The sequence below is a fragment of the Congzhengia minquanensis genome (assembly GCF_014384785.1).
GTDB classification, from domain to species: domain Bacteria; phylum Bacillota; class Clostridia; order UBA1381; family UBA9506; genus Congzhengia; species Congzhengia minquanensis.
The window spans coordinates 576,715-633,112 of record NZ_JACRSU010000001.1; the positions used below are offsets into that span (position 1 = coordinate 576,715).

Annotated in this window: 59 protein-coding genes and 2 pseudogenes (2 of these 61 running past the window's edge); 14 read left to right on the forward strand and 47 right to left on the reverse strand. The window is 47.8% G+C overall.

Annotated elements, in window-relative coordinates; all coding sequences use genetic code 11:
* From mfd to H8698_RS02725, 15 genes are all read right to left on the reverse strand, one after another.
* On the reverse strand, nt 1-1,626 hold the 5' end (the start) of the coding sequence (gene mfd, locus H8698_RS02655) for a transcription-repair coupling factor (RefSeq protein WP_249311067.1). 1,698 nt of this gene lie to the left of the window's left edge; the window shows 1,626 of its 3,324 coding nt (coding positions 1-1,626); the start codon lies at nt 1,624-1,626; its stop codon lies beyond the left edge, outside the window.
* The gene (gene pth / locus H8698_RS02660; RefSeq protein WP_249311069.1) at nt 1,627-2,199 is read right to left on the reverse strand and encodes an aminoacyl-tRNA hydrolase; all 573 of its coding nucleotides are present in this window, start codon (nt 2,197-2,199) and stop codon (nt 1,627-1,629) included. It abuts the gene before it with no gap.
* Between the two features lie 13 nt (nt 2,200-2,212).
* Complete coding sequence (locus H8698_RS02665) at nt 2,213-2,857, reverse strand: O-methyltransferase (RefSeq protein WP_249311070.1); 645 nt, start codon at nt 2,855-2,857, stop codon at nt 2,213-2,215.
* Nucleotides 2,854-5,067: an SF1B family DNA helicase RecD2 gene (gene recD2, locus H8698_RS02670; protein ID WP_177679913.1), complete on the reverse strand. Its 2,214-nt coding sequence runs from the start codon at nt 5,065-5,067 to the stop codon at nt 2,854-2,856. Before recD2 ends, H8698_RS02665 begins: the two co-directional genes overlap by 4 nt.
* The gene (gene miaA, locus H8698_RS02675; RefSeq protein ID WP_249311071.1) at nt 5,064-5,984 is read right to left on the reverse strand and encodes a tRNA (adenosine(37)-N6)-dimethylallyltransferase MiaA; all 921 of its coding nucleotides are present in this window, start codon (nt 5,982-5,984) and stop codon (nt 5,064-5,066) included. Before miaA ends, recD2 begins: the two co-directional genes overlap by 4 nt.
* The gene (mutL, locus tag H8698_RS02680) at nt 5,985-7,901 is read right to left on the reverse strand and encodes a DNA mismatch repair endonuclease MutL (RefSeq protein ID WP_249311073.1); all 1,917 of its coding nucleotides are present in this window, start codon (nt 7,899-7,901) and stop codon (nt 5,985-5,987) included. It lies immediately after the preceding gene.
* A gap of 21 nt (nt 7,902-7,922) precedes the next feature.
* The gene (locus H8698_RS02685) at nt 7,923-8,963 is read right to left on the reverse strand and encodes a M50 family metallopeptidase (protein WP_177679910.1); all 1,041 of its coding nucleotides are present in this window, start codon (nt 8,961-8,963) and stop codon (nt 7,923-7,925) included.
* Between the two features lie 40 nt (nt 8,964-9,003).
* Nucleotides 9,004-10,170 carry a 1-deoxy-D-xylulose-5-phosphate reductoisomerase gene (locus H8698_RS02690; RefSeq protein ID WP_249311074.1) on the reverse strand — a complete coding sequence of 389 codons (1,167 nt, stop codon included), beginning with the start codon at nt 10,168-10,170 and terminating at the stop codon, nt 9,004-9,006.
* 13 nt (nt 10,171-10,183) lie between these two features.
* Nucleotides 10,184-11,008 (reverse strand): phosphatidate cytidylyltransferase, encoded by an 825-nt coding sequence (locus tag H8698_RS02695; RefSeq protein ID WP_249311075.1) that lies wholly within the window; start codon nt 11,006-11,008, stop codon nt 10,184-10,186.
* A gap of 11 nt (nt 11,009-11,019) precedes the next feature.
* Entirely contained in the window at nt 11,020-11,778 is a 759-nt protein-coding gene (gene uppS, locus H8698_RS02700) for an undecaprenyl pyrophosphate synthase (RefSeq protein ID WP_249311076.1), read from the reverse strand.
* Nucleotides 11,779-11,799: 21 nt separating this feature from the next.
* The gene (frr, locus tag H8698_RS02705; protein ID WP_177679907.1) at nt 11,800-12,345 is read right to left on the reverse strand and encodes a ribosome recycling factor; all 546 of its coding nucleotides are present in this window, start codon (nt 12,343-12,345) and stop codon (nt 11,800-11,802) included.
* Nucleotides 12,346-12,376: 31 nt separating this feature from the next.
* Entirely contained in the window at nt 12,377-13,099 is a 723-nt protein-coding gene (gene pyrH, locus H8698_RS02710; protein ID WP_177679906.1) for a UMP kinase, read from the reverse strand.
* Nucleotides 13,100-13,390: 291 nt separating this feature from the next.
* Nucleotides 13,391-14,233: a fumarate hydratase gene (locus H8698_RS02715; protein ID WP_249311077.1), complete on the reverse strand. Its 843-nt coding sequence runs from the start codon at nt 14,231-14,233 to the stop codon at nt 13,391-13,393.
* Between the two features lie 2 nt (nt 14,234-14,235).
* Nucleotides 14,236-14,721, reverse strand: coding sequence for a GtrA family protein (locus H8698_RS02720; RefSeq protein ID WP_249311078.1), 486 nt, complete (start codon nt 14,719-14,721; stop codon nt 14,236-14,238).
* Nucleotides 14,702-15,673, reverse strand: a complete 972-nt coding sequence (locus H8698_RS02725; protein ID WP_249311079.1) for a glycosyltransferase family 2 protein — start codon at nt 15,671-15,673, stop codon at nt 14,702-14,704. The genes H8698_RS02720 and H8698_RS02725 overlap by 20 nt, the downstream gene beginning before the upstream one ends.
* Nucleotides 15,674-15,903: 230 nt before the next feature.
* On the opposite strand from H8698_RS02725, the gene H8698_RS02730 reads away from it, so the two are divergent.
* Together H8698_RS02730 and sigE are read left to right on the forward strand one after the other, a co-directional pair.
* On the forward strand, nt 15,904-16,773 hold the full coding sequence (locus H8698_RS02730) for a sigma-E processing peptidase SpoIIGA (protein WP_249311080.1): 870 nt from the start codon (nt 15,904-15,906) through the stop codon (nt 16,771-16,773).
* 29 nt (nt 16,774-16,802) lie between these two features.
* On the forward strand, nt 16,803-17,510 hold the full coding sequence (gene sigE, locus H8698_RS02735; protein ID WP_249311508.1) for an RNA polymerase sporulation sigma factor SigE: 708 nt from the start codon (nt 16,803-16,805) through the stop codon (nt 17,508-17,510).
* Between the two features lie 45 nt (nt 17,511-17,555).
* Here sigE and H8698_RS02740 read toward each other — a convergent pair whose 3' ends face one another.
* The 4 genes from H8698_RS02740 to murC all read right to left on the reverse strand — a co-directional run bounded on the left by H8698_RS02740 (nt 17,556) and on the right by murC (nt 21,690).
* Nucleotides 17,556-18,620, reverse strand: a complete 1,065-nt coding sequence (locus H8698_RS02740; RefSeq protein WP_249311081.1) for a sialidase family protein — start codon at nt 18,618-18,620, stop codon at nt 17,556-17,558.
* A complete protein-coding gene (locus H8698_RS02745) occupies nt 18,617-19,303 on the reverse strand; it encodes a nicotinamide mononucleotide transporter (protein WP_249311082.1) in 687 nt (228 codons plus the stop codon). The genes H8698_RS02740 and H8698_RS02745 overlap by 4 nt, the downstream gene beginning before the upstream one ends.
* Nucleotides 19,284-20,156, reverse strand: coding sequence for a helix-turn-helix domain-containing protein (locus H8698_RS02750; RefSeq protein WP_249311083.1), 873 nt, complete (start codon nt 20,154-20,156; stop codon nt 19,284-19,286). Before H8698_RS02750 ends, H8698_RS02745 begins: the two co-directional genes overlap by 20 nt.
* A 145-nt stretch (nt 20,157-20,301) precedes the next feature.
* Complete coding sequence (murC, locus tag H8698_RS02755) at nt 20,302-21,690, reverse strand: UDP-N-acetylmuramate--L-alanine ligase (protein WP_249311084.1); 1,389 nt, start codon at nt 21,688-21,690, stop codon at nt 20,302-20,304.
* A 161-nt stretch (nt 21,691-21,851) separates the two neighbouring features.
* Between murC and spoVG the strand changes: the two genes are divergently transcribed.
* From spoVG to gyrA, 3 genes are all read left to right on the forward strand, one after another.
* Nucleotides 21,852-22,151, forward strand: coding sequence for a septation regulator SpoVG (gene spoVG / locus H8698_RS02760; protein ID WP_177677828.1), 300 nt, complete (start codon nt 21,852-21,854; stop codon nt 22,149-22,151).
* Nucleotides 22,152-22,377: 226 nt separating this feature from the next.
* On the forward strand, nt 22,378-24,285 hold the full coding sequence (gyrB, locus tag H8698_RS02765) for a DNA topoisomerase (ATP-hydrolyzing) subunit B (protein WP_177677827.1): 1,908 nt from the start codon (nt 22,378-22,380) through the stop codon (nt 24,283-24,285).
* A gap of 18 nt (nt 24,286-24,303) precedes the next feature.
* Entirely contained in the window at nt 24,304-26,832 is a 2,529-nt protein-coding gene (gene gyrA, locus H8698_RS02770; RefSeq protein WP_249311085.1) for a DNA gyrase subunit A, read from the forward strand.
* A gap of 45 nt (nt 26,833-26,877) precedes the next feature.
* On the opposite strand, the gene H8698_RS02775 is transcribed toward gyrA, so the two are convergent.
* The 12 genes from H8698_RS02775 to cdaA all read right to left on the reverse strand — a co-directional run bounded on the left by H8698_RS02775 (nt 26,878) and on the right by cdaA (nt 40,584).
* Nucleotides 26,878-28,611: an Rqc2 family fibronectin-binding protein gene (locus H8698_RS02775; RefSeq protein ID WP_249311086.1), complete on the reverse strand. Its 1,734-nt coding sequence runs from the start codon at nt 28,609-28,611 to the stop codon at nt 26,878-26,880.
* A 16-nt stretch (nt 28,612-28,627) separates the two neighbouring features.
* Nucleotides 28,628-29,038, reverse strand: coding sequence for a SoxR reducing system RseC family protein (locus H8698_RS02780; RefSeq protein ID WP_249311087.1), 411 nt, complete (start codon nt 29,036-29,038; stop codon nt 28,628-28,630).
* A gap of 14 nt (nt 29,039-29,052) precedes the next feature.
* On the reverse strand, nt 29,053-29,958 hold the full coding sequence (gene whiA / locus H8698_RS02785; protein ID WP_249311088.1) for a DNA-binding protein WhiA: 906 nt from the start codon (nt 29,956-29,958) through the stop codon (nt 29,053-29,055).
* A gap of 21 nt (nt 29,959-29,979) precedes the next feature.
* A complete protein-coding gene (gene polA, locus H8698_RS02790; protein ID WP_249311089.1) occupies nt 29,980-32,607 on the reverse strand; it encodes a DNA polymerase I in 2,628 nt (875 codons plus the stop codon).
* Entirely contained in the window at nt 32,608-33,627 is a 1,020-nt protein-coding gene (locus H8698_RS02795; protein ID WP_249311090.1) for an FAD:protein FMN transferase, read from the reverse strand.
* A gap of 49 nt (nt 33,628-33,676) precedes the next feature.
* Nucleotides 33,677-34,225: a lytic transglycosylase domain-containing protein gene (locus H8698_RS02800; RefSeq protein ID WP_249311091.1), complete on the reverse strand. Its 549-nt coding sequence runs from the start codon at nt 34,223-34,225 to the stop codon at nt 33,677-33,679.
* Nucleotides 34,218-34,808: a dephospho-CoA kinase gene (gene coaE / locus H8698_RS02805; protein WP_249311092.1), complete on the reverse strand. Its 591-nt coding sequence runs from the start codon at nt 34,806-34,808 to the stop codon at nt 34,218-34,220. The genes H8698_RS02800 and coaE overlap by 8 nt, the downstream gene beginning before the upstream one ends.
* 17 nt (nt 34,809-34,825) lie before the next feature.
* Nucleotides 34,826-35,539, reverse strand: coding sequence for a DUF6062 family protein (locus tag H8698_RS02810; protein WP_177677807.1), 714 nt, complete (start codon nt 35,537-35,539; stop codon nt 34,826-34,828).
* Between the two features lie 19 nt (nt 35,540-35,558).
* Complete coding sequence (locus H8698_RS02815) at nt 35,559-37,736, reverse strand: DNA gyrase subunit A (protein WP_249311093.1); 2,178 nt, start codon at nt 37,734-37,736, stop codon at nt 35,559-35,561.
* A 15-nt stretch (nt 37,737-37,751) separates the two neighbouring features.
* Nucleotides 37,752-38,459 (reverse strand): tRNA threonylcarbamoyladenosine dehydratase, encoded by a 708-nt coding sequence (locus H8698_RS02820; protein WP_177677803.1) that lies wholly within the window; start codon nt 38,457-38,459, stop codon nt 37,752-37,754.
* 273 nt (nt 38,460-38,732) lie between these two features.
* Entirely contained in the window at nt 38,733-39,665 is a 933-nt protein-coding gene (locus H8698_RS02825; RefSeq protein ID WP_177677801.1) for a CdaR family protein, read from the reverse strand.
* A 28-nt stretch (nt 39,666-39,693) separates the two neighbouring features.
* Nucleotides 39,694-40,584 (reverse strand): diadenylate cyclase CdaA, encoded by an 891-nt coding sequence (gene cdaA, locus H8698_RS02830; RefSeq protein WP_249311094.1) that lies wholly within the window; start codon nt 40,582-40,584, stop codon nt 39,694-39,696.
* 199 nt (nt 40,585-40,783) lie between these two features.
* Here cdaA and H8698_RS02835 point away from each other — a divergent pair, with 199 nt between their 5' ends.
* From H8698_RS02835 to H8698_RS02850, 4 genes and pseudogenes are all read left to right on the forward strand, one after another.
* Nucleotides 40,784-40,963, forward strand: a complete 180-nt coding sequence (locus H8698_RS02835; RefSeq protein WP_177677799.1) for a spore coat associated protein CotJA — start codon at nt 40,784-40,786, stop codon at nt 40,961-40,963.
* Complete coding sequence (locus H8698_RS02840; protein ID WP_249311095.1) at nt 40,960-41,229, forward strand: spore coat protein CotJB; 270 nt, start codon at nt 40,960-40,962, stop codon at nt 41,227-41,229. Before H8698_RS02835 ends, H8698_RS02840 begins: the two co-directional genes overlap by 4 nt.
* 12 nt (nt 41,230-41,241) lie before the next feature.
* Nucleotides 41,242-41,340: pseudogene (locus tag H8698_RS13550) on the forward strand (manganese catalase family protein); the annotation flags it as partial.
* A gap of 88 nt (nt 41,341-41,428) precedes the next feature.
* The gene (locus H8698_RS02850) at nt 41,429-42,319 is read left to right on the forward strand and encodes a stalk domain-containing protein (protein ID WP_249311096.1); all 891 of its coding nucleotides are present in this window, start codon (nt 41,429-41,431) and stop codon (nt 42,317-42,319) included.
* Between the two features lie 48 nt (nt 42,320-42,367).
* Here H8698_RS02850 and H8698_RS02855 read toward each other — a convergent pair whose 3' ends face one another.
* The 4 genes from H8698_RS02855 to H8698_RS02870 all read right to left on the reverse strand — a co-directional run bounded on the left by H8698_RS02855 (nt 42,368) and on the right by H8698_RS02870 (nt 46,620).
* Nucleotides 42,368-42,967, reverse strand: coding sequence for a glycerol-3-phosphate acyltransferase (locus tag H8698_RS02855; protein WP_249311097.1), 600 nt, complete (start codon nt 42,965-42,967; stop codon nt 42,368-42,370).
* A gap of 23 nt (nt 42,968-42,990) precedes the next feature.
* A complete protein-coding gene (locus H8698_RS02860) occupies nt 42,991-44,097 on the reverse strand; it encodes an MGDG synthase family glycosyltransferase (RefSeq protein WP_249311098.1) in 1,107 nt (368 codons plus the stop codon).
* Nucleotides 44,098-44,160: 63 nt separating this feature from the next.
* Complete coding sequence (locus H8698_RS02865) at nt 44,161-46,098, reverse strand: RCC1-like domain-containing protein (protein ID WP_249311099.1); 1,938 nt, start codon at nt 46,096-46,098, stop codon at nt 44,161-44,163.
* Nucleotides 46,099-46,119: 21 nt separating this feature from the next.
* Nucleotides 46,120-46,620, reverse strand: coding sequence for a GNAT family N-acetyltransferase (locus tag H8698_RS02870; RefSeq protein ID WP_249311100.1), 501 nt, complete (start codon nt 46,618-46,620; stop codon nt 46,120-46,122).
* A 161-nt stretch (nt 46,621-46,781) separates the two neighbouring features.
* On the opposite strand from H8698_RS02870, the gene H8698_RS02875 reads away from it, so the two are divergent.
* Complete coding sequence (locus tag H8698_RS02875) at nt 46,782-47,162, forward strand: BlaI/MecI/CopY family transcriptional regulator (RefSeq protein ID WP_177677309.1); 381 nt, start codon at nt 46,782-46,784, stop codon at nt 47,160-47,162.
* The gene (locus H8698_RS02880; RefSeq protein WP_249311101.1) at nt 47,159-48,994 is read left to right on the forward strand and encodes a M56 family metallopeptidase; all 1,836 of its coding nucleotides are present in this window, start codon (nt 47,159-47,161) and stop codon (nt 48,992-48,994) included. The genes H8698_RS02875 and H8698_RS02880 overlap by 4 nt, the downstream gene beginning before the upstream one ends.
* A gap of 75 nt (nt 48,995-49,069) precedes the next feature.
* Here the strand turns inward: H8698_RS02880 and H8698_RS02885 are convergent, their stop codons facing one another.
* Nucleotides 49,070-49,771, reverse strand: coding sequence for an ATP-binding protein (locus H8698_RS02885; RefSeq protein ID WP_249311102.1), 702 nt, complete (start codon nt 49,769-49,771; stop codon nt 49,070-49,072).
* Nucleotides 49,772-49,866: 95 nt separating this feature from the next.
* Between H8698_RS02885 and H8698_RS02890 the strand changes: the two genes are divergently transcribed.
* Nucleotides 49,867-50,526, forward strand: coding sequence for a Crp/Fnr family transcriptional regulator (locus tag H8698_RS02890; protein WP_283245361.1), 660 nt, complete (start codon nt 49,867-49,869; stop codon nt 50,524-50,526).
* Here H8698_RS02890 and H8698_RS02895 read toward each other — a convergent pair.
* Nucleotides 50,523-50,765: a hypothetical protein gene (locus H8698_RS02895; protein WP_177677304.1), complete on the reverse strand. Its 243-nt coding sequence runs from the start codon at nt 50,763-50,765 to the stop codon at nt 50,523-50,525. The two genes, H8698_RS02890 and H8698_RS02895, sit on opposite strands and share 4 nt — an antisense overlap.
* A gap of 100 nt (nt 50,766-50,865) precedes the next feature.
* Here H8698_RS02895 and H8698_RS02900 point away from each other — a divergent pair, with 100 nt between their 5' ends.
* A complete protein-coding gene (locus H8698_RS02900; RefSeq protein WP_249311103.1) occupies nt 50,866-52,263 on the forward strand; it encodes a recombinase family protein in 1,398 nt (465 codons plus the stop codon).
* 33 nt (nt 52,264-52,296) lie between these two features.
* Nucleotides 52,297-52,761 (forward strand): annotated as a pseudogene (locus tag H8698_RS02905) (manganese catalase family protein); the annotation flags it as partial.
* A gap of 182 nt (nt 52,762-52,943) precedes the next feature.
* Here the strand turns inward: H8698_RS02905 and H8698_RS02910 are convergent.
* The 10 genes from H8698_RS02910 to H8698_RS02955 all read right to left on the reverse strand — a co-directional run.
* On the reverse strand, nt 52,944-53,165 hold the full coding sequence (locus H8698_RS02910) for a helix-turn-helix domain-containing protein (RefSeq protein ID WP_177677298.1): 222 nt from the start codon (nt 53,163-53,165) through the stop codon (nt 52,944-52,946).
* 21 nt (nt 53,166-53,186) lie between these two features.
* Nucleotides 53,187-53,408 (reverse strand): helix-turn-helix domain-containing protein, encoded by a 222-nt coding sequence (locus tag H8698_RS02915; protein WP_177677296.1) that lies wholly within the window; start codon nt 53,406-53,408, stop codon nt 53,187-53,189.
* An 8-nt stretch (nt 53,409-53,416) separates the two neighbouring features.
* Nucleotides 53,417-53,635: a helix-turn-helix domain-containing protein gene (locus H8698_RS02920; RefSeq protein ID WP_177677295.1), complete on the reverse strand. Its 219-nt coding sequence runs from the start codon at nt 53,633-53,635 to the stop codon at nt 53,417-53,419.
* A gap of 11 nt (nt 53,636-53,646) precedes the next feature.
* Entirely contained in the window at nt 53,647-53,865 is a 219-nt protein-coding gene (locus H8698_RS02925) for a helix-turn-helix domain-containing protein (protein WP_177677293.1), read from the reverse strand.
* Between the two features lie 19 nt (nt 53,866-53,884).
* Nucleotides 53,885-54,106, reverse strand: coding sequence for a helix-turn-helix domain-containing protein (locus H8698_RS02930; RefSeq protein WP_177677291.1), 222 nt, complete (start codon nt 54,104-54,106; stop codon nt 53,885-53,887).
* Nucleotides 54,107-54,124: 18 nt separating this feature from the next.
* A complete protein-coding gene (locus H8698_RS02935) occupies nt 54,125-54,346 on the reverse strand; it encodes a helix-turn-helix domain-containing protein (RefSeq protein WP_177677289.1) in 222 nt (73 codons plus the stop codon).
* Between the two features lie 22 nt (nt 54,347-54,368).
* Nucleotides 54,369-54,587 (reverse strand): helix-turn-helix domain-containing protein, encoded by a 219-nt coding sequence (locus tag H8698_RS02940; RefSeq protein WP_177677287.1) that lies wholly within the window; start codon nt 54,585-54,587, stop codon nt 54,369-54,371.
* Between the two features lie 16 nt (nt 54,588-54,603).
* Nucleotides 54,604-54,822 carry a helix-turn-helix domain-containing protein gene (locus tag H8698_RS02945; RefSeq protein WP_177677285.1) on the reverse strand — a complete coding sequence of 73 codons (219 nt, stop codon included), beginning with the start codon at nt 54,820-54,822 and terminating at the stop codon, nt 54,604-54,606.
* Nucleotides 54,823-55,257: 435 nt separating this feature from the next.
* Nucleotides 55,258-56,016, reverse strand: coding sequence for an ABC transporter ATP-binding protein (locus H8698_RS02950; protein ID WP_249311104.1), 759 nt, complete (start codon nt 56,014-56,016; stop codon nt 55,258-55,260).
* On the reverse strand, nt 56,009-56,398 hold the final stretch of the coding sequence (locus H8698_RS02955) for a FecCD family ABC transporter permease (protein WP_249311105.1). The gene runs 618 nt beyond the window's last position; 390 of the gene's 1,008 nt are visible here — the last part of the coding sequence; the start codon falls outside the window, past its right edge — the gene reads right to left on this strand; its stop codon occupies nt 56,009-56,011. Before H8698_RS02955 ends, H8698_RS02950 begins: the two co-directional genes overlap by 8 nt.

Below are 56,398 nucleotides of genomic sequence, written 5' to 3' on the forward strand. Positions count from 1 at the left end.
AAAGCCTTTTGCGTTTTGCCGGGCGGAATAAAGCGCCACCAGCTCTTTTGCCAGCTCTTCTGTGGACTCTTTCACCTTTTTCTTCTGCCGGGCAAAGTCTGCGCCGCCCATTTTGTTTAACCGTACAACGCCGTCTTTTCCCACATATTTCTGCAAAAGGTCTAACTGGTCGGTGGGAACATAGAGAAAATCGTCCCCGTTATATTTCACTTTTAAATAGTCGTGCCGCTTGCCTTCCACCTCTAAAGTGTCAAGCCCCATATACTGGCCAATTCCGTGGGTGCGGTGCACCACATAATCGCCGATGTTTAAGTCGTTAAAATCCCGGATTCGGCTGGCAGAATCCATTTTTTTGCGCTTTAGCCTGCGCTTTGGGCTGCGCCCGAAGATTTCTTCTTCGCCAAAAAAGGCAACCTTTGCTTCTTCATAATAAAAGCCTTTTTTTAGGCCGCCGGGCATCAGATTGATTTTGCCTGCCACCGCCTGCCCGTGTTCTGCGTTTACTGCCGAAAATCCCGCAGCGGCAAGGTCGCCCTCTAAGGCCGCCTGTCTGTCCTTGTCCACAGAAAATACCACGGTATAGGTTTTGAGCCACTCGTTCAATTCCTCATAGAATTTGTCCCGCTCTGTCGGCGCTTTGCCGATTTCTCCGGCATTTATATGCACCTCTGCTTTGGGATGATAGTCCTGCGTTGAACGTGGAAGCTCCAAAAGCCCAACAAAGGGATGCTTTAACAGTTCATGAAGCACATCGTAGTAATTATGAATATATTTTTCCTGAAACTGAAAGTGTTTGTCCTTTTCTGCCAAGGCTTTCACCGTTTCTTCAATGTCCCAGTTTAAGCCCTCAACCCGCTCTGAAATGGCCTGGGGCTCGTTAAAAAACACAAAAGCGTCGTCTTCGAAATATTCCAAAACACAGGTGTCGGCATTCTTGGAGCGGAACGATTCGTCCGCCGGGCCGATTTTTGCATGTTCAATATTTTCCACAGAAACCTGGGTAAACACGTCGAAGGTGCGGATAGAGTCCACCTCGTCGCCGAACAGCTCAATTCGGAACGGATTTTCGGCAGACGGGGGAAACACGTCTATAATGCCGCCGCGGACGGAAAACTGTCCCTTGCCCTCCACCATGTCTTCTCTGGTGTAGCCCATGTTGGTAAGTTTTTTTGAAATTTCTGTGACTAAAAGTTCGTCCCCAACAGCAACTACGAGGGCGCTTTCGCGGTATGCGGCAATGTCCACCGTAAACTGCAGCGCCGCGTCGATGGACATAACTGTGACCGAATTTTTTGCGCCGCCTGCCAGCTTTTCAATAATTTCCAGCCGCTTGTTTTGCAGCTCGTGGCTTTTTGCGTCGGCTTTAAAAAACTCCAGCTCTTTCGACGGATAAAAATATGCCCCATCGGGAAAGTAGAACAAAAAATCCTCGGCTATTTTTTTCGCAGTGTAGTCGCTGTCGGTTATAAAAATGCCCTGGCGGCCAAATTCTTTGCACAGCATTGCTGCAAAGTGCGCTTTTGCAGGGGCATTTAATCCCACCACGTTCACCGCCTCTTTGCCTGAAAGCCTGCCAATATCCGAAAAGCCGCAAAGCTTCTTTGCGGCGTCTAAAAAAACATTCATTTAAAATACCTTCCCGTTATAGTTGTTCATTGCGCTTTCCGCACCGCTTCTAATAATTTCGGGCACGACCTCCTCCACCACACAATCCACCAGTTTTGACAGATGGGAAACCTCTTCTTTTGAAAACCGGCCCAAAACCCAGTCTGGCAAGTCATAATTTTCCGGCGGCGCGCCCACGCCGATTTTAATTCTGGTGAATTCGTCGGACGCAAGCTGGTAGATGATAGACTTAATTCCATTGTGGCCGCCGTCGCTGCCCTTTTTGCGAATTCTGAGCCTGCCACAGGGAAGGCTCACGTCGTCGTGAATGACAATCACATTTTCCGCCGGAACCTTGTAGTAGGAACAAATTTCCCTTAAAGCTTCCCCTGAAAGGTTTACAAAGGTCTGGGGTTTTACCAAAAGCACTTTTTCGCCCGCGATATTCCCCTCGCCGATGAGGGATTTGTGCTTGATCTTATTTATTTTTATGCCATATTTGGCTGACATATAATCCATTGCGATAAATCCAATGTTGTGTCTTGTCCCGTCATATTTCTTTCCCGGATTTCCAATGCCTAAAATAACAAACATAGTGCGTTTCCTTTCATTCCTTTATATAAGTCACCGCCACCCCGTCGCCGATTGGCAGAACGGTGGTTTCAAACCGTTCGTTTGCGCACAGGTAGCTTAAAAACTCCCTGAGCCTGCGGGTGATGGTGATGTGTTTTTTCGTTGCCAGTTTGTCCGACGCGGTCATGCCCATATACAGCACGTCGTCTGTAATAATCACGCCGCCGGGATTCATTTTGGCAAGGCACAGGTTAAAGTGGGTTTGATATTGCCCCTTTGCCGCGTCTAAAAACACAAGGTCGAATGCTGCGTTTAAATTTTCCAATACCTCGCCTGCGTCGCCGAAAATGCAGCGGATGTTCTCCTCCGCACCCCGCTTTTTGATATTCTCCTTTGCCATGGCAAGCACGGCTTCATCCCGCTCAATGGTGGTGATATGCGCCTGGGGCAGACAGGACAGCATCATAAGCGCACTGTAGCCAATGGCAGTTCCCACCTCTAAAATCCGGCTGGGACGGGCGGCAAACAAAAACGTTTTTAAAAACTGTTCCACCTGGGGTTTTACAATATAGATGTGGTTTTTTTCTGCAAAGTTCCGCAGCTCCTCAAAAAAAGGCTCGTTTTGTTTCAGGCTGCGGTTTAAATAATCTTCAATATAGTCATAAACAATTTGGCTCATGCGTTTTCTCCCTCCAAAAGCTGCCAGCGAAGACTAGAAAACCGTTTTGCCTCATAGTCGTTGTCCACCATTTTTTTTAAGGCCGCCTTTTGGCCCACCAAAACCACCATTTCCCTGGCGCGGGTTACGGCGGTGTATAAAAGATTTCGGGAAAAAAGCTTTTCTGTGCCGAAAAAAACAGGAATGACCACGGTTTTAAACTCGCTCCCCTGGCTTTTATGTACGGTGACGGCATAGGCCAGTTCAATTTCGTCCAGCAATGCATTTTCATATACCACTTTTTTCCCATCGTCAAACAAAATGGTAACAGATGCGGTTTTCACCTCAACAATTCTGCCCATGTCGCCGTTGTAAACACCGGAGCCCTCGTCACCGCCTGTGCGTTTCCACAGCAGGTCATAGTTGTTTTTAATCTGCATCACCTTATCGCCCTCACGCAGAATTCTGTTTTGAAACGCCCGCTCGTTTTTTCCCGGTTCCCCGGGGTTTAATAGGGCTTGCAGGGCGGCGTTTAAGGCATAAACACCGGTTTGCGTTTTTTTCATGGGGCTGATGACCTGAATGTCTGCCATGGGGTCTAATCCATAGGCGTTGGGCAGGCGGCGGCACACCAAATCAGTTAACAGCTGGGCTGTTTTATAAGTGTCCTCCGCTTCCACAAAAAAGAAGTCCTTATCCTTTTTGTTTAAAATTGGATATTCCCCCAGATTTATTTTGTGAGCGTTTACCACAATCATGCTTTCTTCCGCCTGGCGGAACACAGTGTCCAGGCTTATAGTGGGAACTATGCCGGAGGATATGACGTCCGACAGCACGTTCCCCGCGCCCACCGAAGGAAGCTGGTCGCTGTCCCCCACCAAAATGACCCGTCCGCCGGGCTTAATGGCGGAAAGCAGGGAACTCATTAAAATTGCGTCCACCATGCTGACCTCGTCGATGATAACAACGTCCTCCTCTAATGGTTCTGTACTTTCGCGGACATATTCCCGCAGCTCGTCGTCATCGGTAAAGCCCACCTCCAGCAGGCGATGAATGGTTTTTGCCTCGCGGCCAGATAGCTCTGTCATGCGTTTTGCGGCTCTCCCCGTTGGGGCGGCTAAGGCAATTTTCTTTTTCGATTTTTCAAACAGTTTTATAATAAAGTTAATGGTTGTGGTTTTTCCCGTGCCCGGCCCGCCGGTGATAACCGTAACGCCGCTGTTTAAGGCGCACAATGCGGCCTCGCGCTGTTTTTCGGCCAGGGAAATTCCCGTTTCTTTTTCTAACTTTTCAATTTCTGCTTCGGCATCTTTCACATGTTCTTTTTCACTGCCGTTTAACAGCTCTTTCATGCACATTGCCGAAACAAACTCGGCGTGGTAAAGCGCAGGCAGAAACACACAGTCTTCATCATCTATTTTTTTGCACACCAGCTCGTGGTCTGAAAACAGACGAATCAGTGCGTTTTCGGCCTCCAGCCCGTCTATCCCAAGCATGCGCACCGCCAGCGTAATGAGTGCCCCCCGCTTCAAATAGGTATGTCCCTCGCTGGCGGCGTAAAAGGTTAAAATATATTTTATGCCTGATTGAATCCGAAACACGCTGTTCCGCGCACCGCCAGCCTTTGACGCCACCATGTCGGCGGTTTTAAAGCTGATGCCGCGAATGCGCTCGCAGAGGATGTATGGGTTTTCCTTTATCATTTCCACCGCATTTTTGCCCAATAGGTCGTAAACCTTTACGGCATAGCTTGCCGAAATTCCATATTTTTGCAGGAACAGAATGAGCTGTTCCTTGTCATAAATGGCCATGTAGTTTTCAGAAATTTTCATGGCCTTTTCTACGGTAATCCCCTTAATTTCAGCCAGGCGCTCCGGCGTGTCCACAATAATGCGCAGGGCGTCTTCTCCAAACCGGTCCACAATTTTTTCCGCCGTGGCGCGGCCAATGCCCTTCACCACGCCGGACGACAGGTAGGTTAAAATGGTATCTTTAGACTCTGGTTCTACGCGCTGGAACAGCGACACCTTCAGCTGCTGGCCGTAGCTGGGGTGGTTAACCCACGTTCCGCTGACGATTAACATTTCGCCGCGCTTTAAAAAGGGCAGCGTGCCCACGCAGGTGATTAGACCCTCTTCTCCAGCGTCTAAATCGAAAATTGCGTAGCCGTTGTCCTCATTTTGGTAAATTATTTCGTCCACCGTGCCCTGATAGGCGTCTTTATCGTTCATAGGCTGTGTTCTCCAATATACTGTTTCACCGACTCATACAGCCCGGGAGAAACCGCGTCGAACCACTGATAGTCTCCCCGGCGGAACCACGTCAGCTGGCGCTTGGCGTAGTTTCTGCTGTTTTGTTTGATTTTTTCAATACATGCCTCTCTTGTGACCGCGCCGTTTAAAAACTGCACGGCCTCCTTGTAGCCAATTCCCTGCATGGATTGGCAGTTCGCCGGAATGCCCCGTTTTAGCAGGGACTGAACTTCTTCAAACAAGCCTTGCTCCACCATGCCGTCTACCCTGCGGTTGATGCGGTCATACAAAATGTCCCGCTGGCAGGTAAGGGCTAAGAGCACAAAGTGAAACGGCGATTTGTTTAATTTCGACTGTGCGTTTTGCTGGGTCAGCGTCTTTCCCGTGGCAAAAAACACCTCCAGCGCGCGGAGCACCCGTTTTGTGTTGTTCGGGTGGATAGAGGCGGCGGCCTCCGGGTCAATTTCTGTGAGTCGTTCGTGCATGGCTTCTTTTCCAAATGTTTCAAGCTCCTGTGTGAGCTTCTTCCGCACAGACTTGTCCGTTTTCTCTTGAATGAAAGAAACATTGTCCACCAAAGATGAGATATAAAGCCCTGTTCCGCCGGTTACAACGGGCACCTTTCCTCTCGACTGAATTTCCGATATAACCTCTTTTGCCCGGGCACAAAAGTTTGCAACACTAAAGCTATCGTCCGGCTCTAAAATGTCCATCATGTGGTGGGGCACGCCCTGCATTTCTTCTTTTGTGGGTTTGGCGCTGCCGATGTTTAAACCCTTATAAATCTGCACGCTGTCTGCCGAAACCACCTCGCCGCCCAGCTCTTTTGAAAGCGCAACCGACAAGGCGGTTTTTCCCGTGGCGGTTGGCCCGGCAATTACGATTACTTTGTTCATCTATACAATCCTTTTAAACTGTTTTTCAATAAATTCTTTTGTAAACTCCACTGTAATGGGCCTGCCGTGCGGGCAGGTGTTAATGCCCGTTAAGCTGAAAACGCCGTCTAACAGCTTTGTCATTTCTGCGTGGTTTAAAACCGCATTTGCTTTCACCGCGCCCCGGCAGGCAATGCGGTAAAGCATTTTTGCCGCCAGATCGTCGTCCACGTATTTTCTGCTGCCGGAAAGCATTTCAATCACCTCAAGCATGGTGGCTTTTACGTCGCACTCCCCTGCCTCTGCCGGCGTGCCGCGGACAATGATTTGCTTCTGCCCAAACTCGTCGGCCAAAAAGCCCAAATCGCAGATGGCCTCCTGGTTTTCTACAAACGCAGCAAACTCTGTTGCTGTCAGAGTCAGCACCTCAGGACACAGCAGGAGCTGGGACGAAATTTCCCTCCCCCGGTATTGCTGAAGGAGCTTTTCATACCGCAGCCGCTCGTGGGCGGCGTGCTGGTCTACCATGAGCATTTTCCCGTCCTTTTCCACTATGATGTAGGTTGCAAAAACCTGTCCGCATATTTTATACACAGGCGCGCCGCTTTCCGGCACCACTGGCGTTTGCTCCGCCGTTGGCAAGCTCTGTTCTGTGGAGGCTGCAGCTTCGGGCGCAGGTTTAATGATTGGCTTTTGTGCAGGAAGTTTAAAAGCTTCCTGTCTATTTTCCAATGCAGGCGGCTCGTTTGAAGAGCAAGGCGGCATAACTTTCGTCGTGTGTGTAGGCGTAAAGCCGCCTGTTTCCTTTAAAGTCGCAGTCGGCTCCTTGGGTAGGTTCGTTTTCACCTGCGGAGCAGTTTGCTCCTGCATACTACGTTCTTCTGCCTGGGACTGCGGCCGCACAAACTGTGGTTTAATGTTTTTGTGCTCCTGAACCTGCGGCACAAAATTCGACTGATAAAGGGCGTTCTTCACTGCCCAGTAAACGCAGTGGTAAATGTGCTTTTCCTCTGCAAACTTGGCCTCTAATTTTGTGGGATGAATGTTAATGTCCACATTCTCCGGCGGCAGGGTGATGTTTAACACACAGGCCGGAAATTTTCCCACCATCAGCTCATTTTTATACGCTTCCTCTGTCGCCCGGGAAAGAAGTGCCGATTTTATGTACCGTCCGTTGACAAAAAAGTTTTCCATGCCGCGGTTACTCCTAGCGGCGGCAGATTTTCCGCACATGCCCGAAACACTAACGCCCCGTTCTTCAAAATGTGCCTCAACCATGGCATTTTTAATGTCCTTTCCGTAAACAGCATAAATGGCCGAGGACAGTAAATTGTCGCCCGGCGTAAACATTATTTCTTTTCCGTTGTTAATAAACTTCACTGAAATTTCAGGGTGGGACAGGGCCAAGCGCGACACAATGTCTTCAATATATCCTGCCTCCGTAAAGTCCTTTTTCAAAAACTTCATGCGGGCAGGCACCGCCTGAAACAAGTTCCGCACCACCACGGTGGTTCCGTCGGGACAGCCGGCCTCGGCCACGTCTAAAATCTCGCCGTTATAGGCCACCATGTGGGTGCCGCTGTCCTCCTCCCGCACCTTTGTGTAAATTTCCAGCCGGGACACCGCGGCAATGGACGACAGTGCCTCCCCTCGAAATCCCAAAGTTAAAATTTTTGTCAGGTCGTCCTCCGTGGCAATTTTGCTTGTGGCGTGGCGGATCACTGAGAGGGAAACGTCCTCCTTCGTCATGCCGCTTCCGTTGTCGGTCACACGCATATACGAAATTCCGCCGCCTTTAATCTCAACGCAAACACTGCTTGCTCCTGCATCCACCGCGTTTTCCAAAAGCTCTTTAATTACAGAAGCAGGCCGCTCAACAACTTCGCCTGCCGCGATTTTGTCCGAAACGTTTTTTTCTAAAACTTTTACTTTTCCCATGGAATTCCCCCAATTCTTCCGTTAGCCCCAAAGCATAAATACGTCTTTAAATGCAATGAAAATTGAAAATGCAATTAACAAAACAAATCCCGCAAAGTGCACAATTGCCTCTTTTTCCACCGGCACCGGCTTTCTTCTCACCATTTCAATTAAAACAAACAAAATTCTTCCGCCGTCTAACGCCGGAATGGGGAACAGATTGAACACCCCCAAATTTATGGTGAGCAAAATGGTTAAGGCGAGCAGACTTTGAAAGCCCTCCCAACCGGTGGTGCGGGTTTCTTCCACCACATTTCCGATTTCCGACACAATGCCCACGGGCCCTGAAATCTGCGAGATCGGAATGTCGCCTTTTATCATGCTGATAAACGAGTCTATAATAACGCCGCTGTAAAATCCGGTTTTATACCAGGAGTTCCGAAGTGTTTGAAACAGCCCGTTCTGCTCTGTTTTTAATAAAATGCCGTAGCTTGATTTTCCATTGGAAGTTTCGGGTACAATAGAAACCGTTCTTTTTTCGCCGCCGTTTTTCACTTCCAGCTGAAGCTCTTTGTTTTCTCTGGAATTGTTGGACATTGCCCAGGATAAATCTTCAATAATGTGCACCCGTTTGCCGTTTGCCCGCAGAATTACGTCGTTATCCTGTAAGCCCGCCGCTTCCGCCGCGCCGCCCTCTGTTACACTGTTAACCTTGGGAACAACCGTTTCCGCAGTGCCAATCGTTAAAGAAAAAATTAAAATAAAGCCCAGCAAAATATTCATAAACGCCCCGGCCACCAAAATGATGAGCCGGATATATGGCTTTTTATTGTTTAAAGCCCGCTCGTCAGTCGTGTTTTCGTCCTCACCCTCCATGGCGCAAAATCCGCCGATGGGAATGAGCCGCACGGAATAGAGCGTTTCTCCCTTTTGTTTTCCAAACAGCTTTGGCCCCATGCCAATCGCAAATTCGTTCACTTTAACACCGGAGAGCTTTGCCGCAATGAAGTGTCCCAGCTCGTGAATGAAAACCAAAACTGCAAAAATTAAAATCGCTGCCAATGTTGTAAAAATGATGTTCATTTGGTCTGCCTTTCTGCCATTTGTTTTTTTCCGAAAAAATCTAATGTAGTGTATGCAGTTTCGCGCATACATATTCTCTGGCCCACTTGTCCGCCTCAAAAATTTGGGAAAGGGACGGCCGTTTCATGGTTTTATGGGCGCACATTGCCCCCTCCACTAAATCTGCAATATCCAAAAATCTGATTTTGCCGTTTAAAAACAACGCCACCGCCGCTTCGTTTGCGCCATTTAACACCGCGGGCATGGTGCCTCCCGTCTTGCCTGCTGAAATGGCCAGCGGCAGGCAACGAAACGTTTCGAAATCAGGCTTGTCAAAGGTCAGCGGCGTTTTGGTTAAGTCCGGCTCATTACCGTGCATAGAAAGCCGCTCAGGATAGGTAATCGCATACTGTATGGGAAGCTTCATATCCGGCGCGCCCAGCTGCGCAATCACTGCGTTGTCTGCAAACTCCACCATGGAATGAACAATGCTCTGCCGGTGCACGAAAACGTCGATTTTTTCAAACGGAACGCCAAATAGGTGTTTTGCCTCAATCACCTCAAGCCCCTTGTTCATCAGCGTGGCGCTGTCCACTGTTATTTTTGCACCCATGCTCCAGTTGGGGTGGCGCAGGGCTTCTTTTGCGGTGATTTGGGTCAGCTCGTCCTTCGTCTTTCCGAAAAACGGGCCGCCGGAGGCGGTAAGCAAAATTCGTTTTACTTCGCTGTCAAAATTATCCCGGTTTACCCGGGCGGCAAGACATTGGAAAACAGCGCTGTGTTCTGAATCTACCGGAATGATTTCGGCGCCGGTTTGTCCTGCCCGCTCCATCACCATATCTCCCGCAGTTACCAGTGTTTCCTTGTTGGCAAGGCCAATGCGTTTTTTCGCCTCCACCGCAGCAAGGGTGGGGGCAAGGCCTGCAATGCCCACAATGCCAGTGATCACCGTGTCCGCTTCCGGGTGAGCGGCAATTTCTTCAAGGCCCGCTGTTCCGGCCAAAATTTTTGTGCCAATGTCCGCTGTTTTTATTTTCAGCTCCGCAGCCTTTTCCTCGTTTGTTACGCAGGCAAACTGCGGGCGGAATTTTCTGATTTGTGTTTCTAAAACTGCAATGTTGGAATGTGCGGATAGCGCAAAAGCACGAAATCCCCTGTTTGCCTCAATTACTTCAAGGGACTGCGTGCCAATAGAGCCTGTTGCGCCCAGTATTACAATGTTTTTCAATTTGTTCTCCTTTTCATATTACTGGAAAGTATGTAATAAAATAATACACAACCGGAGTGACGAAAATTAAACTGTCAATCCGGTCTACCAAGCCGCCGTGGCCGGGAATGAGTTTTCCAAAGTCCTTTGCTTTATACGCCCGTTTCATTACCGATGCAGAAAGGTCGCCGAACTGGGCCACTACACCGCAAATTAAGGCCAGCAGCAAAAGTCTCGGAAAATGTACATTAAAATCTAACATCCATAAAATAACGCCGTAAATGGTAAATGAAACCACAGCGCCAACCACAGCCCCAATTGCTCCCTCAACGGTTTTGTTTGGGCTAACTGCCTCAATTAGCTTGTGCTCGCCAAACAGATTGCCGGCAAAATATGCCGAAGTGTCGGGTAAAAACGCGCCGATAAAAGCTAAAAACACAAGGGCAAGTCCGTTTTCCATGTGCCGAATGAACGACAGATGGATTAAAAACACCACCGAATAGAGCACCAAAAACAGCGAGGCGCACACGTCGTTAAAGTTAATTTCTCTGTGGTCCACCACGGAAAAAATCAACAGCGTCATCACAAAGAAAATGGTAATCATATAAATTACCTGGTTGCCTGTGTCCATGCGGAGGAAACCGGAGAGCATATAAAGCCCTGCGAAAATATAATCAATAATGACGATGGAAAGCTTTGTTTCCTGTTTAAACGTCACCATAATCTCATGAAGAACAACAAAACAGGCGGCACTGACCGCCAGCGTAAATACCCATTCCGGGGCAAAGGTTACAATCAGCAAAACAACTACCAAAATTGCCGCGCTGACCAGCCTCGTTTTCAGTTTTGACCAAGCCAAAAAATCACCCCTTAAATTCCGCCAAACCGTCTGTTCCGGTTTTGATAGTCTAAAATTGCCTGTGTAAAATCCTTTTCCGAAAAGTCGGGCCAGTTGATGTTGGAAAACCAGAATTCGCTGTAGGCCGACTGCCACAAAAGAAAGTTGCTTAAGCGAAATTCCCCGCTGGGGCGGATAATTAAGTCCACATCGGGGATTTCCGTATATAAATTTTCTGAAATTGTCTGTTCCGTAACACCGCCTGGGTCAAGCTGCCCCGCGGCGGCTTTTTGACAAATGGTTCTTACAGCCTTTGTTATTTCCTGCTGACCGCCATAGTTAATTGCCAGATATAAAATGGTTTTGTCCCGCCCGGCGGACTCCTCCTCTGCAATTTCCATCTGCTCTTTAATTTCATCGGTTAACACGCTTCTGTCGCCAATGAATTTCAGCCGCACCTGGTTGCCCTCTAAGAGCTTTTTGTCTTTTAAATAATCCAACAAAAGGTCCATTAGCGCGTCAATCTCCGCCTTGGGCCGTTTCCAGTTTTCTGTCGAAAAAGCATAAGCCGTGATATAGCGAATTCCCATATCGCTTGCAAACTCGGTTATTTTTTTTAAGGTTGCCGCCCCGGCCCTGTGCCCGGCGCTTCGAGGCAGGCCGCGACTCTTTGCCCACCTGCCGTTGCCGTCCATAATAATACCCACATGACGGGGGAGGTTTTCTTGGTCAACCTCGTTAATAAACGCCGCCTGTTTTTTTCGTTTTAAAAACTTAAAAATGAAAACCACCCCGCCAATGAATTTTTACACTTAAATTTCCATGATTTCTTTCGATTTGCCGTCTGCCAAACCGTCGATATCTTTAATATATTGGTCTGTCACCTTCTGAATGCCGTTTTCTGCATCCTTTAAATCGTCCTCGGTGATTTCGCCGTTTTTCTTCTGTGCCTTATACGCGTCGATTGCGTCCCTGCGGATTCCACGGATAACCACCTTAGCCTCCTCCGCACGCTTGGAAACAGATTTCACCAGCTCTTTTCTTCTCTCCTCTGTGGGTGCAGGGAAATTTAAGCGGATGGCCTTTCCGTCGTTGTTAGGAGTAAGTCCTAAGTCAGAGGCCAGAATTGCCTTTTCAACGTCGTGGAGAATGCTGGCGTCCCAGGGCTGAATCATCAGCATTCTGGGGTCGGGGATAGAAATGGTTCCCACCTGTGCCACCGGTGTAGCCGTGCCGTAATAGTCTACCATCACCTTATCTAAAATTGCAGGATTTGCCCTGCCTGCGCGGATACCCGCAAAATCGCTTTCCATTGCGGCAACCGCTTTATCCATTTTTTGTTTTACATCTTCGTACATATGAATCGTTCCGTCCTTTCCGTATTTTCCTTTATTTTACTTCATCATCGTTTGAAACAATGGTACCCATATTTTCACCGCAGAGCACTTTAATAATGTTCTCCGGCTGAGCAATTCCGAACACCAAAATTGGAATGTCGTTGTCCATGCAAAGGGAGGTTGCGGTGGTGTCCATCACCTTTAAGCCCCTGTGAATAACTTCTTTATATGAAAGCTTTGAAAACCTTTTGGCGTTGGGATTTTGAGCCGGGTCGCTGTCGTAAACCGCGTCGACGTTTTTGGCAAGCAAAATTGCCTCCGCATCAATTTCCGCAGCCCGGAGAGCAGCCGCCGTATCGGTTGAAAAGAAAGGATTTCCCGTTCCGCAGCCGAAAATAACCACCTTGCCCGAGGTTAAGTGGCTCATGGCCTTGCCGCGGATGTAGGGTTCTGCAATCTGGCGCATTTCAATGGCTGTTTGCACCCTGGTGGGAACGCCGGCAGCCTCAAGCGCGCTTTGCAGCGCCAAAGAGTTCATCACTGTGGCAAGCATGCCCATGTGATCGGCCCGGGTTCTGTTCATGTCCTCGCTGGTGCGCCCCCGCCAAAAGTTGCCGCCGCCGACAACAATGGCAATTTCAACCCCCGCTTCCCTGCACTGCTTTACCACAGCAGCAATGGAAGCAAGTGTGTCGGTGTCCAGCCCGGTTCCCTTGCCGCCGGACAGCGCCTCGCCGCTCACCTTTAGAAGAATTCGTTTGTATTTTGGGTTCATTTTGTTCCTCCGTGTATTCACTAAATTTTGCAAAATCTACCTTTTTCATTATATCTGTTTTTTGTGCAATATTCAAGTAAAATTTCTAAGTTTTTTCGGTTAAATTGTGCTTAGGTTAACATAACGCACATATATTGTTTCCTTGTCATAAAGTTATCCACATTATCAACAGGGTTATTAACACTTTTTTAATATTATCTCCAGATATTCACTGGTTTTTCCTGTCTATACACCGAATTATACCTTTTTAACAGGTAAAATTGTGGAAAAGTCAGGTTTACATAACGTAAATCACAGCACAATGGACTTATGACGCGTTACGTGGCAGTTAATATTCACCGCACAGGGAAGGCCGGCAATGTGGGTTGGATAGGTTAAAATCTTAACGCCCAATGCCGTGTTTGTGCCGCCAAAGCCCTGCACGCCGATTTCCAATGCGTTTATTTTTTCTAAAAGCTCCTGCTCCAGACTCGCATAAAACGGGTTTTCGTTTGGCTTGTCAAGCTCAACTAACAACGCACGCTTTGCCAAAAGCGTACTCATTTCCATAGTTCCGCCAATTCCGACGCCCACCACAATGGGCGGACAGGGATTTGCACCGGCGTTTTTTACGGTTTCCAGCACAAAATCCTTCACGCCGGCAAGGCCGTCTGCCGGCTTTAACAGTTTCAGCGCCCCCATGTTTTCGCTTCCAAAGCCCTTAGGCGCCACGGTAATTTTCAGCTTATCGCCGGGAACAATGTCGTAATGAATTACCGCTGGAGTGTTGTCGCCGGAGTTTTTGCGCTCTATGGGGTCTGTCACCACAGATTTTCTTAAAAACCCTTCGGTATAGCCCTGCGCCACGCCTTCGTTCACCGCATCTTTCAGCAACCCGCCGTCAACATGCACATCCTGGCCAATATCTAAAAACACCACGGCCATTCCGGTGTCCTGGCAGACTGGAATTTTTTCGGCCTCTGCCACGCGCATATTCTCCTCCAGCTTTTCTAAAATCACTTTTGCCGTTTCAGACTGCTCCTGCTCTCTGGCAGTGCAAATGGCATTTTTAATGTCATTTCCTAAATAGATGTTTGCTTCAATGCAGAGATTTTTCACAGTCTCTGTAATTTCTTTGGTATGTATGGTACGCATGGTTACGCCTCCGTTTCTGTTTGCCGGCCGCCCCGGAACACCCAGAACTTGTTGCCGAAAAAGTTAATCATTAACGAAAAACACGAAGCCGCCGCCTTGCACAGCAGAATGGCGATGTCCCCTTCTGCCGCAAAGGCCGAGCCTGCAGCGCGCAGCGCGGCGTTTACAAGGTTTTCCAAATGCCAAATGTCGTAAAATAGATGGGTGAGCAAAATCACCGAGAACATGGCAAGCAAATTTATGGTTAAGAATTTTACAATTTCGCCGAAATTTCCCCGTCCGCTTTGCCCAAAGGTCCAGTAGCGGTTAATTAAATAGCTTCCGCACATGGCGACAGACGTGGAAAACACCTGCGCAATGCTTTTGTGCAGGTTTACAAAAGAGATGAACACAAAGAACAGCCCATAGTCCACCAGCGTGTTAAAAAAACCCACCACACAAAACCGCACGGCTTGTTTCACGCCCTGTTTATTGATTTGTTTCCCCATTTTTCAATTCGTCCTTTCGGGGTTGAAAGCCCGTTTTTTCTTTAATAATATACAGCGGCCGATTTTTCACCTCGTCGTAAATCCTTCCGATATATTCCCCGATAATGCCCAGCATAATCAGAACCACGCCGTTGAAAAAAAGCGACACACAGAGGATTGACGCCCAGCCGGAAACGGTTGTTTGTGTAAACAGTTTTAAATAAATTGTTATAAACAGATAAACAAAGCTTGCCATGGACAGAAATAAACCCACATATCCGGCCAGCTTCAGCGGTTTTTTGGAAAAGGACGTAGTTGCGTCCACCGCAAAATTCATCATTTTTTTTAACGGATATTTCGTTTCACCTGCAAACCGTTCGTCCCGCACGTAGCGCACGCCGGTTTGACGAAAGCCAGCAAAGCTCACCAGTCCCCGAACATATCTGTTTTTCTCTGTGAGGGAGGAAAGCACGTCGCACACCTTGCGGTCAATTAAGCGGAAGTCGCCGGTGTCCACGGGAATGTCCACGTCGGTCTGGGCGGACAAAAAACGGTAAAACAGCTTTGCCGTGGCCTTTTTAAAAACGCTTTCACCCTTTCGTTTTTCCCGCTGGCCGTAAACCACATCGTAGCCCTCTTTCCACTTTTTTACCATTTCTATAATAACTTCGGGCGGGTCTTGAAGGTCTGCGTCGATAATGATTACCGCCTGTCCGGAGGACAAATCCATGCCCGCGCTGATAGCGGCCTGGTGGCCGAAATTGCGTGAAAAGGAAACGAGGCGCACATGGCTGTCTTGCCTGCAAATATTGGATATAATAGCGTTTGTTTGATCGCGGCTTCCATCGTCCACAAATATGAGCTCATACGCATCGCGGAGGGAAGCCATCACCTTGGTCAGCCGCACATAGCACTCTTGCGCCACCGCTTCTTCATTATAAACCGGAACAACCACAGAATAGCGCACCGACATGCAAAACCCTCCTAAAAAATAAAACTTAAAAATAGTATATCATAAACCCGGCCCGTTTTCAATGGTTTTTGTTTGCAGAAAGTGTCGCAAATTTTTTTTTGTTCGACAGCACAAAATGACAATTTAACCGCGGACAGGGGAGTATAATTAATTTTAGAGCATTTCATCTGCGGCCCCCGCCGCCTGCAAATGGGGCCGTGCATACCAAACGCAGGCGGGAAAGGAAAAAGATGACTGTTAAAGTTTATGTTGACGTTTTGTTTATTATTAATTTTATCATAGATTATATTTTGCTGAGCATCACCTCGCTGTTTGTGAAAAAAAGGCCAAGTATCGTAAAAACCTGCCTGGCAAGCGCCCTCGGGGCGGTTTATGCGGCGTTTGTGTTTTTCATTCCCCTGGGTACGTTTTTTATTTTTACCCTTTCAGCTCTGACATCGCTTTTCATGGTGATAATTACATACGGCGTAAGAAACGCCGCGTTTCTGTTTAAAAACATTGCCGTGTTTTATCTGGTTTCCTTTGTTACAAGCGGCGTTGGCTTTGCGGTTCTGTTTTTGGGAAACCGGTATGGAAAGATAAATTTTGCTGTAAACGCAGGCGTATTCTACGCGGACATCAATGCCTATACCATGCTGGCAATTTTTGTGGTTTCGGTGACAGTAATTCATCTGGCTGTAGGATATGTGAAAAAACAGCGCATTAAGGCGCAGTTTCTTTACAATGTTACCATAGAAAAAAATGGAAAAAGCGTAACTGACACCGCGCTTTTTGACACAGGCAACTTTTTGCGGGACCCCATTTCCCAAAACAGCGTGCTCGTTGCAGAGTGGCAAACCGTTTCCGCGTTCTTTTCGGGCGGCACCCTCTCAGAATGTGTTGCAAAGCATCCCGGGGAATTTCTTTACATTCCCTGTCATGGTATCAATGGAAATGCGGGGTTGTTCGCATTTCGGCCCGACAAAATCATTTCTGATGAAATTACGCTGAGCGATTCCGTATTTGTCGGAATTTCCGAAACGCCCTTAGACAAAGAGGGCGGCTACCGAATGATTCTTCCCAACGATTCCACATGCATTAACCGGACAGAAAGGATGTAACGCAAATGTTTTTTCGACTGATTGAAAGAATGAGAAGCCTCGTCTCCCGCATTTTGGGCAGGATTCGGGCAATTTTAGCAGACGAAACCTATTTTATTGGAAGCAGCGAGATTTTACCTCCGCCGCTTTCCGCGCCGGAGGAGGCCCGTCTTTTAAAAGAGCTGGGAGGTAAAAACAGAGAGCAGGCAAGAAAAGAGCTGATTGAGCACAATCTGCGGCTGGTGGTTTATGTTGCAAGAAAGTTTGAAAACACAGGCGTTGCCACGGAGGATTTGGTTTCCATTGGCTCCATCGGTCTGATTAAAGCCATTAACACCTTTAACACCGACAAAAACATTAAGCTGGCCACTTATGCCTCTCGCTGCATCGAAAACGAAATTTTAATGTTTTTAAGAAAAATACACAATCAGAAAACAGAGGTTTCGCTTAACGAGCCTTTAAACACCGACTGGGACGGAAACGAGCTTTTGCTCTCGGACATTTTAGGAACAGACAGCGATGACGTTTATAAAAACATTGAGGACGAGGTTGACAAACAGCTTCTTCTTTCCGCCATATCGCGGCTTTCCAGCCGGGAACGGCTGATTATGGAGCTTCGGTTCGGCCTTTCGGGCCGGGAGGAAAAAACGCAAAAGGAAGTAGCCGACATGCTGGGTATTTCCCAGTCATACATTTCTCGCTTGGAAAAGCGGATTATTGAGCGGCTGAAAAAAGAAATTGTAAAGCTCATTATGTAAGCAAAACGAAAGCACCTGCCAAAAATGGCAGGTGCTTTCGTTTTGCTATGCCAGCTCCTTAAATAAAACTTTTTTTATTTTGGTGCTGTTTAAACATACGCCGCTGTTGTTTGAATGATAGTAAGCAACAAGGAAATATCCCGTTCCCTCAAAAATTGCTGGATAACAATAGCCGTTTTTAGGGTCATCCTCCAAATAAAATAGGTTCGAAAAGCTTTTCCCTCCGTCCCTGCTCACCGCACACACCAAAGGCGTTCTGCCCCAGGTGTTCGTTTCGTCCCGGGTGGTGTAGTTAGGAATGGGGTTAAATACCGAAACGACCAACTCCCCCACCTGTTTCACCTGCATAGGCGAAGCAGGCGACGTGAAAAACTCGCTGGGCGCAGGCACACTCCAGTCCGCGCCGTTATTCTTTGAAAAACATTCATACTGGCAGCCAAAGCCCGTTCTCAACCAGCACCAAATGTCTCCGTTTTCAAGCTGAAACACACCCGGCTCCTGCAGGCCCGTTGTGCTTTTTTCCTCAGCGGGAATGTGAATATTTTTGTCCAGCAGCCTGCTCCATGTTCTTCCATCGTCGTCTGACGCAAAAAAGTTTAGCTCGCCCTTGCCGAAACGTTCCCACTTTTTTAAAATGGCATGCTGTGCAGCAGGCACCAAAAACCTGCCGTTTCTAAGTCTTACCACCCTGTCGTTGTTCACGACAAAATAGCCGTCCTCCTCCATACAGGACACCGGAGATCCCCAGGTGTCCGCTTCATCGCACGAACGCGAAAGGTAAAGTTTACAGGTGCCTGTTTCCTTATCCTTTCTTAAATAAAACAGACCAATGTCCCCGTTATCCATACGTTGGAGAGATACGCTCATATAGTTCGACGCTCCTGCATCCGCTTTTAAAAGAACCTTCCTCCCATGCCAGGTTTCTCCCTCGTCACCGGAAAAAATCCCTGCAATGCTTGCGCTGCAGTGGTCCTCCCAGTTGTCACCCGTGTATTCGGTAAATGCGTATAGAATTCTGCCATCAGATAGTCTGATAAACGCGCCCTCACCGTTTCGGGGATTCCCCTCCCCCGCCGTTAAAAACAAAACCTCTCTGCCAATTTTCTTCATGCCGCAGCCTCGCTTTCCTCTGTCTTTTGTTCTATATAAAGCCGGTTCATTTTGCCAAGCGCCTTTACGGAGCAAACCAGCGCATAGACGCTATAAATAAGATATGTAATTTGAATTGGTTTTGTGTGGAGCATTTGGCTGTAAAGCACAATGCTGATTCCAACGCCTGCAATTTGCAGATATGCGTAGTCCACAAACGACAGGGCGCAAAGAACGGTTGACGCAATGCCCAGCAGGGTAACCGTGTTGTCGAACAGCAAGTAGGCCGAGTGAAACAGCGAAAAAAACGCCCACATTAAAAGCCACAAAACCACAAACGATGCAAAAAGAATGACCTTATTTTTCAAGCTCAACTTTTTAAAAACCGTCGCGTTGCCATAGGGCCGTTTGCTCCAGTTTAAAAAGGTCACCAACTGCAGCGGGCAGGAAACCAGCGCAGCATAAGCCGCCATGGCATACAGCCCGGTGTAGGCATACACCCCAGCATATAAAAGCGAATTGATGCCGCCCAGCAAAAACGCATAGCGGTTTGCCTTAGACTGCAAAAGCATAATTGCCAAAGACACATACAGCGGAACAATGATGAAACCATCTTCAGAATAGATAAGAGCCGTTGCTGTTATTAAAATAAAGGTGATGCCGACTAAGAAGATTGTAATCATTTTATCTGTTTTTTCCGTCATGCTCCACCCTCCTTTTATATGCAGAAGGCGTTACGCCCTCAAACTTTTTAAAGCATTTGCGAAAGGTGTCCGTGCTTTTAAAGTCTGCCATTTCCGCAGCCTTTTGAACGGAACAGCCTTCATCTAAATACCGCCGGGCCGTTTTCACCATCTGCAAATTCCGAACGTCCCCCAGCGCCATGCCATATTTGTTCTGAATCATTCTTGCCACGTGCCGCTGGGAATAGTGCAGTTTTTCTGCGATATCGGCAAGGGTAAACGCCGGGTCGTTCACATAGTTTTCCAAAAGAAGCTCCGTTTGTTTTTTACTTTTGCCCGCCGCGCCGCTTTTACTGCAAGTATCAAACCCGTTCAGCATATCGAACAAATCCACCAAAATGTCACAGACCATTCGCTTCATGTAGCAATAGTTTTTAATGTTGGCGCAGTTGGTAATTCTTCCAAACTGAGCAAAGTTCTGCATTAAGTTGTCCGACACTTTAACCGGCATGAGCGCCGCATCGTCCAAGCTTTTTTTAAAATAGCCGTAAAAGCCCTCTTCCTTTGGCTTTTCGTCAATAGTCAGGCTTAAAACAATGCTTTCGGTTTCCGCCGACTGCTGAAAAGTGTAGTGCCGCGTGCCCGGCGGAATGATAAACAGCTCACCCTGGGAGATTTTAATTGTTTTATCCTGGGTAATAAAATCATATTCCCCTTTCGTGAGAAAATGAAACTCGTAAAACAAATGGTGGTGAAAAATCGGCATGCTTCGTTCAGCAACCGCACCTGATGAAATTTGATAGAATTTATACACGCGGAAAGCCGTTCCTGGAAAATCCAAATCCACGCTTTCAATCATAAGCTCCTTGTCCATTGCTCTCCCCTCCTGCCTGTTTTGATTATACCACCCGCCGGCACGCGCTTCAAGTGTGTTTTGCGACATGATTCATCAAATGTGTCATATTTCCATGCGAAAAAAGCGCCCGGCACTGAAATAAGTGCCGGGCGCTTCGCCCATTTTACTTTACCAGTAATTCACCAATTTTATAAACGTCACCTGCACCCATAGTGAGAATTAAGTCGCCTGGGCTGACGCGTTCTTTAAAAAAGTCCGCCACATCTTGAAACGCTTTGATATACGTTGCGTTACCGCTGTTTTTGTTAATCACATCTACCAAATCGGCGGAGGTAATCAGCCCCGTATCCTTTTCCCGTGCGGCATAAATGTCCGTAACCACCAGTCCGTCGCAGTCGAAAAAGGACTTTGCAAATTCGTCCTTTAAAGCAAGGGAACGGGTGTAGGTGTGCGGCTGGAACACGCACCAAACCTTTTTGCCGTTTGCCACAGCCCTTGCCGCTTTTAAGGTGGCTTTCACCTCTGTGGGGTGATGGGCATAATCGTCAATGACCTTGGCGCCGCCTACCTCGCCTTTATGCTCAAACCGCCGGTTGGTGCCTTTGTAGGACAAAAAGCCCTTTTGCATATCCTGTTTCGACACGCCAAGCAAATCTGAAACCGCAATCACAGCCAGGGCATTTTTCACGTTGTGCATGCCCGGTACGTTGAGCTTTGCCTGAAAGTAAAACGCACCGTTTCGAAGCACGTCGAACGCGGCAAATCCCGTTTTATCAAAAGTAATATTTTTCGCCGTGTAGTCCGGGTTTTCGCACTCAATTCCATAGGTAATCACCCGTTTGCCAGAGCCGGAAACGGCACATTTTACGTTTTCGTCGTCAAAATTGGCAATTACCGCCCCGTTTTCCGGCAGACGCATAACAAATTTTTGAAAGCAGGAGATAATGTCGTCAATATCCTTAAAAAAGTCCAAATGGTCTTCTTCAATGTTTAAAATGATGCTGTAAAGCGGGAAAAACTTTAAAAAGCTGGCGCAATATTCACACGCCTCGGTCACAAAATATTCTTTTCCCCCGTCCCGCATGTTGCCGCCGATTAACGGCAGCACGCCGCCTACCAAAATGGTTGGATCTAAGCCTGCTCCGCATAGAATGTGGGCCAACATAGAGGTGGTGGTGGTTTTGCCGTGGGTGCCGCTCACCGCCACAGGATAACTGTAATTTTTCATCATGGCCCCCAAAAGCCGCGCCCGCTCAATTGCCAAAATACCCAGTCTGCCTGCTTCTAAAAGCTCTGGGTTATCCTTTTTCACCGCGGCGGTGTAAACCACCAGTCCCGCACCGCGAACGTTTTCCGCGCTGTGGCCGATGGAAACCGCAATGCCCATTTCCCGCAGTTGCTGGGTAGTTTCGCTCTCTTTAAAATCGGAGCCGCGGACAATGTATCCGTCGTTTTTTAAAATGTGTGCCAAGGCGCTCATACTAATGCCGCCAATCCCCACAAAAAACACCGGTTTTGATTTATCTATATTTCTCAGGTCAAATTCCGTCATTCGCTTTAATACCTTTCCGCCCTTTCTATAAAAGAGACTTTTTAACTTTATATATTATACATCACTTTAATGGAAAATAAAAGTCTTTTTTTTAATTTATGTATATTTTTTGGCATTCCACCAAAAATAAGAACAACATTTGAGCAAAAGGAGCAAGACACATGGATATTACAGATATTAGAATTCGCAAAATCAATTTAGAATCAAAAATGAAAGCAATCGTATCCGTTACCTTCGACAATGCTTTGGTGGTACATGACATTAAGGTCATTGAAGGCGCGGATAAGCTGTTTGTGGCCATGCCCAGCAGAAAAACCCCCGAGGGCGAGTATAAAGACATTGCGCACCCCATTAACTCTGAAATGCGCGACGCTTTAGAAACCTCGATTTTGGAGAAATATCAGTCCGCCCTGCTGACAGAGACAGAACAGGCCGAGGTGCCGGCAGATCCAACTGTTTAAAATTCCCCCGAAAAACGTCCCGGTTTTCTTTTTTAGAACCGGGACATTTTTTTTGCCGTTATTTAAAATTTGGCGCAAAAAACTATTTCATTCTTTTTTTCTAAAAAAATTTGATTTTCGGCTTATTTTGTGTTATAATGAATATAAGTTATTTTTAGCGTTATTTTTACGTTTGTTTTATAATGTTACATTCTATTTTTAAGTTGATTTTTTAGGAGGCAAAAACATGGACATCAAAGTAGATACGAACTATGACGGTTCCCAAATTCAGGTCTTAGAAGGCCTTGAAGCCGTTCGCAAACGGCCGGGTATGTACATAGGTTCTACTTCTGAACGGGGGCTCCACCATCTTGTGTATGAGATTGTGGACAACAGTATCGACGAGGCTCTGGCCGGATACTGTAAAAATATTTATGTTGACATTAACGGCGACAACTCCATCACCGTTGTGGACGATGGACGCGGCATTCCGGTTGGCATTCAGCCTAAGATGGGAATTCCCGCCGTGGAGGTTGTGTTCACCATTTTGCACGCCGGCGGAAAATTCGGCGGCGGAAGCTATAAGGTTTCCGGCGGTTTGCACGGTGTGGGCGCGTCAGTTGTAAACGCGCTGTCGGAATATTTAGAGGTTGAGGTGTCTGACGGTGAACATGTTCACTTTCAGCGCTATGAGCGGGGCCATTCCTGCGGGCCTTTAAAAATTATCGGCAACACGGATAAAACGGGAACAAGAGTTACTTTTAAGCCCGACGGTGAAATTTTTGAAACCCTTGAGTTTGATTTTGAAACCCTGCACACCAGGCTTCAGGAGCAGGCGTTTTTGAACAAGGGCCTGCGCATTGTGCTGACCGACAAGCGGGACGACGGACAGACCGCCGACATGAAATATGACGGCGGCATTAAAGAGTTTGTTGCGTTTTTAAATAAGAACAAAACCGTGCTCCACGATGAGGTTATCTACTTTGAAGCGGAGCAAAAGGACATGGTGATTGAGGTTGCCATGCAGTATTCCGATGCATATTCTGAAAACATTATTAGCTTTGCAAACAACATTTGCACCACCGAGGGCGGCACCCATGAAATTGGCTTTAAGGCGGCATTAACCCGCATTATTAACGACTATGCCAAACGCCACGGACTGATGAAAGACGGCGACAAAAACTTAAGCGGCGACGACGCCAGGGAAGGCCTGGCGGCAGTTATTTCTGTGAAAGTTTTAGAGGCCCAGTTTGAGGGGCAGACCAAAACCAAGCTGGGCAACAGCGAGGTTCGCGGTCTGACCGATTCTGCCATGAGCGAAAAGCTGGACGCATTTTTAGAAGAAAACCCCGCCGTGGCGCGGATTGTGATTGACAAAGCCCTGACTGCCTCCCGGGCAAGGGAAGCCGCAAGAAAAGCCAGGGATTTAACCAGAAGAAAATCTGCTTTAGAGTCCTCCACCCTGCCAGGCAAGCTGGCAGACTGTGCCAACAGAAATCCTGAAAACACAGAAATTTATATCGTCGAGGGTGATTCTGCCGGCGGCTCCGCTAAACAGGGGCGCGACCGTGAATTTCAGGCAATTCTGCCCCTTTGGGGAAAGATGCTTAACGTAGAAAAGGCGCGCTTGGACAAGGTTTATGGAAACGAAAAGCTACAGCCGGTTATTATGGCCCTGGGCGCCGGAATTGGCGACGACTTTGATGTTGAAAAGCTTCGCTACCACAAAATCATTATAATGGCCGATGCCGACGTCGACGGCTCTCACATCAGAACGCTTCTGCTGACATTTTTCTTCCGCCACATGCGTCCTTTGGTGGAAAACGGCTATGTTTACATTGCACAGCCTCCCCTTTACAAGATCTATAAGGGCAAAAAAGAGCTTTATGCCTATACCGACGAGGGGCTAAAAGATGCCCTTGCCGAAATCGGGCAGGACGCAAAGGTTCAGCGCTATAAAGGTCTTGGTGAAATGAACCCGGAACAGCTTTGGGAAACCACCATGGATCCAGAAAAAAGAACGCTTTTGCGCGTGGAACTGAACGACGCGGTGAAAGCGGACGAAATTTTCACCATTTTAATGGGCGACAACGTTGAGCCCCGGCGGGAATTTATTGAGGCGAACGCGAAATATGTAAACAACCTGGACATTTAACCGAAAGGACTGTAGAAAATGCTTGAAGATGCTTTGCAGAATATTATAAATGTCGATTTGAACAAAGAAATGAAAAAGTCCTATATCGACTATTCCATGAGCGTTATCGTGGGTCGTGCGCTGCCTGATGTGCGCGACGGTTTAAAGCCCGTTCACAGGCGTATTTTATATACGATGTATGAAGCCGGGCTTACGCCGGACAAGCCGTATAAAAAGTGCGCGGCCACCGTCGGCGACGTGCTCGGTAAATATCACCCCCACGGCGACGCAGCGGTTTACGACAGCTTAGTGCGCATGGCGCAGGATTTCTCCCTGCGTTATCCCATGGTAGACGGCCACGGTAACTTTGGTTCCGTGGACGGCGACCCCCCGGCTGCTTACCGTTACACGGAAGCAAAAATGTCTAAGCTCTCTTTGGAAATGCTTACTGACATTGAAAAAGACACGGTGGATTTCATTCCCAACTACGACGAAAACCTGAAGGAGCCGGTTGTGCTCCCCTCCAGGTTCCCCAGTTTGTTGGTGAACGGCTCATCGGGCATTGCGGTGGGTATGGCCACCAACATTCCGCCCCACAACTTAACCGAGGTAATCAACGGCATTGTCGCTGTTATCGATAATCCGGAAATTGACACAGACGAGTTACTCAGCTACATAAAAGGGCCGGACTTCCCCACCGCCGGCATCATCATGGGCCTGGGCGGCATCCGCAGCGCCTACACCACGGGCCGCGGCAAAATTATTATGCGGGCCCGCACAGAAATTGAGCAGATGGCCCACGACAAAGAGCGCATAGTAGTAACCGAGCTGCCCTATCAGGTGAACAAGGCGCGGCTGATTGAAAAGATTGCGGAACTGGTGAAGGACAAGCGTGTGGACGGTATTTCCGATATCCGCGATGAGTCTGACCGCGAAGGCATGCGCATGGTAATAGAGCTGAAGCGCGACGCCAACGCCAGCGTAATTTTAAACCAGCTTTATAAATTTACGCAGCTGCAGGACACGTTTTCCATCAACATGCTGGCCTTGGTGGACAACCAGCCGAAAACACTTTCGCTGCGGGAAATGCTGGACCACTATATCCGGTTCCAGGAATCTGTTATTGTGCGCCGCTCAAAATATGACTTAAAGAAAGCGGAAGCCCGGGCCCACATTTTAGACGGCCTGCGGATAGCGTTGGACAACATTGACGAGATTATCTCCATCATCCGCTCCAGCTACAACGACGCAAAGGCAAACTTAATGGAACGGTTCTCGTTCTCCGACGTTCAAGCACAGGCCATTTTAGACATGCGCCTGGCGCGTTTGCAGGGCTTAGAGCGCGAGAAAATCGACAACGAATATGCGGAGCTGATGAAGCAGATTGAATATTTAAACCAGGTGCTTTCCGACGAACACCTGGTGTTGGATATTGTGAAAAACGAGCTGATTGCCATCCGCGATAAATATGGCGACGAACGCAGAAGCGAAATTACCGCCTATGCCGATGAAATTAACATTGAAGATTTAATCGACGAGGAAGAAGTGGTTATCACCTTAACCCATTTTGGGTATGTAAAGCGCCTGCCGGTGGACACTTACAAATCTCAGCGCCGCGGCGGCAGGGGCGTTACAGGCATCACCACCAGGGAGGAGGATTTTGTGGAAAAGCTGTTTGTAACCAGCACCCACAACCACATTTTGTTCTTCTCCTCAAAGGGCAAGATGTATCGCCTGAAAGCCTACGAAATTCCGGAGGCCGGCAGGCAGGCAAAGGGCACAGCCATTGTAAACCTTTTGCAGCTTGACTCCGACGAAAAAATCACCGCGGCCATCACCCTGCGCCAATTCGAAGAAGGAAAATATCTGTTCTTCGGCACAAAGCACGGCGTGGTGAAAAAGTCTGACCTTTTGATGTATAACACCGCAAGAAAAGGCGGTTTGGCAGCTATCGTGCTGGACGAAGACGACGAACTGATTAACGTGCGTCTGTCCGACGGGAACGACGATATTATCTTAAGCACCTTCGGCGGCATGTGTATCCGCTTTAACGAAGCCGATGTGCGCCCCATGGGCAGAGTGTCCCGCGGGGTGCGCGGCATAAAGCTTTCTGACGGCGACTATGTTGTTGGCATGAGCGCGGCCAGCGAAGGCGACGATTTACTGGTGGTAACGGAAAATGGCTTCGGCAAAAAAACGCCGCTGACTGAATATAAAACTCAAACCAGGGGCGGCAAGGGTGTAACCACCTACCGTATCTCGGACGCTACCGGCAACATTGCCGGCATAACGGTGGTCAGCGAGTCTGACGACATTATGCTCATCACCTCTGAAGGCGTGGTAATCCGCATGAAAACGCGGGAAATCAGCAGAATTGGAAGACTTACCAAGGGCGTAAGGCTCATGCGGTTAGACGATAACGTTTCGGTGGTTTCCATTGCCCGCACTGACGAGGAAGAGGACGAAGAAACCGAAACCGTTTCCCCTGAGGAAACTGTTGGCGAATATGTGCCGGACGAAGCGGATAACGAGGAAGAAACAGCAGAAGAACCAGACACAGAAGAATAAAATAACACAAAAGCGTGGTAAACTTACCACGCTTTTGTTATCTGTTTACGGTGTAACATACACCGTTTTATTGTCTGTATAAATTACCATGCCCGGAGCCGCTCCCGCAGGCTTTTTCACAAACTTTACCAGCGTATAGTCCACCGGCACGTTCTGGGAATGTTTTGCCTTGGAATATTTTGCGGCCAGTTCCGCCGCCTCTAAAATTGCGGTTTCAGAAAACACTTTCCCATGCTCATACCGCAAAATTACATGGGAGCCATGAATGTCCTTTGTATGAAACCACAGATCGGCATTTTTGGCAGTTTTCAGCGTTAAAACATCATTCTGCTTGTTATTTTTGCCCACCAGCACAGTAAAGCCGTCAGAGGTTTGAAACTCCATTGGCTTTGACAACGCCTGCTTTTTCTTATTTTTCTCCGTACGTTTAACATATCCCTGCTCATAAAGTTCCTGAGAAATTTCCGCCAAATCCTGCACGGTTTCCGCAAATGAGAGTTCCTCCTCAACCGACTCTAAATAAGAAAGCTCCGCCCTTGTTTTTTTCAGCTGGCTGGTAATTTCTGCTTTGGCGGTTTTCGCCTTGGCATATTTTTTAAAATACCGCTGTGCGTTCTCTGAAGGCGACATGCGCGTATCTAAAGGAATGGTAACAGTTTTTAAAGTTTCGTCGTAAAAATCCTCCACTACGGCGGACTTGTCACCTTTATTAATCCGATAGAGGTTTGCCGTAATCAGCTCACCGTATTTTTTATATTTGTCTAAATTGTCGGTGTCGGAAAGCTCTGCCAACTGAACGGAAAGCTTTTTGGCACACCGCTCAATGTTGGTAGACACCAGCTTCGTAAGTCTTGCGCTTCTGTGCGCCATTCGCTCTTTCGCGTCCCGTTCGGCGTAAAACGCCTCCACAATCTGCGACATAGACTCATTTTGCACCACTTGCGCCGCGCCGCCGTATTGGGTGATGTTAACCGCCGCAAACTCAAAGGGTTTTCCTGTGTCCTTGCCAACCAGATAGCAGGGCGAAAACTTTTGCTCTGCCGCCGCTTGAAACACTGTGTAACAGCTGGTAGCAAGCTCTAATTTTTGTGAAAAGTCCAGTTCCCCCAAAAATTTGTCACAGTTAGTAAATGTTCGAATGCAGATTTCCCGCGCAATTAAAGGGCTCACGCCGCGAAATAGTCCCAGCACAGCCCTATCGATTTTTTCTTTGCCGTCTGCCTGCTTAAGCGCTTCTAAAATCGTGTTTAAGTCACACTCTATAGGGTTTCGCTTATTTTGGGGCGGCGGGGACTGATAAGCCAGCCCCGGCAATATTTGCCGCACAGAGCTTACTGAAAAATCTACATGGCGCGCCGCGTCTATTACGCGGCCGTCGGCGCCCACCAAAATCAGGTTGGAGTGACGCCCCATAAGCTCGGCTACCAGCCGCTTTTCGCAGGGGTCACCAAATTCGTCCGTTCCGTCAAAGGTCAGCACCATCACCCGCTCAAAGCCAGGCTGTGTAACCTCCTTCAGCCGTGCGCCGGACAGGTGCTTACGCAGCAGCATACAAAACAGCGGCGCAGTTTTTGGACTTTGTTTTTTGTCCTCTGTAAGGCACACCCTGGCCACCGATGCATTGGCTGTTAGCCTGAGTTTTTTTTGACCGTTTGGACCAAAAAAGGAAATCAGCAGCTCGTCACTCTCCGTCTGCTGTATTTTGTCAGGCTTTGCGCCTGAAAGTTCTTTATTTATTTCAAAGGTCAGCGCCGCAACGCTGAAACCGTCCATTGCCATTGTTATTCACGCCTTTCTAACGCCCGTCTACACGCTTTATAATTTTTGTAATGTTTGAAACAGGCGCTATTTTCTTGTCAAATAGTTTTATCACCGCAAAACAGGCAAAAAAAGCCGCTCCGGCACAAACTGCCGCCACAGCGGTGCTGTGAAACAAATTGCTTGCCGCAACTGCGCCAAAGATTGCAAATAAACAGGGCACAAAATATAAAATGAGCGAAGCATGCACCACATGCGCCGTGCTGGTTTCAAGCTTCACCAGATCGCCCGGCTTTGCCCCGGCGCCGTTTTCCACCCGTGCCTGCACCTTCGTAGGCGTGCAGCCGCCCTTGCAATGGGCGCAGTTTTCGCCGCAGGCTGAGGCACGCGCAACAGTAACCACCGCCTGCTTCCCTTCAATTCGTTCTACAATTCCAATCTGTTCCATATGTTTCCCTCGTTTTATGTATCCGGCAATTCCTCCGCCATGTGGATAATTTTTTTCAGCCTGTGGTTTACGCCAGACTTGCTGATGGGCGGCGCCATCATCTGCCCCAGCTCGGTTAAATTTGCCTCGGGGTTTTCCATTCTCAGCCGAGCCGCCTGTTCCAAAGGCTCAGGCAGGGCCTCAAGCCCCAGCTTTGCCTGAATTTTATAAATGGCCCGGAGCTGCACCGCCGCCGCGTCGGCGGCTTTGGTGATGTTGGCCGTGTCGCAGTTTACCTTTCGGGTAATGTTGTTGCGCACGTCTTTTAAAATTTTTACATTGCACAGCTCCAGCATGGCGTCTGTTGCGCCCATTTGCGCCAGCAGGTCGCTGATTGTGTCGCTCTGCTTCATATATACCACATATTCCGACTTGCGCATCACCTGCTTCGGCTCAAAGCCCATTTCTTCGATAATTTCTGCCAAATCCCGGCTTAAGGTGCGGTAGTGGGTTTTAATTTCAAAGTGGTAGCCGTTTTTGGGTGTTTTCACATATCCGCCGCCCAGAAATGCTCCTGCCAAAAACGCGGTTTTGCAGCAGTCGTCGTGCACCACAAAGGGGTCGGCAGTGAATTTCACAATGCCGCCGGAAGCAAAGCCAAGCTCTGCCAAAACCGTTTGCGCGCCGCGGGCCACTGTAATTGCGCAAATTTTGCCAGCCGTTGACAGCTCTGCCTTAAACCCAAACAGCTCTTTCATCAAGGTATAGGCCCTGCGGGCAATGGCGGCGTTTTCTGTGCGCATTTTAAAGCAGTCTTTTCCGTTTTCCCGCACCACAGCGCCGCAAAAACCGGCTAATCCCGCAAGATGGGCCCGCATGCAGCACCGTTTTTCATATTTTATCGTACACAGTTCGTTTTTTACATCGGTTGTAAATGACATGGTTTTGTTTCACACCCCAAATTATTTGGTATCATACCAGCTGTGCCCCGTTTGCATGTCCACCTTTAAAGGAACCAAGAGGGACGCGGCGTTTTCCATTTCAGTTTTTAAAATGCGGCAAACCTGGTCGACTTCGGTTTTTTCCGCTTCCACAATCAGTTCGTCGTGCACCTGCAAAATAAGCCGCGATTTCAAATTTTCCTGTTTCAGCCGCCGGCTCACGTTGATCATGGCAAGCTTAATAATGTCTGCCGCGGTGCCCTGAACCGGGGTGTTCATAGCCGCCCGCTCTCCAAAGGAGCGGGTTTGATAGTTGGAAGACTTTAATTCCGGAATGTCACGCCGTCTGCCGAACATGGTTTTCACATAGCCGTATTCTTTGGCAAAGTCCACGGTGTCTTTCATATATTTTTTCACATTGGGATAACTTCCCAAATAGTCGTCAATATACGCTTTTGCTTCTTTTAAGCTAATGTGCAAATCCTGTGACAGGGAAAATTCCCCCATGCCGTAAACCAGCCCGAAGTTAATGGCCTTTGCTGCGCTGCGCATTTCGCCGCTTACGCTGTCCGGACTTACGCCGAACACCTTTGCCGCTGTGGAGGCGTGAATGTCGAATCCGGAGCGAAACGCCTCAATCATGTTCTCATCGCCGGCAATGTGGGCCAGAACACGCAGTTCAATTTGAGAATAGTCCGCGTCCACCAAGACATATTCTTCCGACTCGGCCACAAACATGCGGCGCATTTCGCGGCCCAGCTCTGTGCGCACGGGAATATTCTGCAAATTCGGCTCAGTGGAGCTAATACGCCCCGTTACGGTTACCGTCTGGTTAAAGCTGGAATGCACCTTGCCCGTTTTCTTATCAATCACCGCCATCAGCCCGTCCACATAGGTGGAGTTTAGCTTGCTGATTTTTCGGTATTCTAAAATTTTGTCCACAATGGGGTGCGCAAACCGAAGCTTTTCCAAAACCTCGGCGTTGGTGGAATATCCGCTTTTGGTTTTCTTTTTCGATTTCAGCCCCAGCTCGTCGAACAGCACTGTGGCAAGCTGTTTGGGGGAATTAATGTTAAACTCGTGCCCCGCCAGCTCATAAATTTCCTGGGTTAAATTGTCCTGCTCCGCGGAAAGAATTTTTCCAAACTCCGTCAGACGCTTTTGGTCCACCGTGAAACCTATTTCCTCCATTGAGGCCAAAACATACACCAGCGGCATTTCTATGGTGGCAAACAGTTCGTTTACCTCCTGCCGCTCCATCTGCTCTATTTCATATTCCTTTAAGGCCAGAACCGCCAGGGCTTTTTTCATCAGTGCCGTGTCGCCGTCGTCTGAAAGCGCGCTCTCCAACGAAAGCTGGGTACCGCCCTCGTCGCTTTCCTCCAGCGTTATGTGCAGAAAGTCTGCGGCCAGCCCCTCAATGTCGTAGCTTCTTCTGGAGGGTTCCAGTAAATATGCGGCAATTGCCGTGTCGAAATCAATATTCTTTGCGTCAATTCCCAGCTTACTGAAAAACACCAGCGTGTCCTTAAGGCTATGAGTGCACTTTTTTTGCGGCGATTCCAAAAACGCCTTCCAAATGTCTTCATTTCCCGCAATGTCTGCGCTGAACCCATGCTGTTTGTCGGTGCAAAAGGCAATTTTGTCCTCAATCCTGTCCGGCAGAAAGCAAATATTGTCCTGATTTAACAGTTCTTTCAATCTGTTTTTGTCTGAAACCGACTCAAACGCGGCATGTTCAAATATATCTGCTTCGGTCTCCGGCGCGTCCTTTTCCGGCGTCAGCTCCAGCTTTTTAATGAATGAGCGAAACTCCAGCCGCGTGAACAAGTCAAACAACGCACCTGTGTCATACGGCGCAACCTTGGTTTCGGGAATAACAATATCAATCGGCACGTTCCGGTCAATGGTAGCGAGGTTTTTGCTCATATATGCATCGCTTTTCCCCGCCTCCAGCTTTTTGCGGATTGCGTTTGTAATTTTGTCGCTGTTTAAATTTTCATATATCCCGTCTACGGAATGAAACGCCTGAATCAGCGCCGTTGCACCCTTTTCACCAATGCCCCGCACGCCGGGGATGTTGTCGGAGGAATCGCCCATAATGGCCTTTAAATCGATGAACTCTTCGGGGGTAACGCCATATTTCTCCTGCACCTTTTTGTCGTCAAACACCTCGGTGGAGGTATTCCCCATACGAGTGGTAACCAAGTGAATGAGCACGTTTTGAGAGGCAAGCTGCAAATCGTCCCGGTCGCCTGTGAGCACACAGCAGCACACATTTTCCTCTGTGCAAACCCGGGCGGCGGTACCGATAACGTCGTCTGCCTCAAAGCCCGGCTTTTCGTAAATTTTTATGTTCATTGCGGATAAAACTTCTTTTAGCACAGGAATTTGTTCCGCCAGCTCGTCGGGCATTTTGTGCCGCGTGGCCTTATATCCGTCATACATCTCGTGGCGGAACGTGGGCTGCGGCAGGTCAAAAGCTGCTGCAATGTAGTCGGGCCTGATTTCGTCCATATATTTAAACAAAATATTTAAAAATCCAAAAATTGCGTTGGTGTGCGCCCCCTCTTTCGTAGTAAGGAGCCGGACCGCGTAGAACGCCCGGTTTACAATGCTGTTTGCGTCCAATATCAAAAGCTTTTCCATTTATTTTTCTCCTCGCGGGTAAATTTTTTTCACTTCTCCTGTGTCCATAACGAACAGCACTTCATCAAATAACCCTTCAAATTTTTCACAGCCGCCGGGCCCCAGCACAAACAATGCGGTGGAAAGTGCGTCGGCGGTTTCCGACTGCGAGCCAACCACCGTTACGCTCAAAACGCCGTTTTGCGGCTGTTTGCCCGTGGCGGGGCTTAGGATGTGGTGATAGTTTACCCCATTTTCTTCAAAATAACGCTCATAGCCCCCAGAGGTGACAATGGCAGTCTGTGCTTGTTCCGTGGTAATTGTTTCAAAAATGTTGCCCCTGGTTCCCTTTGGATCTTGAATTCCCACCACAAACGGCCGGGTTTTGGCGCGGTGCTTTAACCGTTCTGAAAGTCCTAAAGGAATTTCGCCTTTTGTTATCACGTTGCCGCCGAAATCCAGATAAAAATTTTCTGCGCCCTCATTTTTTAAAACCTCTGCGGCTTCGTCTGCGCAGTATCCTTTTGCCACGCCGCCCAGGTCAATTGCCATGCCCTCTTTTAATAAGGTGACAGTTTTGTCTGCGCTGTTAAGCGAAACAAACCGAAAGTCTACCTTGTCAAGCGCAGCACTGAGCTCGTTTTGGGCCGGTATCCTTTGGTTGTCTGAGCCAAAGCCCCACAAGTCCATTACCGGTTTTATGGTGACGTCGAACGCGCCGTCGGACTGTTTGCAAAGGGAAAGCGCCCGCAAAAGCAGATGAAAGCACTCCTCCGACACCGCCGTGGGCGTGTTTGCCCCGGCGCGGTTAATCTTTGCAACATCGCTTTCCGGGTAAAAGGCATTCAGCAGCCTGTCCAGCTCGCGCACACGGGCAAGGGCCGCCTTTGCAGCTTTATCGCCATGCCTGCCGTAAACTGTGATTGAAACATATGTATCCAGCAGAAAGTCCGATTCCGTGTGGCTTTCCGGCGCAAAGGAAAAGGCGGAAAGCGCAAGGAATAGGGCCAAAACCGCTATGATGTATTTTGCATATTTCATTTTGTTTGTCCCTTATTTCGCCCCGCCTGGCCCGCGGTTGGGGCTGTGTCTATTTTCTGTAGAGATAATTATAAATCTTTTCGTTTTTCAGTACCAAATTCACATACTTTTCCGTTTCCGGGTATGGAATGACGTCGAGCCCTACGCCGTCTTTGGAATATTTTTTGTTCAGCAGCCAGGAATCCACGTTGGCGTGGCCGGCGTTATAGGCCGCCAGGGCGCGCTTTTTATCCCCGCCGTACATATCCAGCAGATAGGAGAGGTAAAAACAGCCCATTTCAATGTTGGTTTCGGGAGTTAACAGCTGTTCTTTGGAAAAGTCCTTCATGCCCAGCTTTTCTGCAATCCACTCTCCTGTGGGTTCCATAATCTGCATAAGGCCGGAGGCATTTTTGCCCGACTTTGCCTCATGGTTAAAATTGCTTTCCGCTTTCATCACGGCGTAGACAAAGTTCTCTGAAAGTCCATATTCTTGCGCATATTTTGAAACCAGCACCTCGTGTTTTACGGGATATTCCATTTTTGCAATTGTCCCCGCCAGCAGGTACAGCACCGCAAGGCCCAGCAGCACAATCACAAATTTTATGAATTTATTCACAGCACACTCCCTTAAAAATATGTTCAGCCTGCGCCAAAAGCGCATCGCTGCTGCCGTTGTTTTCAATATGAAAATCACTGCGGGAAACATAAAAATCATCGCCGTTTTGGGCGTTAATCCTGTCCTGCGCCTGCCGGATAGTCAGTCCGTCACGGGCCATAATCCGTTTCAGGCGCAAACCGCGCTCTGCGGTAACACACACCACGCTGTGACAAAGCTCATTTAAGCCGCTTTCAAACAGCACCGCCGCGTCGATTACCACACACGGTTCCTGTGCATCTTCAATTTCCTTCTGAATTTCCTCAATAATATATTTATGCGTAATCAGGTTCAATTTATGTAACGCTTCCGGAGAACGAAACACAATTTCTGCCAGGGCGGGGCGGTTTAATTCCCCCTCAGGCAAAATCACCTGTTCGCCAAAGGTAGTTTCAATTTCAAAAAGCGCGGGTTTTCCCTTTTCCACCACAAAACGCGCAACCCTATCTGCGTCAATAACGTGTGCGCCCAACGTGTAAAATGCATTGGACACCGTACTTTTCCCCGCGCCGCTGGGGCCTGTTAGCCCAATAATTTTTTTCATGCGGCATTCCTCTTTTTTTAAAACTTTGAAAGCTTGCCTGCGCAGATTAGGTGTGCGTCTTTCGGCCCGTTCCAGTTTTCTTTGTCGCTTCGATAGTCGAACTGCTTCACAAACCCATGAACCTCTTGTTTGTTCCGCTTTAAATTTTCAAGTTCCAGGCTTGTCAGCTCCTCTAAAAATTCCTCCCGCCGGCTGCCTGCGTGCTTTTCAGAAGCGTTTAAAACCTCTTTAAAATGGTGCAGGCAAAATCCCTTGCCGGAAAGCACTTTCTTGCGGAAATCCGGCTCCTTGCCGTAAAGGTACCAAAACGTATAGAAAAATTTCGACATAGTGTGCTCCATTCTTTCGCACACAAGACATGTTGCAGTCAGCTCTGCCGCGGCTTGTGCCACGCGGCTTGCGCCCGGCTCCTTCTTTGCAAACAGCCCGGCCTTTTTGCCCGTTTTTTTTGTTCCCCGGGCGTCTTCTAACGTTTGAATCACCTCGTCCATCCGCGTGTCCAGCACCAGGGCAAAGGGCAAGGCCCGCTTAGCGCCGGCAAGCTGATCCATGTGCCGGCGGCAGTAGCCCTTTGTGTTGGACAAAATCCGGTGGTCCGGCTCCATCATGGCCGGGCCCAGGCAATAATCAATCTGTTCTGACTCCAACTTATTTTCCAAATAACAAAATGGGCATTCGCTGTCCTGCTCTAAGCTTTCCGACAGCGGAATGGTGTAAATGGTTTCTTTCATGCGACAGCCCTCACAGTGGTTAAATTAAGGTAATCTGCTCCCCTGCCAGGTCTTCCTCTTTCAAGTATGAGCCCCGGGCGGGAATATTTTTCGTTCTGTAATATTCAAAATCTTTAAATGCCACCTCGTCCAACGTACAGATTTTTGCCAGCACGCTGCCCTTATTGGGCGTAAGCACCTGCACGCCCTGGGAATTTCTGGTGGCCTTGGGCGCAATTTTTGCGGTGTCGAATATCAACACCTTGTTGATGCTGGAAAACGCCACAAGCTCTGTGTCACCAGCCAAAAACCGCATATCTGCCACAGGGGACTTTTCATAAAAGGCGTTGGCAAGCTTTTTCCGGTTGGTTTTGGTCTCATAGCTTTTCAGCGGCACCTTTGCAATTTTGCCGTTCTGAAAGGCAAACATCATAAATCCGCTGTAGTCTTTCGTCACCGCCATGTATAAAATCCGCTCGTCGCTTAGTCCCAAAATGTTGGGCAAATATTCGCCTAGAGCGCTGGCCTTGCAGTCCGGCAGGTCGCAAATGCGCATTTTATACACGTTGGCCTTGTCGCTGAAAAACAGCGCTTCGTCTAAATTCGAGCACTCATATTCACAAATAAATTTGTCGTCTTCTTTCAGCTTGTGGGCGTTGCTGGCCCTAAGAGACACCAAAGACACCTTTTTTAAATAGTTTTGTTCTGTTAAATACATTCTCAGGTTATAGTCTTCAATAAAGTGCTCCTCCTGCACCTCTTCAATGTCGTCCTCCGCTATAATCTGCGTTTTTCTTGGCTTTCCATATTTTTTCGAAATTTCGGTCAGTTCTTTTATAATCAGCTTTTTCACCGCCAAATCGGAGGAAAGGGTTTTGCTGATGTTGCTGATTTCCGCCTTTAGGTCTTTAATATCCGCCAGGCGCTTTAAAATATATTCTTTATTTAAATGGCGCAGTTTAATTTCCGCTATAAACTCCGCCTGAATCATGTCGATAGAAAAGCCCTCCATCAAGTTGGGAACTACCTGGGACTCCTCCTCGGTGTTCCGAATAATGGCAATTGCCTTGTCAATATCCACCAAAATTTTTTCAAGTCCCAGCAGAAGATGCAGACGGTGGTTCTTTTTGTCCAAATCAAAGCTCAGGCTTCGTTTCACGCAGTTTAGGCGGAACGCCGTCCACTCAGAAAGAAGTTCGCGAACACCCATCACCCGCGGCGATCCGTTAATCAGCACGTTAAAGTTACATGAGAACGTGTCTTCCAGCGGCGTCATTTTAAACAGCTTTGCCATAAGCTTGTCCGCGTCGGTGCCGCGCTTTAAATCAATGGTAATTTTCAGACCCGCCTTGTCCGTTTCGTCGCGGATGTCGGCAATCTCCCTTGCCTTGCCCTGCTTCACCAAATCAATAATTTTATCAATCACCGCCTCAATGGTGGTGGTATATGGCAATTCGGTAATTTCAATGCAGTTGTTTTTCTTGTCGAACTGATAAACCGCACGCACCCGAACGCTGCCACGGCCGGTTTCATAAATATTTTTCAGGTCTGCCTCTTTATAAATCAGCTGGCCGCCGGTTGAAAAGTCCGGCGCCTGCAGGTGCGCCATTAAATCGGCCTTTTCGTTTTTCAAAAATGCAATTTCCGCGTCGCACACCTCGGTTAAGTTAAAGCTGCAAATGTTCGACGCCATGCCCACCGCAATGCCCTGATTGGCGTTGACTAAAATGTTGGGAAACGCTGTGGGAAGCAGAGTCGGCTCTTTTAAAAGCCCGTCATAGTTGTCCACAAAGTCCACCGTGTCCTTGTCAATGTCGCGGAACAGTTCTTCACAGATGGGATCTAATTTCACGTTGGTATATCGCGCCGCGGCAAACGCCATGTCCCGGGATTGGTGCATTCCAAAATTTCCTTTTGAATCTACAAAAGGATACAGCAGCGCGCCGTTGTCCCTGGTCAGGCGCACCAGGGTTTCATAAATCGCCATGTCGCCGTGGGGATTTAATTTCATGGTTTGTCCCACCACATTGGCCGACTTGGTTTTTTCCCCTGTGAGCAGCCCCATTTTATACATGGTGTAAAGCAGTTTTCTGTGGGAGGGCTTAAACCCGTCAATTTCCGGAATGGCCCGGGATATAATCACGCTCATGGCGTAGGGCATAAAGTTATTTTCCAATATGTTTACAACGTTTTGGTCTGTGAAATAGTTCTTTTTCATTGTTTTCCTCCGATGTTACATTGCTAATATATCTAAAACTACCTGTGACGCGATTAAAAATCCTGCGGCAGGCGGCACAAAGGGCATGCTGCCCGGAACGCTCCGCTTACTCCCGCCCTCCGGCTGGAAAGAGGGAACAAGAGGGGGTTCCTCTGAATAGACCACCTTAAGCCGTGAAACGCCCCGCTTTGATAGCTCCCGTCTCATCACGCGGCACAGGGGGCACATCTTTGTTTTATAAATATCGGTCACGCGCAAAAGCTCCGGGTGCAGTTTGTTCCCCGTACCCATGCAGCTGATGATGGGAACAGACAGTTTTTGCGCCTGCACAGCCAGTTCTATTTTTGCACTGACCGTATCTACCGCGTCTACAATATAGTCAAACCCAGCAAGGTCAATTTCGTCTGCGGTTTCCGGCAGGTAAAACAGGTTCATTTGCGTAATCTTTGCCTTAGGGTTAATGGACAAAATCCGTTCCGCCATGGCCTTTACCTTGCTCTCCCCCACCGTTTCGCTCACGGCGTGAAGCTGACGGTTTAAATTGGTTATGTCCACGCTGTCGCTGTCCACAAGCGTAATTGCTCCAACGCCGCTCCGCGCCAGACCCTCTATCGCGCTGCTGCCTACGCCGCCAACGCCGAACACAACGACCGACGCACCGGCAAGCTTCTTAAGCCCCTCTTCTCCAATTAACATTTCGTTTCTTAAAAACCGGCTGTCCAAACAAAAAACCTCCGAAACAACATAGTATACCGTTATTATATCTTATTATATCATATATTTGGGAAATGGTAAAGAAAAAAATCCGCACGCTAAAAAAGCCGCGCATTGCTGCGCAGCTTCTTTAGTTTCCTTAAAATATATAAGGAGAGAAAATGAAAAAAGTTATGTGTTTGTGGTATGGTTATATAATACCATGATTCACTCCTATTTTCAATTCTTTTATTAGACAAAAATACCAAAAATAACACACTATTTTTGTGCACTATTTACAAACTATCGAGTGTTCTTTTTCAGCTTCAGCGTAACCTTGTTTCCGTCTAACGATTCTACGCCAGTGGGTAGGGTAAGCTCCACTTCCACCTCTTCGTCGTCGCCGATCATCTGCCGGGTAATGGTTTGGGTTTCTGCCTTGTCTAAGCTGTCAATCACCGATGCAGCGCCCGCAACCTCAATGGATTTTAACGAGTTATCGTCTAAAGTATACCACTCGTCATCGTTGTTTAACCCATCTTCAAACTTCGGCTCAATGTTTAATGTTTTCTTCTTCAAAATTTCGCAGTGAACGTCAACGGTGTCCTGGGCCGTCGTCACATATGTGCTGGTGATCACCGTGTCAGTCGAGCCAATCAGTTCAAAGTGCTCCACACTTGAAATGTCCTCGCTTTTGCCTGAAACATCCACCGTTGCCGAAACGTGGTCTATACTGCCCACAATGGATTTTGCGCCGCGGATTTTCATTTTTGCAGGGGTGGTTTTTATCGAACCTACCTTATAGCCTTCCGCTGGTTCCCCGTTTGTGTGAACGTAAATATCCTTCTCTTCTTCAATCACCTCGTCTACTGTAACCGTGATGATGGAGGGGTCCTGATTCATTACCTCTACGTTGCCGTAGGGAATTACCACGCTGGTGTAAACCGTGTGGGTGCCCGTGCCCTCAATGTTGCTCACATCTGCCAAAACAGACAGGTTCGACTTATTTAAGTCCACCAAGTATTTTCTTTGCCCGCGCACCTTTAAATCCACCGTATATTCCTTGTCGTTAATCAGCATCAGGTTCCGGCTGTCTAACTCCGTCTTCTGGGTGAACAAAACCGGCACGTCCTTCACGGTTTTTTCCACCTCCGGACTTTGTACCTGTATGATATAAAACCACATAATGATGGCAAAGAGAAGCGAAACAATTTTTGTTGAAATATCATTTTTCATTCTATCTGCTCCAATCTTTCCGGCATTTTCACTCTTTGCTTTTATCCTGTTTTTCCGATTTTTCGTCCTTTTTCTTCCGACTCCGTTTCTGCGATTTTAAGTGGTCAATGTTTTTCTTCACGTTGGTGCTTACGTCATCTTTCGGTGCCAGCACCTTATTCAGCAGCTTATACAGCGAATTCACAGACAGATTCCGCATCATGTTGCCGTTTAGCATAACGGAAATTTTCCCGGTTTCCTCCGACACCACAAGGCAAACACAGTCCGCCTGCTCCGAAATGCCCAGCGCCGCCCTGTGCCTGGTACCCAGTTCGTTGGAAAGGTCTTTGTTGGCGGACAGCGGCAAAACGCAGGAGGCCTTTTGAATTTTATCGTCCCGGATAATTACCGCGCCGTCGTGCAGCGGCGTGTTGGGCACAAAAATATTTTCCAAAAGCTCGCTGGTAACCTTGGCGCCAATCACCGTGCCGCCAGTGAGCAAATCGTCTAAAATGGTTTCCCGCTCAAACACAACCAGCGCCCCAGTGTGGGACTCCGCCAAATTTTCCGCCGCTTTGCAAACTTCTCCGGCAACGTCGGTCACGTCCTCTTTTTCAACAGAAAACCATTTACCAAACTTGCTGCGGCCCATGTGCTCCAATCCCCGCCGAAGTTCGGGCTGAAAAATAATAATCAGCGCAATAAACCCCATTTGCATAATATTTTCCAAAATAAAACTGATTACGTTTAAGTGCAGCCATTCCGAGATATATGTAATACCAAAAATAATTGCAATGCCCTTTAACAGCTGCGCCGCCCTGGTCTTTCTGAAGTGCTTGATGATATTGTAAATAATAATTGCCACGATTAAAATATCTACAATATCGGACAGCTGAATGGTTTTAAAAAATGGATAAACGCTGTTTCTTATGTAGTCCAAGTATAAGACCTCCATTATAATACTCTTATTATATATTTTAACACAAAGCACGTTTGTTTTCAATTTCATTTATATTACAAATTGAAAAACCGACAGGAAAAAGCGGCACAAAATATGTCGATTTCAGTAGCATTTCTTGTAAACGGCTCATATATTAAAATTGAGGCAACAATTTTTTTATTTGAAAGGATGGGTTTTCATGAACGAAATCGAAAGACCGTGTGTCGGCTACGCCTTTGTTCCGCGTCAGGAACTTACCCGGGTGTTTGAGCCGGAAGAAGCGCTTATGCGCGGCACACTTTTCCCCGAACTCTATCTGCCCTTTAACGTATATGGCAAATGCCCCTGCCGGGAGCAGAAAGGAGAGCGGTGCAGATGAACATGAACAACAACATGAATTTAAGAAACCGCGATGCTCTTATGCGCAAAATTATGGAAATCGACTTTGCGCTTAACGAAATGGTGTTATTTTTAGACACGCACCCGAACGACAAAAAGGCTTTGGCACTCTATCATAAATACGCCGACAAATCCCGCGAGCTAAAGGCCGTTTACAACGAAAACTTCGGCCCGTTAACGCCTGCCGACAATCTGTCGGAGGATTGCTGGGAATGGGTTCACGGTCCCTGGCCGTGGGAAAATTAAGGAGGTTACGATATGTGGCAATATGAAAAAAAACTACAGTTTCCGATAAACATTAAAACAACCAACACCAAGCTGGCAAACTTTATCATATCCCAATACGGCGGTCCGGACCGCAATTGCTATATAAAACCTTTCCAGAATTTGTGGGTTGCATTTTGCCGTATATCCATGTTACTATATGAACGAAAGGGTGATAAACATGAAAAAAATCATATCCACTATGCTGGCCGTGTGCTTCATGATGATAAGCTTAACCGCACTGGCCGGGGATATTACCGTCCTTCTGGACGGAAAACAGCTTCGTTTTGACCAAAACCCAATCATTGAAAATGACAGAACACTTGTCCCCGTGCGGAAAATCTTTGAAGAGCTTGGCGCCGACGTTCAATGGCGCGAAAAAGATGCAGTGGTAACTGCAAAGAAAGACGATATGTCCATCAGACTGCAAATCAATTCAAATTGGATGCTCCAAAACGGAGAACTGATATATTTAGACGCCGCGCCAAAAATTGTCGGCGACAGAACGTTGGTGCCATTAAGGGCCATCAGCGAATCTTTTGGCGCAGCGGTAACGTGGGAGGCGTCTTCACAAACTGTGTATGTAACGACCGCAGGGAATGTTCCCAACGCGCCGGATTCAGAAACGCCCAGCACGCCGGATACGCCGGAAAATACGCCCGGCGATACCCCCTCTTCCGAGGAAAATGATTTTGAACAGCAGGTGCTTGATCTAGTGAACCAGGAGCGGCAAAAAGCGGGCCTTGCGCCCCTTTCCTGGAACAGCGACCTGGCAAACGTAGCCCGGGCCCACAGCAAGGACATGAGCGTTCGAAACTTTATGTTCCACACCAATCCCGACGGGCTTTCTCCTTTCGACAGGATTAAAAACGCCGGCATTTCGTACAGAAGTGCAGCAGAAAACATTGCTGCAGGACAGGCCACGCCCCAAAGCGTTATGCAGGGCTGGATGAACTCAGCGGGCCATAAAGCCAACATTTTAAACCCCGATTTAAAAGAAATCGGCGTAGGTTACTTTAACAGCACCACCGGATATAAACACTATTGGACGCAGGTCTTTATCGCACAGTAAAAATAAAAAAAGCCCCTGCCGGAAAAAATTCCGGCAGGGGCTTTTTCTTTACATGGCCTTTTCCCGCGACAAATCCGTTTCCGCGGAAAACCGTTTTAAATGCTTTACAATCACAATACCTGAAATCACCGCACAGCCCAGCCCCATGGCAAACAGTCCCTGCCACAGACATATAGCGAGGGAAACCGCGCCGGAAACCGCAAAGGTTAAAATGCTTCTCACCCGCACCGGTGTAATTTTAATGGCGGTAGAAAACAAAATATAAAAAAACGCCAAAATTACAACAGAAAAAGACGCGGGAAACAAGGCCAGCAGAACGCCGAACGAAACCGCAATGCTTTTCCCGCCGGATAATTTGTAAAGCGGAGCGGTGGCGTGACCCAAAACAGGCGCCGCCATCGCAACGGCAAACAACCAGCTTTCTGTGTTTAACCACCGAACCGCAAAAAATACAGGCAAAAACCCTTTCAGCAAATCGCAAAAAAGGCACAAAGACGCAACCCTCCTGCCTGCAAAAATCATGGCGTTGGTGGTGCCCGGGTTGTGGTCGCCGCTCAATTCACAAATGTCAATGTTTTTTAAAAGCTTGGGAATGTGCCAGCTAAACAAAACACCGCCCAAAAAATATCCAAATAAAACATCCAGCACCCACCGCGCCGTTTCTGCCGTGCTCATTGGTTTAAAATATATGCAGCAATGTCGCGGGACGCATTGGGGTTTATCTGCTCTCTCTGCATTTTGCATATCCCCTCTCTCAATGTGTTGTCTTCCATCAGCCCAAGGGCTTTTTCGACCGCCTCCTGGGGGGAATTTGCCCGCACCGACATTCCCTTTTTCTCAAACAGGGCGGCGTTTTTTGTTTCACAGCCGGGAATGGGCATGGTGTGGCACAGCGGCACGTTTGCCACCGCCGCCTCTGTAGTGGAAATGCCGCCGGGTTTGGTTAGCAAAACGTCCGCTGCGTTCATGTAAAGGGCCACCTCAGTGGTAAAGGGCACGGCGCGCACCCTGGTGTCCAGCCCATAGCGGCTGTTAAGCCCGGCTTTTAGCTGTTCGTTTCTGCCCGAAAGCACAATTACGCAAACATCCTTCCCGCTTTTTGCAAGAATACCGTCACAAAAATCGAACACCCTGCCGCAGCCAATTCCGCCGGTCATAATCAAAAACAGCTTGCACCCCGCCGGAATGGAAAGCTTCTCCCTTGCCGTTTGCTTTTCCACGCGGTTTGAAAACGTCTTCATCACGGGAATTCCCGTGGTCAGCAGCTTCTCCCCCGCCATTCCTTTTTCCAAACACTCCTCTGTCACCTCGGTGTGGGGAATAAAATAGGCGTCTAAGTCCGTTTCGTGGAAAAACGGAATACAGGTGTAATCCGTCAAAATTCCGTAACACTTTTGGGTTATCTCCCCTCTGCGCTTCAGCCACGTCAGCGTCTCCATGGGAAACAGATGGGAACACACCACGGCAGTAAAGCCGCCGTTTTCAATGTAGGCTCTAAGCCGCTCCGCATAAAGAGAGTTTGCCCAATACACCGGGGAGGCAAGCTTGGTGGAGCTGTATAAATCCCCAGCTTTATAAATCAGACCAAACATGTTCGGAGCTTTCACAATCATGCGGTTATATGAATTGGTGACAATTTCATTCGGCCTTCTGCCGCTGAAGGTCAGGGCGTCTACCAGCTCGCACTCCGCGCCGAAGTCGTCAAGTGCCTCTTTCACCGCCTTTGCCGCACTGTTGTGCCCCTCTCCGGTGCGGCAGCTTAAAATCAGGATTTTCATTTAAAACCCACCTCGTATCAAATAAAAACAAAGATGCCGCAAAATTGCGGCATCTTCGAAACGTTACCGAAACGCATAAAAACTTTGAATGAAGAATGGCTCTGTCGCGTCTTCTCTGCTGCCGTTTCCGAGCCGTCCGCCGCTGTTTTTGCCCCAGGAGAAAAGCCTGCCGTCATTGGTTACAAACAGCAGAAAGCTCCCCCCGCAGGATATGGTTTTCACATTCTCTGAAAGCTTTACCGGTTCTTTTAAGTCAAACAGCATTTCACCCTCCGGTTCTGTCACGTCCGGCATAACCCAAAGGGATCCGTCTGTTTTCACATAGGCCAAAAAGCCCGAGCCGCTCTCGGCAAACGCCACGTCATCTGCAATTTGAATTGGCACTAATGTAGAAAAAATGTCATCGTCTTGCCCTTCGTAAGGCGTTCCGTAAAGCTGTGAAGACCAACCCCAAAGCGTATTGTTTTCATCCACCACCAAAAAGCGGCCGCCCAAGCTTGCCGATTTTGCGTTTTCAAACACCTTCACCGGCGTGGAGATGGTCAGCCCGTCGTTCCAGCTCACTCCCGGCCGTTCCACCCGGCCGTAATAAACGCTGTTGTCTTTTAAATACAAAACCATCTGTCCTCTGGCCGAAAAAGACGAAACGCCGCTGTCTATCAGCTTCGGCTGGTCATACCACGTCCAGTTATAGTCCGTCGGCTTTTCATATAAATTGCCGTCGCTTGTTAAGAAAAAATTGTCCGAAGCGGCTTTCACATTTTCCGCCGCCACAGGCACATCTGTGTTATTGTAAGTCACCAATTTGTCATAAAGGTAATACAGATTCCCTTCGCGGTCAATCACCGAAGAAAGTCCCGCACTATCCCCTGCGGCAAAGGACACAGTTTCGTCTAACTTCACCGGGACAGTTTTCGTGCCGCGCACCGTTTCGCCGAAGCCAAACAGCACGCCGTTTTCGTCAATTGCATAACCGCCGGAATATCCTGCGCTTACCGCAACAATTTTCCCCGCTTCGATCGGTTTATAATCAATAATATTTCCCAGCGCGTCCAAATATCCCTCGCTTACAACCTTGCAGCCATAGCGGTAAGTGTCGTCGGCCTCCGTCACACGGGAGAAAATTTGTGCGCCGTTTTCATAAACAGCCTCCGTCCGGGTGCTGTAGCCATCATCATACTGCGTTACAGAGAGGAAATATCCGTCTAATACCCCGTCTTTGTAATGTTCAATTTTATAATAGTCCCGCACCCTTCTATCGGAGCCGTTGTGGGGTACGTACGTTCCGAAATAGAATAGCGGGCCGTCCGGAACACCGTCAACAAATTTTGCTGTGTAAACATACCGGTCTGTTGACGCCAGTCCATTGGTGAATTCATACTCTTCCGTCACCCGGCCATAGCCGTTTGGCTTGCCGTCTTTCACGTCGCCCGAATAGGTAATGGTGCCCTCAATCTTGTCGCAGGGCAACAAGAGCGTTTCCTTTGCAGACATGTCGTAAAGCTGGTCAGCATAGAAAGCCGCCATGTTAATTTTCACTTCCCGGCGTTCATCGTCATAGCTGAAATATCCATATCGGGTTAGCTCGTCAATTTGAATGAGCGTCTGCCCGTCAACATTAAAAGCAGTTATCGGTTCGTCCTCTAAATAGGTCACAATATTGGTGGAATAAACGTCGAATGCATGGGCGCCGCGGTTAACGTCGCTCTTTTTCACGTTCAGCTTTTCAGCGCTCAAAAACCATTTGGTATAGTCCGTCTTACGATAAATGCGAAGCTCCCGGGCCGCCTCACTCCACTTCACTGCAAAGCCATAATCCCGCAAATCTTCCGCAATTACATAGGTGTAGTCGTTGATGTTGTAGGATGAAACGGGCTGTTCGTCAATATATGCCGTTATGTCGGTAGCAATCACCTCGCCCACTATGTCCGCCTGAGCGGTGATGCCGGCAAAGCTGAAAACAAAACTGCAAGCCATGATGACAGATAAGAAACGTTTCATTTTAAATCGCCTCCAAAAACGTTAAGCTGATAATTTCATGCAAAGGAACGAAACCGGCTTTGCTGGTTCCTGAGCCCATGCCATTGTCCGTGTCATGGCCTGAGCGCGGCCGCAGTCTTGAAAGCCCGCTCTGCGATAGGTTTTAATTGCCCTTTTGTTAAATTCCGCCACGCGAAGAAGAAAGGTAGCGCTTTCGCCGCCAAACTGCTGTCTGCCAAACTGCACACAGCCGCGGACAAATTTTAAGCCATAGCCCTTTCCCGTATAGTCGGGCTTAAGCCCCAGCCCAATTTCAACAGCGCCGTTTTTCAGCGGTGTATATTGATAGAACCCAACCATTTCACTGCCAGACTTTTCCACGCAAAACCAGTGTGCAGACGGGGCCATAATCGCCTTAAGTTCCGCCTCGTGATACTCTTTGGGTATGTTGTAAAATTCATAGGGCGCAGGATAATGCCAGTTTAAATAGTCCTTTGCATAAGATTGCGTCATTTTCCGAATGGTGTACATGTTTTTTTCCAATCCCCCATTAGTATTTGCTCAATTTCAGTATAGCACAAAAACGGAATTTAGGCAACAAAAAAAGTGACGCCTTCATAGAAAAAAAGTATTGACAATCAACGTCTACTGTGGTAGACTATTATTGTCTACAGCGGTAGAATAACATATATGGAGGTATTTTCATGTCGACAGAAAATATTAACATTGGCGAAGCAGAGCTTGAAATAATGAAAGTTGTGTGGAAAGCAAAAAAACCCATTGGTTCATCTGAAATTGGAAAAGCGGTAGAACATCACGGCTGGAAACGTACAACCATTGCAACATTTTTGGTACGGCTCGTGGAAAAAGGTGCGCTTGCAAGCGAAAAACGCGGCAAATCGCTTTATTACACCCCTCTGATATCCGCAGTTGCATACAAAAAGGCACAGGTGAAAAATCTTGTCAAAACTGTGTTTGACGGCTCGGCGAAAGACCTGGTGGCTTCTCTTTTTGAGGAAAAGGCTTTAACGGAAGATGATATTCAGGAGTTGAAAGCGATATTTGGCGATGAGGAGGAATCATGATGCTTCAGGAAACTTTCAAAGCACTTCTGATCACCTCCCTTGCCGGAACAGCGCTTACAGGCGTTTTAACACTTTTCCGTCCTGTTACAAAAAAAGTGTTCGGGTATATGTGGCATTATTACATATGGCTTGCCGTGCTTTGTGTCATGCTGCTGCCCGTGCGGTTTGGCGTGCCCCAAATCAGCAGGGCCGCTGAAGCTCCCCAGCAGATGCAGGTGCAAACCATGCAAAGGAACGAACCGGCACAGACGGGATTCACACCAAGCCAGACGAACACGCAAGCGGCAGCAAATATTGCAATGACACAGCGAATAGCCGATTATGCAGGAAAAACCATCCATAACGGCACGAATATTCTTGCCGCAGTTTGGCTTGGAGGAATGTTCCTCATGCTGTGTATCAGCATGGCCGGATACGCCAGGCTGACGGTAAAAATACATAAAAAATCCGATATCATTTCCTGCCCCGAACTCGAGCGCTATACAAACAAAAAAATCGTTGTGCGCGAGTGTGAAACCCTATCTTCACCCTTTATTATGGGGATAATCCGTCCCACCTTGATTTTGCCGTCAATAGGCCTCACGCCGGAACAGCTTGACAATATACTGCGCCACGAAATGACGCATTTTAAGCGAAGGGACGTTTTGTATAAGTGGTTTGCACATTTCGTAAAATGTGTCCATTGGTTTAACCCAGCTGTTTACTACGTTGTGCGCCAAATCAATATTGAATGTGAAATTTCCTGTGATTTATCCGTAGTGAGCCAAATGAACCAGGACGAGGAAAAAAGCTATATAGACACAATTCTTTCGTTATTATCAAGTAAATCTAAAAACATCCCCTTAACCACGGGAATGACGGGAAGTAAAAAAATATTGAAAAGGAGATTTACGATGATTAAAAACAAAAAAGCAACAAGTAAAATCATGTCGGTATTATCGGTGCTTATAGCGGCCGTTTTGCTGTCAACAACCGTATTGGCCAGCGGTGTGCTGTCGGATTTGACAACAGACCATTACACAATTGATATTCGAAACCACAGGGGCGAAAAAATTGAGCTAAACAATAAGCCGTTTATTGAAAACAGCGAGGTATATGTTCCGCTCCGGGAACTGTTCGAAAAAATGGGATATTTAAATAGCGAGGACAGTTCTATAAAATGGGATAACGGGACGATTGAAATCTCTGTTGTATTTGAAAACAGACCTGCTTATTATGGCTTGGACATCGGCAAAAATTGGCTCCGTTTAGCACCTCCTGATGATAATTATTCTGTTGGTGTTGCTATTGAAATGTCTGACGTCCCGATTTTAAAGGGCGGCACAACATATGTTGTATTAAACGATATGAATTATATGATGTATTCATATTTTGGCATACGGGATGAAAATAATCAATTATGTAAACTGACCTATAACGTTTATGAAAAAAACGGAACTGATGTAACAGCACAGATTGCGGCAGCCACAGAGGCAAAAAAAGAAAACGGGCTTATGAAACAGCCGGAATCTACAGCAGCATTGTTTTTAGATGCTTTTGCCGGCGGAAACTTTGAAAAAATGAAAACATACTGCACGCAAAGCTGTATCGACACATTCTTCGGAGATGGATATGTGTTTGGTATGAAGCGTGCGGAGCTTGTCAATGTGGATATTAACGAAACGGAATATGCAAAATCGTCAAATGATTTCAATATTTTGGTTACGGTGAATATGACTCCTCACGAAAATTCCGTTTTCGACCCGTCGCAGACAAGCACATCGTTCTATATTTGTCTTTTCAGGCAGCCCGACGGCAGATATTTAATCAACGAATTTGCAACCGGTGTATAAACGCTTTCGTTTAACAAAACCAGATGCAAAAAAGAACCGCTGGTTTGTAAAATCAATTACAAACCAGCGGTTCTTTTAGTCAAGGCGCGTTCCGTCTGTAGAAATGGTAACCACCTGCCACGGAATAAATTTTCCGCTGTTTTGCAGCGCCGTCTTTGCAGCAAATTCCAGCCCGCCGCAGCAGGGCACCTCCATGCGGACAACCGTCACGCTTTTTATATTGTTTTCACGGATAATTTCCGTCAGTTTTTCGGCATAGTCGCCGTCGTCTAACTTCGGGCAGCCAATCAGCGTTACCTTGTTCTTCATAAAATCAGCGTGGAAATTACCATAGGCATATGCCGTGCAGTCCGCTGCTAATAAAAGATTTGCGTTTTCAAAATAGGGCGCGTTTACAGGAACAAGCTTAATTTGAACCGGCCACTGGTTCAGCTGGGAACAAACAGCCTGGGCCGGTACAGCTTCAGCCTTGCGCTCCGGCGCTTCCCTGTTTAGCCGTTTCACCTGCGTGCCGGGACAGCCGCAGGCGAGCTTGTTTGCCTGTTCCTTGTTTTTCAAAACCGCCTGCTCATCATAAGCCGCCGCCTCACGCTCAACAAAAGAAATCGCGTCTGTTGGACAAACAGGAAGGCAGTCCCCCAGCCCGTCGCAATAGTCATCCCGCAAAAGCTTCGCCTTGCCGTTTACCATGCCAATGGCTCCCTCGTGGCATGCCTGAGCACACAAGCCGCAGCCGTTGCATTTTTCTTCATCAATATGAATAATTTTTCGAATCATGTTTCATTCCTCCTGTAATTTCTTGACTTTTCAATCTGATTATACTATAATCAATTAAAAAAGTACGTTGTTAAAACAACGAAAAGAGGATTTTTATGATCAATTATTCTTTGCTTTCAAACACCATTTTATTTCGCGGAATTGCGCCGGAAGAAATTGCATCCATGCTCAAGTGCCTGGGCGGCAAAACAAAGCGTTTTCAAAAAGACAGCGTCATTTACCCGGCAGGCGGGTTTGCCAAGGCAATGGGCGTGGTGCTTTCGGGCGGCGTAAACATTGAGCAGGGAGATATTTGGGGCAACTGCGCCATCATCGGCAACATCGGCCCCTATGAAACCTTTGCCGAAACCTATGCCTGCCTGCAAAGCGAACCAATGTCCGTCAGCGTCACAGCCGCCGTGTCAACCGAAGTTTTGTTCTTAGAAATCAGAAAAATGCTTGACACCTGCACCTCCGCCTGCCCCTTTCACAGCCGTTTGATTCACAATCTGCTGTGGGCCATGGCAGAAAAAAATTTAATGCTCACCCGCAAAATGAACCATATCACACCCAAGTCCATCCGGGCGCGGCTGCTTTCATACCTGTCCGGCGAGGCGGTGCGCCGCGGGAGCTATCAGTTTAACATTCCCTTCAACCGCCAGCAGCTGGCAGACTACCTGTCTGTTGACCGCAGCGCCCTTTCAAACGAGCTGTCCAAATGCAAGCGCGATGGGCTGTTGGATTTTTATAAAAACTCCTTCAAATTAAAGGTTTAGCTTTGTTTCTTTTGCTGTCTTTCGTTCACCAGCGTCACATTCCCTTGCCCGTCAGTGATAAATTCCGCCGGCCCGGTTGTTTTCGGCAAGCTGCCCAAGGCCGCTGCGTCCAAGCGGGACAAAAGCTGTTTTACCACCTGTCTTTCGTGCCGCTCTCTTTCATAGTCAGCGGTTCTGTCCGCCATCGGGTCATAAACCTCGCTTGTAACGCAAACGCCGCAAATTGTGTGCCTGCTCAAAGGCAATCCCCCCTTTTTATTTAAAATATGAACGAAAAACGATAATAAGACGGCAGCGGAAAAAATAAAATGGATATATACCCAAAACGGAGGCCAAACCATGAAAAATGCCTGCGCATATATCCGTGTTTCCACAGAAGACCAAACGGAATATTCTCCCGACGCACAGCTCGCCGCAATTAAAGCCTACTGCAAAACAAACGGCTACCGCCTGCTGCCGGAATACATTTTTGCCGACGAGGGCAAAAGCGGCCGGGTAGCAAAAAAGCGGCCTGCATTTATGAAAATGATTGCCGCAGCCAAGTCCACACCAAAGCCCTTTGACGTGATTTTGGTACACAAGTTCGACCGGTTTGCCCGAAACCGCACCGACAGCGTGGTTTACAAATCACTGCTGCAAAAAGAGTTCTCAATCAGCGTCATATCCGTCACCGAAACCATTGAAAACAACAAAATGTCCATCATTATGGAAAGCATGTTAGACGCCATGGCAGAATATTACTCCATTAATCTGGGTGAAGAGGTAAAAAAGGGCATGACGCAAAAGGCCGCCCGGGGCGAGCCGCTCACCACTGCCCCCTTTGGCTACCAAATGGTAAATAAGCGGCTGGTGCCTGTCAGCGCCGAGGCCGAGTTTGTAAGATACATGTTCCGCACGTTTATAAAAACAAAAAACTACCGTGCCCTGGCAGAAACACTGAACGAAAAAGGCGTTAAAACCCGCCGGGGCAACCGGTTCGAGTCTCGGGCGGTGGAATATATCTTAAAAAATCCTGTTTACTGCGGATATATCCGCTGGAACCCCGCCGGGCGCACCCGCCGAAACTACAGCCACCCAGACCTGATGGTAGTGAAAGGAACGCACGCCCCATTAGTGTCTGAAGATGTGTTCCGTGCCGCGCAGGACGCCATGTATGAAATTAAAAAACGGTATCCGCCCCACAGGGGCAAATCTGCGGAAGCCAAAACAAAATCTCACTGGCTTACGGGGCTGGTGCGCTGCGGCACATGCGGCGGCGCAATGGTAAACAGCAACGGCTACTTTATTTGCAATGGCTATGTTCGCGGAAAATGCACAGAAAGAAACGCAATTCATAAAGATATTCTAAGTGAAATTGTTTTAACCAAGCTAAAGCAGGACTTTCACGAAACCCACACCTTTGCGTATACCCCGCCTAAAAAAAGCGCCACAGAAAATGTCGAAACCGGTATCAGCCATCTTACACTCCGGCTCGCCCGGGCAAAAGACGCATACCTTGCCGGCGTGGACACCTTAGAGGAATATACTGAAAATAAAACTCGGTTAACAGCCGCCCTTGAAACCGAAAAGAACCGGCTGTCACGCCTTAGCAGTGATGCGCCTGCCGTTTCGTTTTACGGCCAGTTTTCCTGCCTGCACCCGCCGTTTGGCGGCGGAGCCAGCGCTGGGCTGTTTATGAAATCTATCACCTACAGCAAGCAAAAATCGCAGCTTTCCATCGCTTATTTCTTGTATTAAGCTTTTTTATATCAAACGCCGTCCGGCGGTCCTGACGGTGAAATGGGCGCATCCATGCGTTATCTTTCCCAGCGTTTTGCAATGCAGAACGACGAAGTGAAAGCCATTTTAAACGACATTGGCACAGAAGAATTGGCGCACCTTGAAATGGTGGGATCCCTCGTACATCAGCTGACAAAAAATGCAACTTCTTCTGAAATTGAAAACAGCCCCTTTGCAACCTATTTCATTGACCACGGCAAGGGCGTTTGGCCCACCTCTGCCGCAGGCCAGGCATTTACCTCAATGAGTTTTGCAGTAAAGGGCGACCCGATTACAGACCTTGTTGAAGATTTGGCAGCAGAACAAAAAGCAAGAACAACCTATGACAACATTTTAAGGGTTTCGGATGACCCCGACGTAAACCGCGTTATCTCCTATTTAAGAATGCGTGAAGTGGTTCATTTTCAAAGATTTGGCGAAGCGCTGGACATTGTTCAGTCTCAATGTAAAAAATAGAGAAACCAAAAAAGGGCATAGCCTCAGAAGTAAAAAATCACTGATTGAGGCCACGCCCTTTTTAACTTTTATTAAAAACAGATACAAAAATCCCCCTTGCCGCGTTTATGCATTTCGTTTTGGGTTATCCGAACGGCCGACAAGGTAATCAAGAGATACGTCGTAAAAGTCAGCAAGCGCAATTATCGGTTCATGTTGGGATTGTTCGTTCTTCCGACAAGATAGTCGATTGAAACATCAAAATAATCAGCCAAAGCTATCAGCATTTCGTAATTTGGCTTTCGCTCATCTAATTCGTAATTCTGAATTCCGCGCTCACTCGCCCCAACCTCAATTCCAAGTTGCCTTTGGGTAAGATTATGAAACGCCCTTAACGACTTTAAATTTTCACTAAAAACAGACACAAAAAATCCCCCTTGCCGCGTTTATGCATTTCGTTTTGGGTTATCCGAACGGCCGACAAGGTAATCAAGAGAAATGTCGTAAAAATTGGCTATTGCAATTAATGCAGTGGCTGTCGGCACTACTTTTCCATATTCGTAATCCTGATAATTTCGAATTGAAATATGCGCGTTATCCGCAACTTCCTTTTGCGTGATATGTAACTCATTTCTAAACCGTTTTAACCCCTCTGACAAGTTCATCATAAACACCCCTACCGATAAATATTTGGATTATCTGTCAGACCGACGAGATAGTCGATCGAAACGTTATAAAATTTGGCTATTGCAATCAACACAGTGGCTGTGGGAACAACTTTACCATATTCATATTCCTGATAAGTTCTCACTCCAACATTCGCATGCTCCGCTACCTCTTTTTGTGTTTGGCCAAATTCGTTGCGAAAACGTTTAAATGCACCTGATAAATCCATTAAAAACTCCCCTATCGATAAAATTTTGGGTTGTCTGTTCTGCCGACAAGATAATCAAGAGAAATGTCAAAAAAATCGGCAAGCGCAATTAAAACCTCAAATGCTGGGCGCTGTTCGTCTGCTTCATATCGCTGATAGTTCCGAACTGTTACGCCCACTGCGTCGGCAACTTGCTTTTGTGTGCTGTGCTTCCCTGACCTGATTTCACGCAGGCGTCCGCCGAATGTCATAAAAAATTCCTCCGTGCAATTATCGGTTCATGTTGGGGTTGTTCGTTCTTCCGACAAGATAATCGATTGAAACATCGTAAAAGTTAGCAAGCGCGACTAATACGTCTGCTGTAGGTTGACGCTGACCATACTCATATCGCTGGTATGTGCGCAATGAAAGCCCTGCCGCAGCAGCTACTTCAGTTTGTTTCAAATCCATTTTTAACCTTATTTTTTTTAAACGGCCTGCATAATCAATCATCTTATGTCTCCCCAACTATTAACGGTAAATTTTTGGGCTATCCGTTCTGCCAACAAGATAATCGATTGAAACATCATAAAAATTGGCAAGCTTAATGAGCGTCGTCATAGAAAGATTAATTTTTCCATATTCGACTTCCTGATAGTGCCTTGTTGTAATTTTAAGTAAATCTGCTACATCACTTTGTTTTAAATTTTTTGCTTTTCGCAGCTCACTTAGCCGCAACGGATATCGGTTCATTCAGTCACCTTTCCCCTACTTATCAACGGTTTATTTTTGGGTTATCCGTTCTGCCAACGAGGTAATCTATTGAAACGTTATAAAAATCGGCTATCGCAATCAGCACGGTGGCTGAGGGCACAATTTCGCCGTATTCATAATTTTGATACGTTCTTACATCAACATTTGCGTGTTCCGCTACCTCTTTTTGTGTTTGGTTAAATTCTTTACGAAAACGTTTAAATGCTTTTGATAAAACCATTTTGCCCCTCCGTTTCTCAACGATTTACTCTTGTTTGCTCCGTCCTTCCAACTAAATAATCAAGTGATATATCGTAATATTCTGCAATAGCAATGAGTACTGTAGCTGTCGGAATAAATTTACCATATTCATAACTTTGATACGTTCTTACATCAACGTTTGCATGTGCTGCCACTTCTTTTTGTGTGAGGTTAAAATCTTTTCTGAATCTCTTTAAAGCGTTTGCTAAATACATTATTCACCCCTCCAATAAAAATTTAAAAAAAGTATTGACACGGCGTTATCGCCGTGCTGTAATAACATTATAGACGGTGTTTTCGCCGTTATGCAGTAATCAAAAAAAGTGCAGAAATGCAGACAGACCGGGGCCGTTTTCAATTGTTCGTGACAGTTCAATTATAACATCTGGCTCTTTGTTTGTCAATCTTTGATTGCGCCCGGGCGGCCCTCTGACGGGAAAAGCCGCCCAAACTAACTCAACTGAGTGCGGGGGACGGGTGCGTCCAAATTTAGATATGCTCAATAATTTATGTATCTGTGTGTGTGATTAAATATAAACATAAGACACGCCCGCCCCTTTGCGCGCGTTGTAAAACGCTAATCCCTAAATAATAATCCCCCTGAAAAGGCTGCTTCCTATCCTTTGGCGGCCTTTTCGTCCTGCCATCATTTACGCGGTAAACACCACAAACTGCTGGCCGTCTTCATAAAAAATATGCTTTTTTATGGCGAAAACGTCCTCTAACACGCGCTGCTCCAAACACGCATCAACGCTTCCGGAAAAGGCTACGGCGCCGCCGGAAAGCACCACCAAATTGTCGGCGTGGCGCACCGCCTGCGACAGGTTGTGCATCACCACCATCAGCGTTTTTTTGTGTCTGGTTTTCAGCTCGGAAAGGGTTGTTAAAAACGACGTTTCATAGGCCAAGTCCAGATAGGTAGTGGGCTCGTCCAGCACAATGAGCCGCGTTTCCTGCGCCAAAATCATGGCAAGATAGGCCCGCTGCCGCTCGCCGCCGGATAGGCTGCTCACAAACCGCCCCGCCATATGCTCTAACTTCATGGCAGAAATTGCGTTTGCCACCGCCTCCGTGTCCTGCTTTTGGGGACGTTTGCCAAAATCGAGATAAGGCGCCCGGCCAAACATCACCAGCTCCTGCACCGTAATGCGGGGGCTGGTCAGCATTTGCGGCAAAATGGAAATTGCCTTTGCCCGCTCACTCGGGTGCATGAGCGTTATATTCTGCCCGCGGAACAAGATTTCGCCGGTATAGTGCAATTGCTGGCCGATTGCCGCGCACAGGGTAGATTTTCCGCATCCGTTTTTCCCCACAACCGCCGTAAGCTTGTGGGGTGTCAGCGAAAAGCTGACGTTTTTTAACACCTGATGTGCGCCGAATCCGGCGCATAAATTTTTCACTTCAAGCATAGTTCCCCCCACTTTTTTTCAGCAGCAGTCCAAAGAAAAACGGCGCGCCAATGGCCGACATAACAATTCCCACCGGAATTTCGGTTGGCGCCAAGGCTACGCGGCCCAGCAAATCGCCCAACAGCACCAGCACAGCGCCCAGAATGGGTGCAGCGGCCAACAGGCGTTTTGTGTTCATGCCAAACAGCCTGCGGGCAATGTGCGGTATCACCAGCCCCACAAACCCCAAAAGGCCCGCAAAGCTTACCACCGCCCCGGCGGAAGCGCTGGCCAAAATGAGGCACACCGTGCGCAGCAGACGCACCCGCACTCCCAAAGACGAGGCCAGCCCGTCGCCCAGGCACAGCAAATTAATTCTGCGCGCAAGGCACAAACACAGCCC

What these genes read in the sequence shown, in the direction of transcription:
- pth (WP_249311069.1), bottom strand. Translation starts at nt 2,199, where the DNA reads ATGTTTGTTATTTTAGGCATTGGAAATCCGGGAAAGAAATATGACGGG.
- H8698_RS02665 (WP_249311070.1), bottom strand. Translation starts at nt 2,857, where the DNA reads ATGAGCCAAATTGTTTATGACTATATTGAAGATTATTTAAACCGCAGC.
- recD2 (WP_177679913.1), bottom strand. Translation starts at nt 5,067, where the DNA reads ATGAACGATAAAGACGCCTATCAGGGCACGGTGGACGAAATAATTTAC.
- miaA (WP_249311071.1), bottom strand. Translation starts at nt 5,984, where the DNA reads ATGAACAAAGTAATCGTAATTGCCGGGCCAACCGCCACGGGAAAAACC.
- mutL (WP_249311073.1), bottom strand. Translation starts at nt 7,901, where the DNA reads ATGGGAAAAGTAAAAGTTTTAGAAAAAAACGTTTCGGACAAAATCGCG.
- H8698_RS02685 (WP_177679910.1), bottom strand. Translation starts at nt 8,963, where the DNA reads ATGAACATCATTTTTACAACATTGGCAGCGATTTTAATTTTTGCAGTT.
- frr (WP_177679907.1), bottom strand. Translation starts at nt 12,345, where the DNA reads ATGTACGAAGATGTAAAACAAAAAATGGATAAAGCGGTTGCCGCAATG.
- pyrH (WP_177679906.1), bottom strand. Translation starts at nt 13,099, where the DNA reads ATGAACCCAAAATACAAACGAATTCTTCTAAAGGTGAGCGGCGAGGCG.
- H8698_RS02715 (WP_249311077.1), bottom strand. Translation starts at nt 14,233, where the DNA reads ATGCGTACCATACATACCAAAGAAATTACAGAGACTGTGAAAAATCTC.
- H8698_RS02720 (WP_249311078.1), bottom strand. Translation starts at nt 14,721, where the DNA reads ATGGGGAAACAAATCAATAAACAGGGCGTGAAACAAGCCGTGCGGTTT.
- H8698_RS02725 (WP_249311079.1), bottom strand. Translation starts at nt 15,673, where the DNA reads ATGTCGGTGCGCTATTCTGTGGTTGTTCCGGTTTATAATGAAGAAGCG.
- H8698_RS02730 (WP_249311080.1), top strand. Translation starts at nt 15,904, where the DNA reads ATGACTGTTAAAGTTTATGTTGACGTTTTGTTTATTATTAATTTTATC.
- sigE (WP_249311508.1), top strand. Translation starts at nt 16,803, where the DNA reads ATGAGAAGCCTCGTCTCCCGCATTTTGGGCAGGATTCGGGCAATTTTA.
- H8698_RS02740 (WP_249311081.1), bottom strand. Translation starts at nt 18,620, where the DNA reads ATGAAGAAAATTGGCAGAGAGGTTTTGTTTTTAACGGCGGGGGAGGGG.
- H8698_RS02745 (WP_249311082.1), bottom strand. Translation starts at nt 19,303, where the DNA reads ATGACGGAAAAAACAGATAAAATGATTACAATCTTCTTAGTCGGCATC.
- H8698_RS02750 (WP_249311083.1), bottom strand. Translation starts at nt 20,156, where the DNA reads ATGGACAAGGAGCTTATGATTGAAAGCGTGGATTTGGATTTTCCAGGA.
- murC (WP_249311084.1), bottom strand. Translation starts at nt 21,690, where the DNA reads ATGACGGAATTTGACCTGAGAAATATAGATAAATCAAAACCGGTGTTT.
- spoVG (WP_177677828.1), top strand. Translation starts at nt 21,852, where the DNA reads ATGGATATTACAGATATTAGAATTCGCAAAATCAATTTAGAATCAAAA.
- gyrB (WP_177677827.1), top strand. Translation starts at nt 22,378, where the DNA reads ATGGACATCAAAGTAGATACGAACTATGACGGTTCCCAAATTCAGGTC.
- gyrA (WP_249311085.1), top strand. Translation starts at nt 24,304, where the DNA reads ATGCTTGAAGATGCTTTGCAGAATATTATAAATGTCGATTTGAACAAA.
- H8698_RS02775 (WP_249311086.1), bottom strand. Translation starts at nt 28,611, where the DNA reads ATGGCAATGGACGGTTTCAGCGTTGCGGCGCTGACCTTTGAAATAAAT.
- H8698_RS02780 (WP_249311087.1), bottom strand. Translation starts at nt 29,038, where the DNA reads ATGGAACAGATTGGAATTGTAGAACGAATTGAAGGGAAGCAGGCGGTG.
- whiA (WP_249311088.1), bottom strand. Translation starts at nt 29,958, where the DNA reads ATGTCATTTACAACCGATGTAAAAAACGAACTGTGTACGATAAAATAT.
- polA (WP_249311089.1), bottom strand. Translation starts at nt 32,607, where the DNA reads ATGGAAAAGCTTTTGATATTGGACGCAAACAGCATTGTAAACCGGGCG.
- H8698_RS02795 (WP_249311090.1), bottom strand. Translation starts at nt 33,627, where the DNA reads ATGAAATATGCAAAATACATCATAGCGGTTTTGGCCCTATTCCTTGCG.
- coaE (WP_249311092.1), bottom strand. Translation starts at nt 34,808, where the DNA reads ATGAAAAAAATTATTGGGCTAACAGGCCCCAGCGGCGCGGGGAAAAGT.
- H8698_RS02810 (WP_177677807.1), bottom strand. Translation starts at nt 35,539, where the DNA reads ATGAAAGAAACCATTTACACCATTCCGCTGTCGGAAAGCTTAGAGCAG.
- H8698_RS02815 (WP_249311093.1), bottom strand. Translation starts at nt 37,736, where the DNA reads ATGAAAAAGAACTATTTCACAGACCAAAACGTTGTAAACATATTGGAA.
- H8698_RS02825 (WP_177677801.1), bottom strand. Translation starts at nt 39,665, where the DNA reads ATGAAAAATGATATTTCAACAAAAATTGTTTCGCTTCTCTTTGCCATC.
- H8698_RS02835 (WP_177677799.1), top strand. Translation starts at nt 40,784, where the DNA reads ATGAACGAAATCGAAAGACCGTGTGTCGGCTACGCCTTTGTTCCGCGT.
- H8698_RS02840 (WP_249311095.1), top strand. Translation starts at nt 40,960, where the DNA reads ATGAACATGAACAACAACATGAATTTAAGAAACCGCGATGCTCTTATG.
- H8698_RS02850 (WP_249311096.1), top strand. Translation starts at nt 41,429, where the DNA reads ATGAAAAAAATCATATCCACTATGCTGGCCGTGTGCTTCATGATGATA.
- H8698_RS02860 (WP_249311098.1), bottom strand. Translation starts at nt 44,097, where the DNA reads ATGAAAATCCTGATTTTAAGCTGCCGCACCGGAGAGGGGCACAACAGT.
- H8698_RS02865 (WP_249311099.1), bottom strand. Translation starts at nt 46,098, where the DNA reads ATGAAACGTTTCTTATCTGTCATCATGGCTTGCAGTTTTGTTTTCAGC.
- H8698_RS02875 (WP_177677309.1), top strand. Translation starts at nt 46,782, where the DNA reads ATGTCGACAGAAAATATTAACATTGGCGAAGCAGAGCTTGAAATAATG.
- H8698_RS02880 (WP_249311101.1), top strand. Translation starts at nt 47,159, where the DNA reads ATGATGCTTCAGGAAACTTTCAAAGCACTTCTGATCACCTCCCTTGCC.
- H8698_RS02885 (WP_249311102.1), bottom strand. Translation starts at nt 49,771, where the DNA reads ATGATTCGAAAAATTATTCATATTGATGAAGAAAAATGCAACGGCTGC.
- H8698_RS02890 (WP_283245361.1), top strand. Translation starts at nt 49,867, where the DNA reads ATGATCAATTATTCTTTGCTTTCAAACACCATTTTATTTCGCGGAATT.
- H8698_RS02900 (WP_249311103.1), top strand. Translation starts at nt 50,866, where the DNA reads ATGAAAAATGCCTGCGCATATATCCGTGTTTCCACAGAAGACCAAACG.
- H8698_RS02915 (WP_177677296.1), bottom strand. Translation starts at nt 53,408, where the DNA reads ATGATGAACTTGTCAGAGGGGTTAAAACGGTTTAGAAATGAGTTACAT.
- H8698_RS02920 (WP_177677295.1), bottom strand. Translation starts at nt 53,635, where the DNA reads ATGGATTTATCAGGTGCATTTAAACGTTTTCGCAACGAATTTGGCCAA.
- H8698_RS02925 (WP_177677293.1), bottom strand. Translation starts at nt 53,865, where the DNA reads ATGACATTCGGCGGACGCCTGCGTGAAATCAGGTCAGGGAAGCACAGC.
- H8698_RS02930 (WP_177677291.1), bottom strand. Translation starts at nt 54,106, where the DNA reads ATGATTGATTATGCAGGCCGTTTAAAAAAAATAAGGTTAAAAATGGAT.
- H8698_RS02935 (WP_177677289.1), bottom strand. Translation starts at nt 54,346, where the DNA reads ATGAACCGATATCCGTTGCGGCTAAGTGAGCTGCGAAAAGCAAAAAAT.
- H8698_RS02940 (WP_177677287.1), bottom strand. Translation starts at nt 54,587, where the DNA reads ATGGTTTTATCAAAAGCATTTAAACGTTTTCGTAAAGAATTTAACCAA.
- H8698_RS02945 (WP_177677285.1), bottom strand. Translation starts at nt 54,822, where the DNA reads ATGTATTTAGCAAACGCTTTAAAGAGATTCAGAAAAGATTTTAACCTC.
- H8698_RS02950 (WP_249311104.1), bottom strand. Translation starts at nt 56,016, where the DNA reads ATGCTTGAAGTGAAAAATTTATGCGCCGGATTCGGCGCACATCAGGTG.